The sequence below is a fragment of the Tamlana crocina genome (assembly GCA_040429635.1).
Taxonomy (GTDB): domain Bacteria; phylum Bacteroidota; class Bacteroidia; order Flavobacteriales; family Flavobacteriaceae; genus Flavisericum; species Flavisericum crocinum.
The window spans coordinates 2,439,462-2,497,132 of the sequence record CP158972.1 but is presented as its reverse complement, the minus strand read 5'-3'; the positions used below and the strand labels follow the sequence as shown (position 1 = coordinate 2,497,132).

General features: G+C 39.1%; 44 protein-coding genes and 1 other RNA gene (1 of these 45 only partly in view). 28 read left to right on the top strand and 17 right to left on the bottom strand.

Features of this window, described 5'->3' with window-relative positions:
* A protein-coding gene (locus ABI125_11080; protein ID XCF05266.1) for an ATP-dependent Clp protease ATP-binding subunit crosses the window boundary here: on the bottom strand, nt 1-2,061 show its 5' portion. Its footprint begins 486 nt before the window's first position; only the first 2,061 of its 2,547 coding nucleotides appear in the window; its start codon is at nt 2,059-2,061; its stop codon lies beyond the left edge, outside the window.
* 257 nt (nt 2,062-2,318) lie between these two features.
* Here ABI125_11080 and gyrA point away from each other — a divergent pair, with 257 nt between their 5' ends.
* The 4 genes from gyrA (at nt 2,319) to ABI125_11060 (ending at nt 7,295) form a co-directional block, all read left to right on the top strand.
* On the top strand, nt 2,319-4,883 hold the full coding sequence (gene gyrA, locus ABI125_11075; protein ID XCF05265.1) for a DNA gyrase subunit A: 2,565 nt from the start codon (nt 2,319-2,321) through the stop codon (nt 4,881-4,883).
* A 23-nt stretch (nt 4,884-4,906) separates the two neighbouring features.
* Nucleotides 4,907-6,157: a tetratricopeptide repeat protein gene (locus ABI125_11070; GenBank protein ID XCF05264.1), complete on the top strand. Its 1,251-nt coding sequence runs from the start codon at nt 4,907-4,909 to the stop codon at nt 6,155-6,157.
* Between the two features lie 105 nt (nt 6,158-6,262).
* Complete coding sequence (locus ABI125_11065) at nt 6,263-6,817, top strand: YfiT family bacillithiol transferase (protein ID XCF05263.1); 555 nt, start codon at nt 6,263-6,265, stop codon at nt 6,815-6,817.
* A complete protein-coding gene (locus ABI125_11060; GenBank protein XCF05262.1) occupies nt 6,810-7,295 on the top strand; it encodes an N-acetyltransferase family protein in 486 nt (161 codons plus the stop codon). The genes ABI125_11065 and ABI125_11060 overlap by 8 nt, the downstream gene beginning before the upstream one ends.
* Here ABI125_11060 and ABI125_11055 read toward each other — a convergent pair.
* The gene (locus ABI125_11055; GenBank protein ID XCF05261.1) at nt 7,292-7,849 is read right to left on the bottom strand and encodes a thioredoxin family protein; all 558 of its coding nucleotides are present in this window, start codon (nt 7,847-7,849) and stop codon (nt 7,292-7,294) included. The genes ABI125_11060 and ABI125_11055 overlap by 4 nt on opposite strands.
* A 47-nt stretch (nt 7,850-7,896) precedes the next feature.
* On the opposite strand from ABI125_11055, the gene ABI125_11050 reads away from it, so the two are divergent.
* Nucleotides 7,897-8,232, top strand: a complete 336-nt coding sequence (locus ABI125_11050; GenBank protein ID XCF05260.1) for a tRNA-binding protein — start codon at nt 7,897-7,899, stop codon at nt 8,230-8,232.
* 126 nt (nt 8,233-8,358) lie between these two features.
* On the opposite strand, the gene ABI125_11045 is transcribed toward ABI125_11050, so the two are convergent.
* Entirely contained in the window at nt 8,359-8,745 is a 387-nt protein-coding gene (locus ABI125_11045; GenBank protein ID XCF05259.1) for a PUR family DNA/RNA-binding protein, read from the bottom strand.
* Nucleotides 8,746-8,896: 151 nt separating this feature from the next.
* A complete protein-coding gene (locus tag ABI125_11040) occupies nt 8,897-10,654 on the bottom strand; it encodes an ABC transporter ATP-binding protein (GenBank protein ID XCF05258.1) in 1,758 nt (585 codons plus the stop codon).
* 446 nt (nt 10,655-11,100) lie between these two features.
* Between ABI125_11040 and nusB the strand changes: the two genes are divergently transcribed.
* The 6 genes from nusB (at nt 11,101) to ABI125_11010 (ending at nt 14,436) form a co-directional block, all read left to right on the top strand.
* Nucleotides 11,101-12,048: a transcription antitermination factor NusB gene (gene nusB, locus ABI125_11035; protein XCF05257.1), complete on the top strand. Its 948-nt coding sequence runs from the start codon at nt 11,101-11,103 to the stop codon at nt 12,046-12,048.
* A gap of 82 nt (nt 12,049-12,130) precedes the next feature.
* Nucleotides 12,131-12,601 carry a DUF1573 domain-containing protein gene (locus ABI125_11030; protein XCF05256.1) on the top strand — a complete coding sequence of 157 codons (471 nt, stop codon included), beginning with the start codon at nt 12,131-12,133 and terminating at the stop codon, nt 12,599-12,601.
* A 6-nt stretch (nt 12,602-12,607) separates the two neighbouring features.
* Nucleotides 12,608-12,904 carry a preprotein translocase subunit YajC gene (gene yajC / locus ABI125_11025; GenBank protein XCF05255.1) on the top strand — a complete coding sequence of 99 codons (297 nt, stop codon included), beginning with the start codon at nt 12,608-12,610 and terminating at the stop codon, nt 12,902-12,904.
* 130 nt (nt 12,905-13,034) lie between these two features.
* Nucleotides 13,035-13,415 (top strand): hypothetical protein, encoded by a 381-nt coding sequence (locus ABI125_11020; GenBank protein ID XCF05254.1) that lies wholly within the window; start codon nt 13,035-13,037, stop codon nt 13,413-13,415.
* 364 nt (nt 13,416-13,779) lie between these two features.
* Nucleotides 13,780-14,220, top strand: a complete 441-nt coding sequence (locus ABI125_11015) for a GNAT family N-acetyltransferase (GenBank protein XCF05253.1) — start codon at nt 13,780-13,782, stop codon at nt 14,218-14,220.
* Between the two features lie 24 nt (nt 14,221-14,244).
* Complete coding sequence (locus tag ABI125_11010) at nt 14,245-14,436, top strand: hypothetical protein (protein ID XCF05252.1); 192 nt, start codon at nt 14,245-14,247, stop codon at nt 14,434-14,436.
* 72 nt (nt 14,437-14,508) lie between these two features.
* Here ABI125_11010 and ABI125_11005 read toward each other — a convergent pair whose 3' ends face one another.
* The gene (locus tag ABI125_11005; GenBank protein XCF05251.1) at nt 14,509-14,988 is read right to left on the bottom strand and encodes a hypothetical protein; all 480 of its coding nucleotides are present in this window, start codon (nt 14,986-14,988) and stop codon (nt 14,509-14,511) included.
* Between the two features lie 146 nt (nt 14,989-15,134).
* Between ABI125_11005 and ABI125_11000 the strand changes: the two genes are divergently transcribed.
* Nucleotides 15,135-18,062, top strand: a complete 2,928-nt coding sequence (locus tag ABI125_11000; GenBank protein XCF05250.1) for an FAD-linked oxidase C-terminal domain-containing protein — start codon at nt 15,135-15,137, stop codon at nt 18,060-18,062.
* Between the two features lie 39 nt (nt 18,063-18,101).
* Here ABI125_11000 and ABI125_10995 read toward each other — a convergent pair whose 3' ends face one another.
* Nucleotides 18,102-18,944: a UDP-2,3-diacylglucosamine diphosphatase gene (locus ABI125_10995; GenBank protein XCF05249.1), complete on the bottom strand. Its 843-nt coding sequence runs from the start codon at nt 18,942-18,944 to the stop codon at nt 18,102-18,104.
* Between the two features lie 257 nt (nt 18,945-19,201).
* Between ABI125_10995 and aroC the strand changes: the two genes are divergently transcribed.
* The 8 genes from aroC (at nt 19,202) to ABI125_10955 (ending at nt 38,622) form a co-directional block, all read left to right on the top strand.
* Nucleotides 19,202-20,260, top strand: coding sequence for a chorismate synthase (gene aroC / locus ABI125_10990; protein XCF05248.1), 1,059 nt, complete (start codon nt 19,202-19,204; stop codon nt 20,258-20,260).
* Nucleotides 20,261-20,470: 210 nt separating this feature from the next.
* Nucleotides 20,471-20,917: a hypothetical protein gene (locus tag ABI125_10985; protein XCF05247.1), complete on the top strand. Its 447-nt coding sequence runs from the start codon at nt 20,471-20,473 to the stop codon at nt 20,915-20,917.
* A gap of 288 nt (nt 20,918-21,205) precedes the next feature.
* Nucleotides 21,206-22,534, top strand: coding sequence for a hypothetical protein (locus ABI125_10980; GenBank protein XCF05246.1), 1,329 nt, complete (start codon nt 21,206-21,208; stop codon nt 22,532-22,534).
* Nucleotides 22,535-22,685: 151 nt separating this feature from the next.
* Complete coding sequence (locus ABI125_10975; protein XCF05245.1) at nt 22,686-24,128, top strand: gliding motility-associated C-terminal domain-containing protein; 1,443 nt, start codon at nt 22,686-22,688, stop codon at nt 24,126-24,128.
* 1 nt (nt 24,129) lies between these two features.
* A complete protein-coding gene (locus tag ABI125_10970) occupies nt 24,130-26,772 on the top strand; it encodes a PorP/SprF family type IX secretion system membrane protein (GenBank protein XCF05244.1) in 2,643 nt (880 codons plus the stop codon).
* A 74-nt stretch (nt 26,773-26,846) separates the two neighbouring features.
* A complete protein-coding gene (locus ABI125_10965; GenBank protein ID XCF05243.1) occupies nt 26,847-35,090 on the top strand; it encodes a T9SS type B sorting domain-containing protein in 8,244 nt (2,747 codons plus the stop codon).
* A 32-nt stretch (nt 35,091-35,122) separates the two neighbouring features.
* Entirely contained in the window at nt 35,123-36,115 is a 993-nt protein-coding gene (locus ABI125_10960; GenBank protein ID XCF05242.1) for a type IX secretion system membrane protein PorP/SprF, read from the top strand.
* 242 nt (nt 36,116-36,357) lie between these two features.
* Nucleotides 36,358-38,622, top strand: coding sequence for a TonB-dependent receptor (locus tag ABI125_10955; protein XCF05241.1), 2,265 nt, complete (start codon nt 36,358-36,360; stop codon nt 38,620-38,622).
* A gap of 115 nt (nt 38,623-38,737) precedes the next feature.
* Here the strand turns inward: ABI125_10955 and ABI125_10950 are convergent, their stop codons facing one another.
* The 3 genes from ABI125_10950 to ABI125_10940 form a co-directional block, all read right to left on the bottom strand.
* Nucleotides 38,738-39,754: a cytochrome d ubiquinol oxidase subunit II gene (locus tag ABI125_10950; protein ID XCF05240.1), complete on the bottom strand. Its 1,017-nt coding sequence runs from the start codon at nt 39,752-39,754 to the stop codon at nt 38,738-38,740.
* Between the two features lies 1 nt (nt 39,755).
* Nucleotides 39,756-41,060, bottom strand: a complete 1,305-nt coding sequence (locus ABI125_10945) for a cytochrome ubiquinol oxidase subunit I (protein ID XCF05239.1) — start codon at nt 41,058-41,060, stop codon at nt 39,756-39,758.
* Between the two features lie 105 nt (nt 41,061-41,165).
* Nucleotides 41,166-42,203, bottom strand: a complete 1,038-nt coding sequence (locus ABI125_10940) for a glutaminyl-peptide cyclotransferase (protein ID XCF05238.1) — start codon at nt 42,201-42,203, stop codon at nt 41,166-41,168.
* Nucleotides 42,204-42,292: 89 nt separating this feature from the next.
* Between ABI125_10940 and ffs the strand changes: the two genes are divergently transcribed.
* An RNA gene (gene ffs / locus ABI125_10935) (signal recognition particle sRNA small type) lies at nt 42,293-42,391 on the top strand.
* Between the two features lie 85 nt (nt 42,392-42,476).
* Nucleotides 42,477-43,280: an SDR family oxidoreductase gene (locus ABI125_10930; protein ID XCF05237.1), complete on the top strand. Its 804-nt coding sequence runs from the start codon at nt 42,477-42,479 to the stop codon at nt 43,278-43,280.
* Nucleotides 43,281-43,288: 8 nt separating this feature from the next.
* Here the strand turns inward: ABI125_10930 and ABI125_10925 are convergent, their stop codons facing one another.
* Nucleotides 43,289-44,707, bottom strand: a complete 1,419-nt coding sequence (locus ABI125_10925) for a hypothetical protein (GenBank protein ID XCF05236.1) — start codon at nt 44,705-44,707, stop codon at nt 43,289-43,291.
* A 222-nt stretch (nt 44,708-44,929) separates the two neighbouring features.
* Between ABI125_10925 and ABI125_10920 the strand changes: the two genes are divergently transcribed.
* On the top strand, nt 44,930-46,555 hold the full coding sequence (locus ABI125_10920; protein ID XCF05235.1) for an ABC-F family ATP-binding cassette domain-containing protein: 1,626 nt from the start codon (nt 44,930-44,932) through the stop codon (nt 46,553-46,555).
* Nucleotides 46,556-46,628: 73 nt separating this feature from the next.
* On the opposite strand, the gene ABI125_10915 is transcribed toward ABI125_10920, so the two are convergent.
* From ABI125_10915 to ABI125_10895, 5 genes are all read right to left on the bottom strand, one after another.
* Nucleotides 46,629-46,859, bottom strand: coding sequence for a DUF2007 domain-containing protein (locus ABI125_10915; protein ID XCF05234.1), 231 nt, complete (start codon nt 46,857-46,859; stop codon nt 46,629-46,631).
* Between the two features lie 65 nt (nt 46,860-46,924).
* Nucleotides 46,925-47,155: a DUF2007 domain-containing protein gene (locus ABI125_10910; GenBank protein XCF05233.1), complete on the bottom strand. Its 231-nt coding sequence runs from the start codon at nt 47,153-47,155 to the stop codon at nt 46,925-46,927.
* Between the two features lie 78 nt (nt 47,156-47,233).
* Complete coding sequence (locus ABI125_10905) at nt 47,234-48,079, bottom strand: phosphatase PAP2 family protein (protein ID XCF05232.1); 846 nt, start codon at nt 48,077-48,079, stop codon at nt 47,234-47,236.
* A gap of 12 nt (nt 48,080-48,091) precedes the next feature.
* Entirely contained in the window at nt 48,092-50,518 is a 2,427-nt protein-coding gene (pheT, locus tag ABI125_10900; GenBank protein ID XCF05231.1) for a phenylalanine--tRNA ligase subunit beta, read from the bottom strand.
* A gap of 199 nt (nt 50,519-50,717) precedes the next feature.
* Nucleotides 50,718-51,242, bottom strand: coding sequence for a DUF5004 domain-containing protein (locus tag ABI125_10895; protein XCF05230.1), 525 nt, complete (start codon nt 51,240-51,242; stop codon nt 50,718-50,720).
* A 162-nt stretch (nt 51,243-51,404) separates the two neighbouring features.
* Between ABI125_10895 and pxpA the strand changes: the two genes are divergently transcribed.
* The 3 genes from pxpA to ABI125_10880 are packed head-to-tail and all read left to right on the top strand — an operon-like array spanning nt 51,405 to nt 53,721.
* Complete coding sequence (pxpA, locus tag ABI125_10890; GenBank protein ID XCF05229.1) at nt 51,405-52,145, top strand: 5-oxoprolinase subunit PxpA; 741 nt, start codon at nt 51,405-51,407, stop codon at nt 52,143-52,145.
* 3 nt (nt 52,146-52,148) lie between these two features.
* Nucleotides 52,149-52,880: a 5-oxoprolinase subunit PxpB gene (pxpB, locus tag ABI125_10885; GenBank protein ID XCF05228.1), complete on the top strand. Its 732-nt coding sequence runs from the start codon at nt 52,149-52,151 to the stop codon at nt 52,878-52,880.
* Entirely contained in the window at nt 52,873-53,721 is an 849-nt protein-coding gene (locus tag ABI125_10880; GenBank protein XCF05227.1) for a biotin-dependent carboxyltransferase family protein, read from the top strand. The genes pxpB and ABI125_10880 overlap by 8 nt, the downstream gene beginning before the upstream one ends.
* A 6-nt stretch (nt 53,722-53,727) precedes the next feature.
* Here ABI125_10880 and deoC read toward each other — a convergent pair whose 3' ends face one another.
* The gene (gene deoC / locus ABI125_10875; GenBank protein XCF05226.1) at nt 53,728-54,468 is read right to left on the bottom strand and encodes a deoxyribose-phosphate aldolase; all 741 of its coding nucleotides are present in this window, start codon (nt 54,466-54,468) and stop codon (nt 53,728-53,730) included.
* 598 nt (nt 54,469-55,066) lie between these two features.
* Between deoC and ABI125_10870 the strand changes: the two genes are divergently transcribed.
* Nucleotides 55,067-55,543 carry a CAP domain-containing protein gene (locus ABI125_10870; GenBank protein ID XCF05225.1) on the top strand — a complete coding sequence of 159 codons (477 nt, stop codon included), beginning with the start codon at nt 55,067-55,069 and terminating at the stop codon, nt 55,541-55,543.
* Between the two features lie 198 nt (nt 55,544-55,741).
* On the opposite strand, the gene ABI125_10865 is transcribed toward ABI125_10870, so the two are convergent.
* Complete coding sequence (locus tag ABI125_10865) at nt 55,742-55,993, bottom strand: hypothetical protein (GenBank protein ID XCF05224.1); 252 nt, start codon at nt 55,991-55,993, stop codon at nt 55,742-55,744.
* A gap of 225 nt (nt 55,994-56,218) precedes the next feature.
* On the opposite strand from ABI125_10865, the gene ABI125_10860 reads away from it, so the two are divergent.
* Nucleotides 56,219-57,562, top strand: a complete 1,344-nt coding sequence (locus ABI125_10860; GenBank protein ID XCF05223.1) for a microtubule-binding protein — start codon at nt 56,219-56,221, stop codon at nt 57,560-57,562.
* Nucleotides 57,563-57,671: the final 109 nt, after the last annotated feature.

The following is a 57,671-nucleotide window of genomic DNA, read 5'->3' as shown; positions in this document are numbered from 1 at the left end:
AGTCATAATGATTATGGTATTTCTAAAATCAATTTTTCTTCCCAAGCTATCGGTTAAATAACCATCGTCCAGCACTTGAAGCAACATGTTAAATACATCTGGATGTGCTTTTTCAATCTCATCAAGAAGTACAACGGCGTAAGGCTTGCGTCTTACTTTTTCGGTAAGCTGCCCGCCTTCTTCGTAGCCCACATACCCCGGAGGCGCACCAATTAATCTAGAAATGGCAAATTTCTCCATGTACTCACTCATGTCTATTCTCACCAAGGAATCTTCGCTGTCGAACAGTTCGCGGGAAAGGATTTTGGCCAATTGCGTTTTACCAACACCGGTTTGACCCAAGAAAATAAACGAACCAATGGGTTTGTTCGGGTCTTTAAGTCCGGCGCGGTTACGCTGAATGGCTTTTACTACTTTACCAACGGCTTCATCCTGACCAATTACTTTACCTTTTATAAGTTTTGGCAATTCAGCCAATTTGTTGATTTCGGTTTGTGCAATTCGGTTTACCGGTACGCCGGTCATCATGGAAACTACATCGGCAACGTTATCTTCAGTAACAATTTCACGGTGTTGTTTGGTGTCTTCTTCCCATTTCTCTTGGGCAATGGCGAGCTCTTTTTCAATACGTTTCTCGTCGTCCCTTAATTTGGCCGCCTCTTCATATTTTTGTTTTCTAACTACAGCGTTTTTGGTTTCCTTGATGGCTTCCAATTGCTTCTCTAGCTCAATAATCTGTTTCGGTACATCGATATTGGTAATGTGTACTCGCGAACCCGCTTCATCCAACGCATCGATAGCTTTATCTGGTAAAAAACGGTCGGTCATGTATCTGTTCGTTAATTTTACACAGGCTTCAATGGCTTCGGGAGTGTAATCCACATTGTGGTGGTCTTCGTATTTCGTTTTGATATTGTTGAGTATTTCTATGGTTTCTTCAACCGAAGTCGGTTCAACAATTACCTTTTGGAAACGACGCTCTAAAGCACCATCTTTTTCAATATACTGTCGGTATTCATCTAAGGTAGTCGCCCCAATGCATTGAATTTCGCCACGTGCTAAAGCGGGCTTGAACATGTTTGAGGCGTCCAAACTTCCTGTGGCACCACCCGCACCTACAATAGTGTGGATCTCGTCAATGAAAAGAATAACATCGTCGTTTTTTTCAAGCTCGTTCATAACGGCTTTCATGCGCTCTTCAAATTGTCCGCGGTACTTTGTTCCCGCCACTAAACTAGCTAAATCGAGCGTTACCACGCGCTTGTTGAAAAGAATACGCGACACTTTTCGTTTTACAATACGCAAAGCCAAGCCTTCTGCAATGGCCGATTTACCCACACCGGGTTCACCGATTAAAAGCGGATTGTTTTTCTTTCTTCGGCTTAATACTTGAGAAACGCGTTCAATTTCTTTTTCCCTTCCCACAACAGGGTCAAGTTTGCCTTCTTCGGCTAAAGCCGTTAAATCGCGCCCAAAATTGTCTAAAACAGGAGTTTTGGACTTTTTGTTGCTCTTGCCCGTTGGGGAGTTGAAAATATCTTTTGAAGAGTCGTCTCCAGAACTGGTATCGTCGTCTTGAAACGATTCAGCTTTAGGGTCTATGTAGTCGTTGTCGTTCGTGATCATAAATTTAAATTGTTCTTTAACATTATCGTAGTCAACTTTCAGCTTATTTAAAAGCTTGGTAGTGGGGTCGTTTTCGTTTCTTAAAATACAGAGTAAAAGATGCGCCGTATTGATTGAGGTGCTCTGAAACAGCTTAGCCTCCAAAAAGGTGGTTTTAAGTGCACGCTCTGCCTGCCTGGTAAGGTGCAGGTTTTTCTTTTGGTTCGAAGCCACAGCAATATTTGGGTTGGCGGGGCTTAATATCTCTACTTTGCGCCTTAAGTGGTTTAAATCGATCTCTAGGGCGTTCAATATATTTATTGCTTTGCCATTGCCATCGCGCAAAAGCCCAAGCATAAGGTGTTCGGTGCCAATAAAATCATGGCCCAAACGCAATGCTTCTTCTTTGCTGTAAGCAATAACATCTTTAACTCTTGGGGAAAAATTATCATCCATATCCTTGTCCTTTCTGCATTAAAAATAGTAAAACATTTTACTAAAGGCAAAAACTGTACCTTAAATTCTATGTAAAATGCTAATTGACAAAAAAAAGTTTATAAAATCAAAATAAATGCCTGCTATTTTATCAACGGAAAAGTAGTGTGAAATTGTTAATAAAAACATGAAAAATTACCGTTGAAATACCTATCCTAACTGATGAAATACTTATATTAGCATGTTTTGAAAACTTATAAAGTTAAATTGAATTATATATGGCAGAAGGAGAAAAATTGATTCCTATTAACATTGAGGATGAAATGAAATCGGCCTACATTGATTATTCAATGTCGGTCATTGTGTCACGTGCGTTACCAGATGTAAGAGATGGTTTAAAACCAGTACACAGGCGTGTGCTTTTCGGGATGCACGAATTAGGAGTTAGAGCCAATTCGGCACATAAAAAATCCGCAAGAATAGTGGGAGAGGTTTTAGGTAAGTACCATCCGCACGGCGATTCATCGGTTTACGACGCCATGGTGCGTATGGCCCAAGATTGGAGTTTACGATATATGTTGGTTGATGGGCAAGGTAACTTCGGGTCGATAGATGGCGATAGCCCTGCAGCGATGCGTTATACCGAGGCACGTATGCGAAAAATATCTGAAGACATGTTGGCAGATATTGAAAAGGAAACCGTAGACCACCAATTAAACTTCGATGATACCTTAAAAGAACCAACGGTTCTTCCTACCCGAATCCCTGGCCTTTTAGTCAATGGGGCTTCTGGTATTGCCGTTGGTATGGCTACCAATATGCCGCCACATAACTTAACCGAGGTAGTGAACGGAACCATTGCCTATATTGACAATAACGATATTGAGGTTGATGAACTGATTCAAATTATAAAAGCACCCGATTTCCCAACCGGAGGTACCATTTATGGTTACGATGGTGTTCGCGAAGCGTTCCATACAGGAAGAGGGCGTATCGTAATGCGGGCCAAAGCGAATGTAGAGGAAGTGAACGGAAGAGAGTGTATTGTGGTTACCGAAATTCCGTACCAAGTGAACAAGGCAGACATGATCAAGAAAACTGCCGATTTGGTTAACGAGAAAAAGCTTGAAGGGATTTCTTCCATAAGGGACGAATCCGATAGAAAAGGGATGCGTATTGTTTATGTTTTAAAACGTGATGCCATTCCTAATATCGTGTTGAATAAATTATTCAAGTACACGGCGTTGCAGTCGTCGTTTAGTGTGAATAATATTGCGTTAGTTGACGGCCGTCCGCAGTTACTGAACCTAAAAGACCTGATCCATTATTTTGTGGAGCACAGGCACGAAGTAGTGGTACGCCGCACGCAATATGAATTACGTAAGGCCGAAGAGCGTGCCCATATTTTGGAAGGCTTGATTATTGCTTCAGATAACATTGACGAAGTTATTGCATTAATCCGTGCTTCTGCCAATGCCGATGAGGCCCGCGAAAAATTAATCGAGCGTTTTGAATTGACCGAAATTCAGGCCAGAGCCATTGTAGAAATGCGCTTACGCCAGTTAACCGGTCTGGAGCAAGACAAACTGCGTGCAGAGTATGATGAATTAATGATTACCATTGAAGACTTGAAAGATATCCTCGACAAAAAAGAGCGAAGAATGGGTATCATTAAGGAAGAGTTGGAAGTGGTTAAAGATAAGTACGGTGACGAACGCCGTTCAACCATCGAGTATGCCGGAGGCGATTTAAGTATCGAAGATATGATTCCGGATGAAAGAGTGGTAATTACCATTTCGCACGCCGGATATATCAAGCGTACATCCCTTAACGAATACAAAACCCAAAACAGGGGCGGTGTGGGCCAAAAGGCTTCAACCACTAGAAATGAAGATTTCTTAGAACATTTGTTCGTGGGCACTAACCACCAATACATGTTGTTCTTCACCCAAAAAGGAAAATGTTTCTGGATGCGTGTTTACGAAATACCAGAAGGTAGCAAAACGTCAAAAGGGCGTGCTATCCAAAACTTGATTAATATTGAGCAGGACGACAAGGTTATGGCGTTTATCTGTACCCAAGATCTTAAGGACGAAGAGTACATCAACAGCCATTATGTAATTATGGCGACCAAGAACGGACAGGTTAAAAAGACCTCTTTAGAGCAGTATTCACGTCCGCGTACCAACGGCATCAATGCCATTACCATTAAAGATAATGATGAATTGCTTGAAGCTAAACTGACTACCGGTAATAGCCAAGTAATGTTGGCATTAAAATCCGGTAAGGCCATCCGTTTCGAAGAAGCCAAAACCAGACCGATGGGCCGTGGAGCCTCTGGTGTTCGTGGAATCACCCTTGGGCACGATAAAGATGAAGTTATTGGCATGGTAACCATTGAAAATCCGCAAGAGGAATCGGTGTTAGTGGTTTCAGAAAACGGTTATGGTAAACGAACTTATATCGATGATCCTGAAGATGGCGAACCGGTGTATAGAATCACTAACCGTGGTGGAAAAGGTGTAAAAACCATTTCCATTACCGAAAAAACTGGTAACTTAGTGGCTATAAAGAGTGTGACCGATAATGATGATTTGATGATTATCAACAAATCTGGAATTGCCATTAGAATGGTAGTTGCCGATTTGAGAGTTATGGGGCGTGCTACACAAGGTGTTAAGCTTATTAACTTAAAAGGGAAGGATTCTATCGCAGCTGTGGCTAAAGTGATGCATGATGAAGAAGATGTAGATGAGACTGAAGGTGTTGAAAACACTGGGGTTTCGAAAGATGGCACAACTCTTGATAATAATAACGAAGACAACAATAACACAGAAAGTTAAATTTAATATTACAATTAAAAACAATGAAAAAAGGAATTCTTTTAGCATTAGCGGTTTCAATGGGTGCATTTTCGTTTGCACAAAAAAAGGAATTGAAAACGGCTGAAAAAGCTATAAAATCAAACAATTTTGCTGAGGCAAAAGGCGCTTTAAGTGCGGCTAAATCTTTAATGTCTGAAATGGACGAAAAACTAAAAGCCAAATATTACTTCTTAAATGCTCAAGCGTTGTATGCTAACGGAAAAGGTTCGGATGCCGATGTTAATGCATCTTTAGAAAGCCTTGCCAAAGTTCAAGGCGATTACCAATCTGAAGTAGCGGAATTTAAGCAAAACATGGTAAACAATATGATTAAAGTAGGTAATGAAGCCTACGAAGCCCAAGATTTTTCAAAAGCTTCAAAGTATTTTGAAAAGTCTTATAGAGCATCAACAAAAGACACCATGTTCTTGTATTATGCCGCAGCAACAGCAGTCAATGTAAAAGAGTACGATCGCGCATTATCTTTGTACGAAGAGCTTAAAGATTTAGGATACACAGGTATAAATACAGAGTACTTCGCAACAAATGTTGAGACTGGCGAAGAGGAAGTTTTAGATAAGAGCACTCGTGATTTATATGTAAAGGCTAAAAGCCATGTTAAACCAGGTGAGCGCAAAACCGAGTCTAAAAAACCAGAAATCGTTAAAAACATCGCTTTAATTTATGTTAGCGAAGGGAAGGATGATGAAGCCCTTGCAGCTTTTGAAGCAGCGAGAAAAGAAAATCCTGAAGACATCAACTTAATTTTAAGCGAAGCTAACATTCACTTTAAGTTAGGAAACAATGATAAATTTACAGAGCTTTTAGAAAAGGCAACTCAAATGGATCCTCAAAACCCAGAGTTACAGTATAATTTAGGAGTAGTTTCAGCTGAATCTGGACAACCAGAAGCTGCAAGAGCTTACTACGAAAAAGCGATTGCCCTAGATCCTAATTACGTGAACGCTTATATTAACGTAGCAGCACTTATCTTGGGAGAAGAAAAGCCGATTATTGAAGAAATGAACGGTTTGGGGACTTCAAGCGCCGATAATAAGCGTTATGATGAGTTAAGAGAAAAGCGTCAAAGCCTTTACAAAGATGCGATTCCATTTTTATCGAAAGCATTGGAAATCGACTCAGATAACCTTAATGCTGCTAAAACCTTAATGAATATTTACAGTATTTTAGGGGAAACCGATAAAAGAAACGAATTAAAAGCAAAGGTTGAAGCTATTGAAGCTGGAAACTAATAGGCTTTTAGCACTTCTAAAATAGGAGTTATTTTAAAAGACATTTTGCGCCAAACAGGATCATTTCAAAATGATTTTGTTTGGCGCAATTTTTTATATTTGTTTATGACAGATAGAGAACTCGAAAACCTAAAATATCCCATCGGGAAATTCAACTGCCCGACCGATATTACCAATCAAGAAATTGAAAACTGGATTTCAGTTTTGGAACAATTCCCGAATCGATTGGAAGCCTTGGTCATTAATCTTTCCGAAGAACAATTAAACACGCCGTATCGTCCAGGCGGTTGGAACATCAGGCAAGTGGTACACCACTTGGCAGATAGCCACCACCATTGTTACTCCCGATTAAAATGGACTTTAACCGAAGATGCTCCATTAATAAAAGCCTATTTTGAAGACCGTTGGGCCGAGCTCATCGATTATAAGGTAGCGCCCATAGAATTGTCGCTAACATATTTAAAAGCGCTTCACGCAAAAATAGTGTATTTGTTAAAACACTTGAATGAAGAAGACTTGAACAGCTATTTTGTCCACCCAGAGACCAATTCCAATTTCACTTTAAAATACACCATTGGAAATTATGCGTGGCACAGCAACCACCATTATGCACATATTGAAAATTTACTGAAACGTAAAAGTTGGCCTAAAAATGATTAGAGCGTTTCAACATAATGATGCCAAGGCTTTATTGGATATTTACAACCATTATGTACTGCATTCGGTAGCTACTTTTGATGATACGCCTTTGGAAATCGGGGTTTTTTCAGAAAAACTAAAGCATATTGAGGAAGTGTATCCCATTTTGGTTTTTGAAGAAAACAACAACATTTTAGGCTATGCTTACGGAAGCCAATTCAGGCCAAAACCAGCTTACAAAAATACCGTTGAAACTACTGTTTATGTAAAGCATGGCGAACACGGAAAGCAAATTGGTACTAAACTTTACACCGAATTACTGAGCCTTTTAAAAGCAAAAAACTTCCACATGGCGCTAGGGGTTTTGACTTTGCCCAATGATGCCAGCGTAAAACTCCACAAAAAATTAAACTTTAAACAAGTCGCCCATTTTAATGAAGTGGGGTACAAGTTTGGCCAGTGGTTGGATGTTGGGGTATTCCAGTTAAAACTGGTTTAAGGCTTCCATTTTATATTGCAGCCAATACTTGGTTTTTGCAATTGGGTATTTTCGCGTCCTTCAGCGAGGCAATCTAAAGCATGTCTTAAATCCTCACCCGTGACGGGGATGCCATTTTCAGGTCTAGAGCTATCCAATTGACCGCGGTAAACCAATTTCAAATCAGCATCAAAAACATAAAAATCGGGGGTGCAGGCCGCATCGTAAGCTTTGGCTATTTCCTGGGTTTCATCGTACAAATAAGGAAACGGGTAATGGTTTTCTTTGGCATGGACTTTCATTTTTTCAGGAGAATCCTGCGGATAGTTTTCCACATCATTGCTTGAAATCGCGACAAAACCAATCCCTTTTTCTGCGTAAGTGTTGGCCACTTTTACCATTTCTTCATTCACATGGATAACAAAAGGGCAGTGGTTGCAAATAAACATAACCACAGTGCCTTTTTCGCCTTTAATTTGCTCAATACTAACAAGGTTCTCGCTAACGGTATCCTGAAGTTCGAAAAACGGTGCTTGTGTACCGAGCGGAAGCATATTGGAAGGGGTACGTGCCATATTTAAAAGTTTAGCCCAAAGTTCGTGATAATTTATATTTTTGAAAAATGAATGAAGCGATAACTTTTGAAGACTTTAGTAAAATCGATCTGCGTGTAGGAACCATTATTGAGGTTAACGATTTTCCCGAAGCTAGAAATCCGGCTTTCCAATTGGTTATAGATTTTGGAGAATTGGGAATTAAAAAATCATCGGCACAGATTACCACTTTGTATAAAAAAGAGGATTTATTGCAGAAACAAATTGTAGCGGTGGTGAATTTCCCCAGAAAACAAATCGCCAAATTTATGAGCGAATGTTTGGTGGTTGGGGCGGTTAGTGGAAAAGACGTATATCTTTTAAACCCTGAGATCAAAGTTAAAAATGGTACTTCGGTCAATTAATTTATAGTTAAATGGCAGTTGTCATTTTAAAATGATTTCGACTGCGCTCAATCTGACAGGGAACTTTTTAAGCATAAAAAAACCGCAACATTTCTGTTGCGGTTTTGTTTTTTATAAGAACGATTTTTAAATATCATCAAAATCAATATCAGTAAAACTTCCCGATGTTGTTTTTAACTCATCTTCGGTAACGCGTGGTTCGCTATCATATTCTTTTTTAAAGTCTTTTTGGTGGCGCTCGCTGATTACTTCGTCGCCTTTTTCTCTAATGATATATTCGGTAGTTTCGGCTAAAATATCCTTGAACTCGTTAAAATCTTCTTTGTAAATGTAGATTTTGTGCTTTTTATAATAAAACGACCCGTCGTCATTGGTAAACTTTTTGCTTTCGGTTATTGTAAGGTAGTAATCATCAGCTTTTGTGGCTCTCACATCAAAAAAATAAGTACGTCTTCCTGCTCTTAATACTTTCGAAAAAATTTCCTCTTTCTCCATCATTCCGTTATTGTTCATCGTTCAATTAAATTATGTTTATTAATCAATAGTGTTCCAAAAATCTAAAAAAAAGCTAAACTAACCAACATTTTTTGAAGTTTCTTTTCTCTTTTTGACTTTTTATTGAACAAAAAACAGAACTGGTTTTGTGGGGTGAATCTGTAAAATGTTATTTTTCAGTTGTTTCGCTTAACTGCTTTAAATATAGATTTTGGTAGTAGCCCTCAACGTTGATTAAAGATTCATGGTTGCCTTCCTGAACTATTTTGCCATCATCCAGAACAATAATTTTATCTGCATTTTTAGCTGAAGACACTCGGTGGCTAACAATAACAGAGGTCTTTCCTTTTGAAATTTTATTGAGCGTTTTCAGGATTTTTTCTTCGGTTTCGGTATCAACGGCCGAAAGACAATCGTCGAACAACAAAATTTTCGGAGACTTGATAATAGCCCGTGCAATGGAAACCCGCTGCTTTTGTCCGCCCGAAAGTGTAATACCGCGTTCGCCCAAAACGGTATCGTAACCTTTGTTGAACTTGATGATGTTTTTATGCACTTGCGCGTTTTTTGCAGCCTCAACAACATCATCATCGGTAGCGTCCTGTTTTCCAAATTTTATATTGTTTTTAATACTATCTGAAAACAAAAAAGCATCTTGCGGCACGTAACCAATACTTTCGCGCAAACTGGTTAAATGATGATGGTTTATGTGGGTTCCGCCAATAGTAATGCTACCTTGATCAATGTCATAAAGGCGTCCAATCAGATCTAAAATAGTCGATTTTCCGGAACCGGTTTTTCCCAAAATGGCTAAAGTTTCGCCTTCGTTGATATTAAAACTTACGCCTTTTAAAGCTTGAATATTCGTGTCGTCATAAGTGAAATAGACATTATTGAAGCTGATATTGCCATCAACATGGGTTTCAGTTGTGGGCGTATTTTTTATTTCGGGTTCAATTTTTAAAAACTCATTGATACGCTTTTGGGAGGCTTCGGCCTGTTGTACTATTGAAGTTACCCAGCCCACGGTTGCGACGGGCCAAGTTAGCATGTTTACATAAATGATAAACTCGGCTATGGTTCCCACACTTTCAATTTCGCCATTAATGTACTGCATGCCGCCAATATAAACCACCATGAGGTTGCTGGTACCAATGAGTAAAATCATCATCGGGAAAAACCAAGCCTGTACATTGGCCAAACTGATTTGTTTTTCCTTGCTTTCTTTCGCCAAGGTTTTAAAGTTGGCAGATGTTTGTGGTTCTATACCGTAGGCTTTTATCACCGAAATACCACTAAAAGATTCTTGCGTAAAGGTGGATAGCTGCGATAAATATTCCTGAACAATAGTACTGCGCTTGTGTATTTCCTTGCTCAATTTATAGATAATCACCGAAAGAATGGGTAAGGGTACAATGGTGTAAAGCGTTAGTTTTGGCGAAGCATTTACCATGTAAATGATTACGATGATAAACAGGGTGATGGTGTTGATGCTGTACATAAGCGCGGGACCAACATACATACGCACACGGCCTACGTCTTCGGTAATACGGTTCATTAAATCGCCCGTTCTGTTTTTTTTGTAAAAGTTCAGTGAAAGTTTTTGGTACTGTTCGTAAACTTCATTTTTTAAATCGAACTCAATATAACGCGATACATTAATAATGGTTTGGCGCATAAAAAATGTGAGCAAGGCTCCAACTACTGCGGCACCAATTATAAACAGGATCACTTCGGTCAATTCAGATTTTAGCGCCGTTTTGGTAACTTCACCATCCATGTAGTTTTCAATAACCACAAAAATCTGTTTTACATAGCGTGGGGTAAACAGCAAAAAAATCCGGGCTATAATGGTGATGATAACCCCTATAATTAAATGTGTTTTATATTTTAAAAAGTATTTATTTAAGTGCTGTAGTTCCTTCATTATAAACCTAAAGTAGAACGCAAATATAGGGTTTAAATACCAATAAAAGCAGGGGCTAAGGCTAGCTAATTGTTAAAAATACTTTAAAGCTTTGGTTTGGGGTGGTGTTAGGATTTCTTTCAAAACCGCTTTCAGAAGGCGAATCTTTTTAATCAAAAAGAATTCCCCGAATGTTTGCATCGGGGTTTCCGTTGAAATTGTCATTCCCGTGAAATCGAAGATTCATGAATTCAAAAATTAAGAGTAAGTGCCCATGAATAAAGCGGGAATCTAAATAAAGAATCTTTAGAGAAGAACAATCTCTGAGGCAAAGTTAAAAGGAGAATTCATTCGTTTCTAGAAATTCTTTATTAAAGTAAATAAAAGTATGCGGTTTTTAAATATAGTTTTATTTTTGCCGCGTAAAACCAAGATAAATTTCATCTTTTTTAAAACAGTTCTTTGTAATGATGTTGAGCAGGCGCCATATCCGTGTAAAAGTAATGCAAACACTTTATGCCTTTAGGGGGAGCGAAAGTGACGATTTTAGTAAAGACCAAAAATTTTTACTGTTTAGTATAGACAATATGTACAATTTGTATTTACTGCTGATGTCGTTATTGATTGAAGTTCAGAAAAAAGCCGAGACCGATTTGCACAAAAAGCAAAACAAACATTTGGCTACTAAAGAAGACAAGGATCCTAACAGAAAGTTCGTTAACAACCAATTGCTGAAATTGATTTCTGAAAACGAATCGCTTAAAGATGCATTTAAGGCCCATAATACCAATTATTGGGATTTGGACGACGAGTATGTTGAAGTGATCTTTAAAGCCATAACGGCGAGCGACCTTTACAAAGAATACATGAAAACCAGAGTGTCTGATTTTAAAGAAGACAAAGAGTTTTTAGTCGATATTTTTAAGGAAATCATTGCCCCCAACGAAAAACTTTACGATTATTTGGAGGATAAAAACCTCACTTGGCTTGACGATTTACCAACGGTAAACACCACTATTTTGAAATTGTTGCGCAAAGCAAAGCTAACCAGCAACGAACACTTTTTTACCCCAAAATTGTATAAAGATATTGACGATAAGCAGTTTGCCATCGAACTGTTTAGAAAAACGCTTTTAAACCGTTCGGCCATCAATAAGGAAATAGAAGCCAAAACAAAAAACTGGGATGCTGAGCGTATTGCTTCTATAGATTATACTTTGTTGCAAATGGCCATTAGCGAGCTTAAAAATTTTCCGTCTATTCCCGTGAAAGTGACTATTAATGAATATTTGGAAATTTCGAAAGAATACTCCACTCCAAAAAGCAGCATCTTTATTAATGGAATATTAGATAAGTTGGTTAAGGAATATGAAGCCTCAGATAAATTGAATAAAGTGGGACGAGGGCTAATGTGATTTTGTTAAGAAAACCCGAAAAATTTTTAATCGGTTTTAATAATTCCTATTTTTGTTCACCTTAAAAATTAATAAGTCTATTATGAAAAAAATAATTTTAAGCTTAAGTGCATTATGTTTGGTAGCATTTACCTCGTGTAAAGAAAATGCTGCTCAAAAAATTGAAGAAAGCAATGTAGCAGCCGCGGCCGAAAGAGATGCCGTAGCCTCAAAACTCCCGGTAATTGAGTTCGATAAAAAAGAGCACGATTTTGGTGAAATTGAAGCCAAAACAGCTGTTGAAACGGTTTTCAGTTATAAAAATACTGGCGATGCACCATTGGTAATTACCGATATTAAAAGTTCTTGCGGTTGTACCGTACCACAAGATTGGAGCAGAGAGCCATTGGCACCAGGCGATTCTGGAAAATTCACAGTAAAATTCAACGGTAGTGGTTCAAACAAAATAACCAAAACCATTACGGTTACGGCCAATACCGAAAAAGGAAGCGAAATAGTAAAAATAACGGCGTTTGTAAAACCAGACCCAAGTAAAGCACAGGCTAAAAGCTAATATATTATGGGAGAAGGATTAGGTGGTTTTTTACCAATAATTTTAATGTTTGTGGTAGTGTATTTTTTCATGATTGCACCACAAATCAAACGAGCCAAGAAAGAGAAGAAATTTGCGGCCGAATTAAAACGCGGCGATAAAGTCGTTACCAAAAGTGGTTTGCACGGTAAAGTGGCAGACCTTAATGAAAAGGACAACACTTGCGTTATTGAAACATTGGCAGGAAAGTTGAAGTTTGATAAGTCGGCCATTTCAATGGAAATGAGCTCCAAGCTCAACGCGCCAGCAAAACCAGCAAAATAAATATAGCTCGTTTTTAAACAGTTTAAAGCCTCCAATTTTGGGGGCTTTTTTTTGTGTTATAAACAGTTGGGTAGGGTAATGGGGCTATCAGTTGTCTAAAGAACAGATAAACAGTTTTAAAACTCATCCTATGGAATTGCTTGCGGTTGGTGTACTCTTTTTATTGGCTAATGGTTTGGTGCTTTATTTTGCTTTGTTTGGCGTTAGGGATTACGAATCGGTAAATACATTTAAAAGTTATTCATTTAGTAAACCAGTTTCTGGAGTTTGTTTCAAAGAAAAAAGATTGGCTTACCAGTTGCAAAGTCAAAAACGAAAATTGAGACGGCAGCTTGAAACGCTTGAATATGTGTCTAATTTAGAAAGCTATTTAAACGGAAATTTAACTCCCGCAAATAGATTGACACAGATAGCTGAGTTAAATACACTAAAATTAATAACACAAAAAAAAGTATTGGTTTCTGCTAGAGAAATTATTTCAATGAAAGACATTACAAAAAACAACAGATGAAATTAAATACTGTATAAAGCAGGTGATGTGTTTTTTAATACAAAAACAGAAGCTTTAACATTGTTTTATGATTATACAAATGCCTCTAATTTGCTATTGGCCATGTGTTTTAGTAAATTTGCAAAACATGGGGAAAGGAACAAGGAAAAAACAAAATTACAGAATCTTCAATTTTAACTATTTGGTTTTCAGAATTCAATCTGAAAAATTTATTCCTCCGGCAAATTTAAACGATTAAATAGCAACTTTGCTTTATCACGTAAATCCTCTCTATTGGATTTCGTACACCCATTTAGTTAATTTATCTTAATCCAATTTTAAGTTATCCTGTTCAATAAATGAGGATAACCATTAAATAGAATACATGACAATTAAAACCTATGATGCTTTTTCAAGGCTATCCATTTTTGACATAAATCGTGTTACTAATTTTTTATTTCAAAACTCTGATAAGTTTGGGGACTCAAAAAGTGCAATAAGAAAATCTTTAATGTACGCCGCCAAGGAAATACCCGGCTTAGGTGGTTATGTGTTTGTTTTGGAAGAAAAAGATGAAATTGTTGGCGCAGTAGTAGTTAATCGTACCGGAATGAACGAATACCTTTCTGAAAACATTTTGGTTTATGTAGCCGTAAAAAAGGAAAACAGAGGAAAAGGTTTAGGTAAGAAATTAATAGAGCACACGATAAAATATTGCAAAGGCGATATTGCTATTCACATTAACAAAGAAAACCCGGCCATTAACTTGTTTAAGGACAAAGGGTTTAAGGCCAGAAACATAGAAATGCGGTTGGAAAGGCCTTAAATCTCAATTAAAAAATTAAATTTTATGAAAATATTATATATCAAAAGAAATACAAAATACGAAAAACGATATACTTCTAAAATGGGAGAACTCACAACAAAAGTTACCTACATTAAGCGCTATGTTTTGGGGCTTCCGGTAAAAACACTTCATAAATATCGTGAGACTTATTTTGGTGAAGTAAAAAGCTGTGACGACTGTATGCTGTTCATATAGTTTATTGGTAAAATTAACCCATAAAAAAAGCACCTTTTTAGGTGCTTTTTTTAGTTATTTAAAAGAGTTTGATTAGAATTGGTAACGGATACCAAGCGCAACATCAAAAACAGTGTTGTCAGTAAAATCATTATTCCCAAATTCTGGTCTAAAATCTAATGAAAGTTGTAATGGAATGTCAAAGTTATATTCAACCCCGATATTACCAGCAATAAAAAAACCTGTACCATCAACACCATCTAAAGTGTTTTTTCCAGAAAATGAAGTTAAACCAGCACCAGCACCAGCATACCAATTAAAGTCGCCATCAAGAAGCCAAACCCATTGGTATAAACCGGTGAGTTTAAAAGCACTATAGTTGTTTCCGTTTCTTAAGCCTAAATCGGCTTCCAAACGGTTATTGTCACCCAAAGCATGTTGATAAGAGATTTCAGCACCAAAACCATCACTACCGCCTAAGCGCAAACCTATCGCATTTTCTGAGATTTCTTGGGCATTCGATGTTAATACAAAACCTAATACTGTTAGTGATAATAAAAATAATTTCTTCATAAAGTGTAAGTTTTAATGTTATTTGAATATACGATGCTTTCAACAAAATAGATCATTTTTGTTCACCGTACTATTTTACAAAAATAGCATCCTCAATGTTATTATATTTAACAATTTTATAGTTTTATAAACAATTTAACAGCCAAATGACCTTAACGCCACATTTACAGGAACTAAGCAAATCGCTTTCTGGAGAATTATTTTTTGACGACTTAATAAAATCGATTTATGCTACCGATGCATCGGTTTATAGAATGTTGCCATTGGCTGTGGCTTACCCAAAAAACAACGACGATTTAAAGCAGCTTATAGCCTTTGCTAAAAAACATAAAACCTCATTGATTCCACGTACGGCGGGTACTTCATTGGCTGGGCAATGTGTTGGCGAGGGCATTGTGGTCGATGTATCCAAATACTTTACAAAAATTATAAGTGTAGATGAAAAGGCTAGAACGGTAACCGTTCAGCCAGGTGTGGTGCGCGATGCTTTAAATAATTATTTAAAACCCATGGGCTTGTTTTTTGCGCCCAATACTTCAACCTCAAACCGTTGTATGATCGGTGGCATGGTGGGGAACAATTCTTCGGGTACAACTTCCATTCAATATGGCGTTACCCGCGATAAGGTTATCGAAATGCAGACCATATTGAGCGATGGTAGCGAAGTGGTTTTCGGGGAAATGGAGAAAGCAGAGTTTAAAAGGAAAACCAAAACAAATAGTTTAGAGGGCAGCATATACAAATCGATTTATTCCGAATTGGAATCGGAAGCTGTTCAAAAGCAAATTCGAGATAATTTTCCAAAACCGGAAATACACCGCAGAAATACCGGCTATGCCATAGACGAACTGATAAATACTGAAGTTTTTTCAGAAACCGACGAAAAATTCAACATGTGTAAATTGCTTTCGGGCAGTGAAGGTACGTTGGCATTTACCACACAAATTATCTTAAAATTGGATGTGCTGCCACCATCTGAAGCCATTGTGGTTGCCGCACATTTTAGCAGTATTGAAAATTGCTTGAAAACCGTGGCCTTGGCCATGGAGCATAATTTGTATGCCTGCGAAATGATGGATAAAACCATTTTAGATTGCACCAAACAGAACAAAACCCAGTTTGAAAACCGACAGTTTATTGTTGATGACCCCAAGGCTATTTTAATGTGCGAAGTTCGGGCCAATACCGTTGAGGAAGTGAAGGTTTTAGCCGAAAATTTAATAAAAGATATTGAAGCGTCCAACCTTAGTTATGCCAACCCAAAACTAGCTGGCGACGATGTGAATAAAGCCAATAATTTGCGAAGTGCTGGCTTGGGACTTTTGGGTAACATAATCGGCGATAAAAAATCGGCGGCTTGTATTGAAGATACAGCAGTGGCCTTACCCGATTTGGCCAATTATATTATGGAGTTCGCCGCTTTGATGAAAAGTTATGGGCAAGACGCCATTTATTACGCCCACGCCGGAGCGGGCGAATTGCATTTGCGTCCCATTTTGAATTTAAAAAAATCGGAAGACGTGGTGCTCTTCAGAAAAATAACTACTGGGGTAGCCGAATTGGTTAAAAAATATAAAGGCTCCATGAGTGGCGAACATGGCGATGGTATTGTACGCGCTGAGTTTATTCCGATGATGATTGGCGAAGAAAATTATGCCATTGTAAAGCGTATAAAAATCGCCTTTGATGTTGAAAATATTTTTAATCCGGGAAAGATTGTTGACGCTTACCCGATGGATAAATCCTTGCGTTATGAATCTGATAGAGAAGAGCCGGAGGTAGAAACCTTACTTGATTTTTCAAAATCGTTGGGTATTTTAAGGGAAGCCGAAAAATGTAACGGCTCGGGTGACTGCCGAAAACTATCCGAATTTGGCGGAACGATGTGCCCTAGCTACCGAGCCACGCGAAATGAAAAAGATACCACAAGGGCGCGGGCCAATGCGCTTCGTGAATTTTTGACGAATTCTGATAAGGAAAACAAATTCGACCACGAAGAATTGAAAATGGTTTTCGATCTTTGTTTAAGCTGTAAGGCTTGCGCCAGCGAATGCCCAAGTAGTGTGGATGTGGCTGCTCTAAAAGCCGAGTTTCAATACCAATACCAAAAAGCGAATGGCGTGCCCATGCGCACCAAATTGTTTGCTTACAACAATAATTTGAACCGATACGGAAGTGTGTTTCCGAAGTTGACCAATTTTATGTTTTCAAACGGAGCGACGTCCTCACTTTTAAAAAACAGCTTCGGTATTGCGCCACAGCGCCAACTACCATTAATTTCAAATAAAAGTTTAACTGCAGAATATAAAAATAGAGCAAAAACTTGGTCTAAAAAACAAACCATTAAAACAGTGTATTTGTTTAACGACGAGTTTACCAATTATTTGGATACGCCCATTGGTGTGGATGCAATCGAATTGTTGACCACTTTAAATTATGAAGTTAAGATGGTTGAGCATGCCGAATCGGGGCGTTCATTTTTATCGAAAGGGCTGTTGGAACAGGCCAAAACAGTAGCCGATAAAAACGTTGCTATTTTCAAAGATTTGGTTTCAAGTGAAAGTCCGCTTTTGGGCATCGAGCCTTCGGCCATTTTAACTTTTCGCGATGAATATTTAAAGTTAGCCGACGACAAAGCTTCCGCTGAAAGCATTTCAAAAAATGTCTTTTTAATTGAAGAATTCATCCAAAGTGAAATAGAATTGGGGCACATAAAACCCGAACAGTTTACTTCAGAAGAAAAAACGATAAAATTCCACGGGCATTGCCACCAAAAAGCATTGAGTAATCAACTATCAACATTTTCGGTGTTAAACCTTCCGAAGAATTACAAAGTAACCATTATTCCTAGTGGTTGCTGTGGTATGGCAGGTAGTTTTGGTTACGAAAAGGAACATTATGAAGTAAGCATGAATGTGGGCGAACAAACCCTATTCCCCGCAGTTAAAAAGGCATCAAAAGAAACGATTATTGCGGCCAACGGTACCAGTTGTAGGCATCAAATCAAGGATGGCACAAAGCGCGAAGCAAAACACCCTATTTCTATTTTGCGAGAAGCGTTGCTTGATGATTGAGCTAAAAAAGAATTTTAGCCGAACCTCATGCCACAAAATTTACTTTTTGGCATGTTGCTCAACAATAGTAATGGCGGCAATTAGGTCTTTAATTTCCATGTCAACAATTTCGTCTTCAACAACAAATGGAGCGAGTTTGTCTTTGCTGAAATTGTAAACTTTCCAACGTTTAAATTGGTATTCTAAAGCGGTGAAATTTTCAACCCAATCACCAGAATTCAAGTACATGGTTTTCCCTTGCTTATTTTCTTTGTAAACCATTTTGGGTTGGTGTATGTGGCCGCAAACAACGTAATCGTATCCGTTTTCAATAGCCAAATCGGAAATAACGGTTTCGTAATCGTTGATATATTTTACAGCTCCTTTTACACCGTTTTTTATTTTTTTGGAGAGTGAATAGCGTTCTTTGCCGCGTTTTTCCAAGCACCAATTTACAAAGCGGTTGATTAGAATTAAAAGGTCGTAACCGTATCCGCCCAATTTGGCCAGCCATTTGGCATTCTGAATGGAAATATCGAAAACATCACCGTGAAAAAACCATGCCCGTTTGCCATCAAGTTCTAAAACCGCTTTATCAACAATAGAAATATTCCCTATAGTGGTGTTGCTGAATTTCCTCAACATTTCGTCATGGTTGCCTGTAATATAGATTACTTCAACACCGTTGGCAGCCATGTTCATTATTTTTTTGATAACCTTTAAATGAGGCTTCGGGAAATACCGTTTGCTGAATTGCCAAATATCGATAATGTCACCATTGAGTATGAGTTTTTTAGGTTCGATACTGTTTAAATAGGTGAGCAAATGCTTGGCGTGGCAACCATAGGTTCCCAAGTGAACATCGGATATTACAGCAATTTCAAGTTTTCTTTTAATCTTCAAAATAGTCGGCGATTGGTTTCTTACAAATTACACCATTTAGTATTATGTAAACATTATCTGATAATTATTTGTATGTCAGTATATTGTTAAGGCAGTGTTATTTAAAAGGACTGTTCGGTAAAGTAGTTCAATTATTAAAAGCCGAAAATGGGAAACGAAAAACACAACGAAAAAATGAAATCTTTCAACAATAGAACGCTGATAACAATGAGCTATATGCCAAAAAAACTTTATTTTAGCCGAAAAATTGAGAACTTATGGCTGGAAATTCCTTTGGAAAATTATTTAACCTAACAACTTATGGCGAATCGCACGGCTCTGCATTGGGTGGTGTAATTGATGGTTGTCCTCCAGGAATTGAATTGGATCTTGATGCCATTCAAAACGATTTGGCAAGGCGTAAACCGGGTCAATCAGCTATTGTAACACAACGTAAGGAACCTGATGCCGTAAAGTTTCATTCGGGAATTTTTGAGGGTAAAACAACCGGTACTCCCATTGGATTTGTTATTGAGAACACCAACCAAAAGTCGCACGACTATTCACATATAAAAGATAGTTACAGACCCAGCCATGCCGATTACACTTACGATAAAAAATACGGCTTACGTGATTACCGTGGCGGTGGGCGCAGTTCGGCGCGCGAAACGGCATGTAGGGTAGTGGCAGGTGCCATTGCCAAGCAAATTTTAAAAGATGTTGATATCAAAGCCTATGTGTCGGCAGTGGGAACCATGAAATTGGATAAGCCTTACACAGAGTTGGATCTCAACCAAATCGAGTCGAATATTGTACGTTGTCCGGACCAAAACATGGCTGCTGAAATGGAATCGTATATTAAGGAAGTACGCAGTAAAGGCGATACTGTTGGCGGCATAGTAAGTTGTGTGATTAAGAATGTGCCTGTTGGTTTGGGTGAACCGGTTTTTGATAAACTGCACGCCGAATTGGGAAAAGCCATGCTATCTATAAACGCCGTTAAAGGATTTGAATATGGTAGTGGGTTTCATGGTAGCACCATGTATGGTAGCGACCACAATGATGCCTTTAATAACGATGGCTCCACAAAAACCAACTATTCTGGAGGTATTCAAGGAGGTATAAGTAATGGTATGGACATTTATTTTAATGTCGCTTTTAAGCCTGTAGCGACACTAATCCAAAAATATGAAACCATAGACAAAGAAGGTAACACTGTTGAAATGCAAGGAAAAGGACGTCACGACCCCTGTGTAGTGCCAAGAGCGGTACCCATTGTAGAAGCTATGGCGGCATTGGTTTTGGCTGATTTCTACCTTATCAATAAAATGTATTGAGTTGAATACATTAAATAGTTAAAACAAAAATAGAAACAAAGTATTTTAATGGTTAAACATTAAATTATTGATAATTATACTTAAGGCCTTATGCGACAAAGCAGTACATAAGGCCTTTATTTTTGAAAAAAAACACAAAAAATTCGATAAAACGCTTGTTTTTAACGATTAATTACATAGATTTGTACTTTAATCCCTTAAATCTTAACCATGAAATTAAAAGTTTTTATCCTCAGTTTTGGTCTGTGTTTAGTAACGGGCACAGGTTTCGCCCAAAAAAATAAGGAAGCGAAAAGCATAATCAGTGAAAAAATCAGCATCAATAAATACCATAACAAGCAAGAACTTGACCGTATGCAGAAAGGTGAATTGATTAAGCTTTATACCGAACGAAACCAAGTTTTGGTAAAAACATTACCATACATTGCATTTGCTACGAAACCGGGTGTAACTATGACCACTTTGGGGATACCGAATGATTCGGATAACAGAAAAGGTTTGGATGATCAATTTGAAAATACAGATGACTATTTAGAAAAATCTACAGAGTTTCATAATGTGTATTTACCCTATTCTGATACTAAAAACTTAATTGCTGCTATTCTATTTTATGAAGAAATCATGAAATCGTTGCATCAATACAGCGAGTTTAGGTAACAGATAACCTTTGTTTTATTGATGATTTTACCAAACCATTTGTTGACAAATATTCAAGAGTAAACAGTGTTTTATTGTTACATACTTTGATGCCTACTTACAGTATATTCCTCTTTCATATTTTTTAAATACGTACAAAACAGTCTTTTATCGATGCTTTTAAGTCGTAAATTTGTTAAAAAAGTGCATTTCAACGAAATAATTGGTATTTCATGGGTTTTTTTGTATTTTTGGTTTATAATTTTAAGGAAAAATCGTAATGAGTTTAAATAATAAAATAAGATAACTATGAAAAACTTTACCCAAATCATTTTCATATTTCTTTTTGTAACGGGAAACCTCTTCTCCCAACAGGAAAAGGGGATAGTAGGTTCAGAAAATTGGCTTAACAATTGGACGGACTTTAAATCGACCCAATCAGATTATGGAGAGCCTACAAAAATTTTGGCAGGAAATATTGCAGCAAATACCACTTTAGTAAAAGGTGAAGTGTACTTGCTGCTGGGTAACGTATTTGTTACCAATGGAGCGATATTAACCATTGAACCGGGAGCGGTGATAATGGGCGATTACAAATCAAACGGATCACTTACCGTAACCAAAGGGGCTAAAATTATGGCCTCTGGTCTTCAAACAGACCCTATTGTTTTTACTTCAAACCGCACAGTGAAAAGGGCTGGCGATTGGGGTGGGATTGTTTTGTTGGGTGAAGCGCCAACCAATAAATTCGGAAATGGTTCTGCAGTGAAATTTTACCCAGACCTTGTACCTTCAAGTTATGCCAGTGCCAATTATGGTGGAGAAAACACAGCCGACAATTCAGGGATATTAAAATATGTTAGAATTGAATTTGCCGGAAAGCGCCTTTCTAATGGAGAACATTTTAATGGTTTGCTTTTGGCTGGAGTTGGTGACGCTACCATCTTGGAAAATGTCATGGTTTCATATGCTGCAGGAAATGCAATCGAAGCTTGGGGCGGAGAGGTAAATATGCTAAATATAGTGTCTTACCGATGCAGCAACAACGATTTTAATTTTAATTTCGGTGCTCAGTGTAACTTGACCAACTCTTTAGCGGTGCGCTCGCCTTACGTTTCAAACAGCACTGGGTCAAGGTGTTTAAAAGTGGCTTCTTATGAAAGAAAGGAAGATATCGATTTTTCTAAAAAGGCAACATCGGTAGTGGCTAAAAACATAACTTTCCTTAATGATAGCGATGATTTAGAAACCGATATAAAAATGGGGCTTGTAAAAGCTGCGGTGTATGTGGGCGACTATGCTTCTTTGGATATGAACAAAAGCGTTATTTCCGGATTCAATCCTGCTGTAATTTTAGAAGATAAAATTAGCATCAACCAAGAAAACTTGGAGAAAATAAAGTTTACTTCAATGTATTTCAACAATTGTAACGGAAATATTTTTGTTGAAAATAATGCCAATAACGAAGATTTGGAAAACTGGTACGGTAACAGCGCGTTTTTTAATGTGTATTCTAAAAGCTCAAACGCTGAAACCTTTATTGATATACGCAACGAAAGAAGACCGGATTTTAGACTGCGAATCAACAAAATTATTGCTTCAAACGAGGTTGATGCAGATTTGAGAACAATTGATTAATGTTTATATAATTAGTGACGAATGCCCCAAATTTACTCACTTTCCTTTTTTATTTTATTCATGAATCTGGAAATTCTGTATGGCCCGAACCAAGGGTTATTGAGATGATGTTTTAGGGTGTTTTTATTGAATAAAATAAAATTGTGCGGAAATGAAGAATGTTACTAAAATTAGTTTTGTTGTTCTGGTTTTGTTCCTGTCATTATCTCAGAGAGGCAACGCACAAATTGTTATAGGAAAACCAAGTTTAGGCTTTACCCAAGCCTGCGCCAGTCCTTCGTTTAACACGTACAACGTTACTTTTAGTTTTTCGCCAGATACATCATTGAGTGGCTCTAATCAATTTATCATCGAACTTTCTGACGATAATGGCGATTTTACCAACGCCACAACTATTTATACCTCAAATGCCGGAGCGGTATCAACATCGCCGGCTACGTTAAGTTTTGCAATGCCAAACACCATGTCTGGTGAAGGCTATAAAATTAAAATAAAGAGTACGGCTCCCGCAGCATCAAGTACGCCTTCAAATGCTTTTGCGGCATATTATAAAATTCAAGATACCCCGTTTACCATAAACAATTTAATTGCAACAGGTACATTTTGTGCTGGAGGAAGTTATTTGCTGACGATTGATAGCAGAGTGGATGAGAACAACGATTCGCCACTTCAATACCCTTCACTCACTTACAATTGGTATAAAGAAACCAGCCCGACTACTTCTGTTTTTGTTGCTGAAGGCGCTACACTTTCGGTTAGCGAACCAGGCACTTATTTTGTGGAAACCAATTATGGCACCTGTACTTCCAATTCATTTTCAAACCGTGTAACCATCAGTCAGGCCACTTCGCAAAGTTCATTCGAAATTAATTCCAGTAAAGGCAATCCATTTTGTTCCAGTGAAGGCCCAACGGCTTTAAGTGCTGTTAATGGAAATAGTTACCAATGGTATAAAGATGGAGAAACTATTGAAGGGGCTACTAATCAAATGTACGAAACTGAAGAATCTGGAACTTATTCTGTAACCGTTGATTTGGGAGAATGTTCTACTTCGGCATCGATTGACTTAGATAGTACCGGGTTTTCAAGCAGTATTGATGCCAATGATGTTGAAATGATTGATGAAAACGAAACTTTGGAAGTTACCGTAACAACCGATGCAAATAACCCTGAATTTGAATGGTATTTGAATGAATCACTAATTACCTCGGTAACCACTAGCAGTTATGTTATCAGCCAAACAGGAAATTATAAAGTGGTGGTAAATCAAACAGCAGATTGTTTGTCTTCAACCGAACATAGTTTTATGGTACAAAATCCGTTCCCAGATGTGGCCGAAATCCCTAATTTAATTAGTCCGAATGCAGATGGATCTAATGATACTTGGGTTATCCCGCAACAATATGTAAATGGTTCGGGTGCCGAAATCACCATTTTAAGTGCCCAAGGAAAAGTAGTGCTGCAAACCAATAATTACCAAAATAACTGGCCTGAAAATCAAATCGATTTTAAAGATATAACCCCAGTATATTATTACATTATAAAACCTCAAAACGGGAGCGAAAAAAAAGGTTCAATAACAGTGATTAAATAACATGATAAAACGCCTTTTACATATCATTTTATTCTTCTGTTTTATACAGCAACTCTATCCTCAAAACGGCGATGGAGTTGTTGCGTTTGATGTACCCGTTCGAAATTCGTTGAAATTCAATCGCCACATTATAAACCCAACTTTTAGTTTCGTAAGGGAGCAAAACAAATATTTAAGCTTCAACAACAAAAGGGAATGGGTACAGTTTGATGATGCACCACAAACGTATTTGTTTGGTTACGCTGGCCGGTTTGATGAAAATATAGGTGCTGGTCTGTCACTTTTTCAGCAAAATTATGGGGTAATGACCACCTTTGGCGGAGTAGCAAACTTTGCTTACAATGCAGTGTTCGATAGGGAAAGCAACCTAACCTTTGGTCTTAACCTCGGGTTTTATAAAAGTGGTATTAATGAAGGAAATGTGGTTACCAATTTTCCTGACTCGTCATTGGATGATGTGCCTTCCCATTCTGTAATAGCCGTTAATCCGGGGATAAATTACGGTACAGGATTTTTCGATTTTGGTATATCAATCAACAATTTGGTTTCTTACAATTTATCTGAATCTAAAATGATAGAGGATAATCCAAAGCAAGGGATTCAGGGGCATATTATGTACACCGGTTATTTGGACAGCCGTGGATTTTTTGATGAAAGTAGGTTTACAGGATTGTTGCGTTCAGAATTCAGAAAGGAAGAAACTATTATTGCGGGCACAGTGATGCTAACGGTTCCAAAAGGTATTTGGGCACAAGCAGGTTACAATACGCTTTATGGTATGTCGGCCGGATTGGGTTTGAATATCACAAGTCAAATAGCCATTGAATACAACTATGAAAAAGCCATGGGCGATTTGTCCTCGTTTGGTAATTCGCACGACATTACAGTGGCCTACAAATTTAAAAACAGATACCGTTACAGTTATAATGGAGATGATGACGAGCAGGCTTTGTTGATTCCTAAACGAAAAACTTCAAGAAGAACAGTAGCAAGAAAAAGAGTGTCAAGACCTCAAACCAGAACAAGACAACAGGTTGCCAAAACAAATACGAATAGTACTAAACAGTCTGACAATGTTTCTGAAGTTAAAAAAGAAGAAGTTGAGGAGAAACAAACGCAAATGGCAGAAGAAGCTAGGGTAAAAGTAGAACAGGAAGAACAAGTCCGATTGGCAGAAGAAGCCAGGGTTAAAGCAGAACAGGAAGAGCAGGCCCGATTAGCCGAAGAAGCCAGGGTTAAAGCAGAACAGGAAGAGCAGGCCCGATTAGCCGAAGAAGCCAGGGTTAAAGCAGAGCAGGAAGAGCAGGCCCGATTAGCCGAAGAAGCCAGGGTTAAAGCAGAACAGGAAGAGCAGGCCCGATTAGCCGAAGAAGCTAAAGTAAAAGCAGAGCAGGAAGAGCAGGCCCGATTAGCCGAAGAAGCTAGGGTTAAAGCAGAACAGGAAGAGCAGGCCCGATTAGCCGAAGAAGCTAGGGTTAAAGCAGAACAGGAAGAGCAGGCTCGATTAGTAGAAGAAGTTAGAGTAAAAGCTGAGCAGGAAGAGCAGGCTCGATTAGCCGAAGAAGCTAGGGTTAAAGCAGAGCAGGAAGAGCAGGCCCGATTAGCAGAAGAAGCTAGAGAAAAAGCAGAACAGGAAGAGCAGGCTCGATTAGCCGAAGAAGCTAAAGTAAAAGCAGAACAAGAAGAGCAAGTTCAAATAGCCGAAGAAGCTAAAGCAAAAGCCAAAAATGAAGAAGATCCAAAAATTGAGACTGAGCAATTGGAGCCTATTGTAGTGGATGCTGCAACACAGGAAATGAGCGATTTGGCTAAATCTTCAACATCTATTGAAACAGAGCAGCAAGCTTTACTGGAGCAGTTAAGCGAAAAAGTGGCCAGCAAACAAAAAGATCTTGATGATTTGAAAACCGAAAACGATTTAAGCGAGCAAGGTATTTATCAAGAGCCAAAAGCATTTAAGAGCGTTTCAGCTGAAAATGCTGCTTTAGACGCTTTAAAATCTGAAATCGATGATGCTATCAATGTTCAAAATGAAAAAATAACCGAACTGGAAGAATTGTATCAAGATCGATTTAAAAAGGTTAAGGATAAAAATGATTTGGTGAGCCAATCCTACTTAAAAACCATCGAGTCGTTAAAAGAGGAGCAGACCAAAATAGTTGAATCTAGAGAAAACCTGTATGCTACTTTAGCCGAAATTAAGGTTGCTACAGAATTTGAAAGAAAACGTAGAATTAAAAGAGCCCTCTACGATAATCAAGAAGATCGATATAATAAGGATAGAGCGGCCTTACAACGTATTAAAAAGTTTACCGAACCTAGCGATGTGGCTTTAACTTCGGAAGATTTCGACAGTGGAGAAGAACTTAGTAACATTCAAATTGTTAAAGATGTGGCTCATGCCGATGAAGGTTATTATTTAGTTGTGGCTGTTCACAGTGATGTGAATAAACGTGATGATTTTTTAACCAAGGCAGTTGCTGCAGGACGCACCGATATTAACTTTTTCTTCGATGTAAATACTAGTAAATATTACATTTATTACGAAAAATTTGATGATGTAAACCAAGCCAGATTAGCCATTGAAAATAAAGGTACAGAACCATATAACAGTAAAATGTCTATGGTTAAAATTGAAAACTAAATGAAGTAAAATTACAGATGATAATTTCTTTTTGAAAAGCCCCAATGAGAAAAGAAATGTTAAATATAACCACCATGAAAAAACCTACTTTACTCATCAAGGGTATGCAAATCCTACTGTTGTTATTCAGCATGCAAACCATTGGTCAAAATTTAGAGCCTTTTGTGCCCCGTTATGATGATGCTATCAAAGGCGATATGCTTTTAATTGGTAACAGTAACATTGGTGTGCACCAAACCAATCCTTACAACGGAACCCGAAACAATGAAAGTAGTACTTACCGAGGCAGTATGGTATACGTTGATATTGATGGAGATGCCTCAACGTTTAACTCGAGTATGGCCGAGTTGGATATTCCAAGCGACAGTAACTGTTACCAAATCGCATATGCCGGTTTGTATTGGAGTGCCGTGGTAGAGGGAGATACCCCAAGAGAAAATATAAAATTTAAAATACCGGGCAGCAGCTCATATATTGATATTACCGGAACACAGGTGTATTACCAAAATTCGAGTAATGATCGGAACTCGAATGCCTATGTTTATTATCATGACGTCACTAATTTGCTAGCAGGATTGGCTGATCCAGAAGGTGAATATATGGTGGCAGATATTTCATCAATGACTTCACAAATGATGCGAGATGGCGACGGATATAATCAAGAAGGTTTGTCGGCCGGCTGGTCACTTTTTGTTATTTATGAAGATCCAACAATGCCAAGTCAGTACATTACATCATTCGATGGATTTACTAAAATTAACAACCGTGCTCCCAATAACGAAGCCAGTTTTTTAATTAATGGCTTTAAAACCATACCTGTTGGTCCTGTTAGGGCCAAATATGCCTTTTCGGCCATTGAAGGCGATAGAGGATGGACCAACGATTATTTAGAAATTAACGGCACCAGAATTAGTGCCACAGATGCATCGGGGAACACCATTCGCCCAAGCAACAACTTTTTCAATAGTTCGGTGTCAATTATCGACCCAGCTACAAATGCCCCGGTTCTATTTACCGATAGAAACCCTACGAGTTCAAATACTCTAGGGTTCGATGCCGGAATAGTTAGTATACCGAACCCTGGAAACAACGTGATTGATAACGGCGATACGTCTGCCACTATAAAGTTAGGTACTAATACCGATATTTATTACTTCTATTTTAGTGCGTTTGCGATTGAAATTATTGCACCAAATATCGTTTTAACCAAAATCGTTGAGGATGAAATGGGCAACGATATTGGTAATCAACTTGTAAATTTGGGAGATGAGCTTTATTATACTATCGGTTTTCAAAATACAGGAAATGACGACGCTACTAACTTAATTATTAGGGATATTCTCCCAGAAAATATTGTATTCAATTACCCAACCGATTTAGATGTGCTACCTACAGGGGTTAGCGTACAAAGTTATGATGAGACAACACGTGAAATTGTATTTAGTGTAGACCGCTCTGTCGTTGAGGAAAACGATCCTGTTTCCGAAATACGTTTTAAAGTAACTGTGGTGTCTTCGTGTAGTTTGTTGAATGATGCCTGTTCGAATATCATCAGTAATCAAGCTTTTGCTACTTACCAAGGTACAATAAACCCTAATTTTACAATATCAAACGATCCTAGTTACGCAACTAATGTTGGTTGTTTGCTTTCTCCCGGAGCAACTAATTTTTTAGCGGATTTAAATTGTGACTTTGAAGAGGAAGTTATCCTTTGTGGTGATAATGTTCAGTTAACTGCAGGAAGCGGTTACGACTCTTATACTTGGTCTACAAGCCCATCGGGGACACCTGTTATAGGCGATACGCAATCTATTACGGTTACCGAAGTGGGCACGTATTACGTTCATAACGCTGCAACGGCACCTTGCCAATCCATCGATCAGGTTTTTGAAGTGGTTACTTATGGAGCAGGTGTTGAAAACCCGGTTATTCCTTATGCAGATGAAGTGGTGACTTGCCCTAACGATGGAAAACAACTACCCAACATATTTTTATGTGGAGCCAACGATTCCAGAAATATAGAAACCGGAATTACCGATGCTACATCAATGATTTGGGAAATTCTTGATGAAACCAGTTGTTCTGCCGTTGCCAATGAAGATTGCGCCAACGAAGACCCCGGTTGTACTTGGAACCAAGTTGAAACTGGTCCAGATTTTTTGGTTGATACAGCAGGTCAATACCGATTGACTTTAAATTATACAGGTGGATGTTTCAATCAGTTTTATTTTAACGTTTATAGTAATTTATTGGAGCCAACAGTAACTTCACGAGATATTTATTGTAATACTCCCGGTGAAATTGTTGTTGGGGGAGTGCCTAGCGGGTATGAGTATAGTATTGACGGTGTGAATTACCAATCTAGCAATACATTTTCAGTGACTACGGCAAACTTGTATTCCGTTTATATTAGGCAAATAGGTGTTAGTCCAAATCCTTGTATTTTCTCTGTGCCAGATGTACAGATCCGCAACAGGGATTTTACCATTTCGTCCATCGTTACGCAACCTTTTTGTCATGGTGAAAAGGGAAGTATATCGGTGGCTGCAAATGATGTAAGACCTCAGTATTTCTTTGCGTTATATGATGGGGTAACCATTGTAAATAGTGTGGGGCCAATTTCCCAAAGCGATTATAGATTCGAAAATTTGAATCCAGGCAATTATACTGTAAACGTTTCAACCGAAGATGGCTGTGCAGGTTCTGTTGATGTGGAAATTATTGAACCACCTTTATTGGAAGTTACAGCGGCATTAACCAATCCACTTACATGTACCGATGGAGAAATAACAGTGTATCCCACTGGAGGAACGGCACCTTACTATTACTATGTAAATGGCAGCACCGATTTCCAAAGTACGCCAATAATTCCAGTGACAACCGCTGGTGATTACGATATTTTGGTAATTGATTCCAATAACTGTTCGGCTGAAACTACTATTTCAGTGGAAGCAACTCCAGCACCGGATTTCACGGTATCGCAGACCGACATCTCTTGTGCGGAAAATGCCAATTCTGGGGCTATCGAAATCAATGTTACCAACCCCAACGGCAACATTTTGGAATATAGCATTGACAACGGTACAAGCTATTCAAATTCATCAGTCTTCAACGGACTTACAGCGGGGAATTACGATGTGGTCGTGCGCTACACTATGGGGTCCGATGTTTGTGAGACTGCCCCACAAACGGTTACCATAACTTCTGCAACAGCTATTTCAGGTACTGCCAACGTAACTACGCCATATAATTGTGTCACCACAGGCGAAATTACAGTTTCAAGTGTGACAGGTGGAACCGCACCTTATGAATTTAGTTTAGACGGTGTGAACTTTCAATCGGGGAACACATTTTCGGGCTTGACTGAAGGGAATTATGCCATTACCATCCGCGATGCTAGCAACTGTACTTTTATCACTACTCCTGCAACGATTGACGCTTTGGATCCGCCAACAAATTTAGATTTTAATGCCACACCATTAAGCTGTCCGGCATTGACTTCTGATGTTACATTAACTGTAACTGGAGGAACTCCAACTTTGGAGTATCGAATAGTTTCTCCAACGGCAACAACTTTCCAAAGCTCCAGTACATTTACAGGATTAGCTCCAGATACCTATACTTTTGAGGTTCGCGACGCTAATGATTGTAGTTATTCCGAATCATTTACTATAGCACCGTTGCCAGCTTTGACAGCAAATACGGTTATCACAAAAAGTTTAGATTGTACTACTTCACCAGACGGGATTATTAGTACAAATATTTCTGGTGGAACCGCGCCATTTTCGTACCAAGTATCATTTAACGGAGGCGCCTACGGAAGTACAACTTTAGTAACAGGAAACAGTTTTGTGCACACTGCGTCAACCGATGGAACATATCAATTCCTTATAACGGATGCGAACAACTGTACGGTCGAGACCGGCGTGCAGACTATCAATGCGATTTCGTTGCCAGAAATCAATTCCGTAGTACAAACGCAGCCCATTTTATGTAGCGGCGACAGCAATGCTGCCATTCAGGTGAATATCAATAACAGCGTGGGCACTCCTGCGTTTACCATCAATGTCTTCAACAATACAACGGGAACGGATTATGGTACGCAAACCTCTGGATTGACAGCGGGCGACTATACCATTACACTCACCGATGCCAATTCCTGTACCGATACCGAAACGATAACCATCAATGAACCGACCCCGATTGCGTTGGATTTTGATGTAGACCCTGTTTCATGTCAGGCAGGGGGCGTTTCCTTAGGAAGAATAATCATTAATTCGGTGAGCGGCGGAACGCCCAATTATTCCTATCACGTTACGGGTGTAAATGGTTATGACCAGGAAATTTCCAACCAAACGGGAGGCATTCAGGTTTTTGAGGTTGTGGATTTCGGGCTTTATGAAATCATCATTACGGATGCCAATGGCTGTTCGGTGATTGAACAGGATATTTTGGTGGCATCGCCGCCAGACGATTTGAACATTGCAACTTTTTCACCACCAGCGGATTGTTCAACCGGAGGTTCGGCGACAGTAACCATTGGTACACCGTTATCTGGTTCAGGACCATACCATTTTGCCATCTACACTGGGCCGGGCATGAGTTACCCTGGAGTGGGCACCTGGCAGGACGAAATCCCTGCCGGAAGCGAAAGCACCACGTTTACGAATTTAATTCCTGGAGCTACTTATACCTTTATCGTGTACGATGAGGCAACCCAATGTTATTATTACGAAACGGCCGATACGTCCATCCCAACCAACTCCCAATTAGGCATTAGTGCTTTGGTACCGAACAACATCACTTGTGTGGGAAGTGCCGATGGCAATGTCAGTTTCGATATCAACAGTATTTACGGTGCTGCTACCGATGTATCCTATGAAATATTCCATTCGCAATCCTTGGTTACAACGGGCGTATCGGGCACCGGTACTGTACCGGCCAACGGAACCTTGCAAATAAACGATTTAGGCAATCTAGATTTCGGTAATTACGTGGTTGTCATTACCGAACAGGCTGGGGCGACCAATGCAGGTTGTAGCATTGTTTCTGGGCCGTTCAATATTACCCAATCAGCTATCGAGTTAAGTATTACAGGTTCTGTTGATAAAAATGCGAATTGTAACCCGAATTCGGGTGTTATTAGTGCGGTAGCCAAAGATGGAACACCGCCGTACCTTTACCAAATGACCACTTCGGCAACCCCACCGTTGGATACCGACCCGTCATGGGCATCCAATAGTGTGTTTAACGCCGATGCTGGCAATTATTATGTACATGTTATGGATGCTTATGGTTGTATCCGTTCCACAGCTGTTATCAATCTAGGTTCAGATCCAATACCGGTTGTAGCGGCTTCTACAAATAATTTGTGTACGGCTACCGAAGGAAATTTCGAAATCGACGTTACTTTACCAACTTCGGGAGTGGCACCTTACAGTTATAGTATTGATGGAGGGGCTTTCCAAACACGTAGCGCACCATTTACCATTTCAAATTTGGCATCTGGTAACCATACTGTTGAAGTGCGTGATGCGAATGGCTGCGGAAATCTAGTTTCTGTAGACATTGTTGCACCGATTGATTTAGTGCCTGAAGTAACAGCCATAGCGACTTGTAATGATGACGATGGCGAAATTACCGTTACGGGCTCTGGAGGTTCAGGAAGCTATAATTATAGCATTAGTCCTAGCCCGGCTTCTATTAGTCTAGCTGGCAATGTGTTTTCTGGAGTGCCATCAGGAACCTACACGGTTACCATAACCGACGTCAATACATCGTGTACAGCAGATGCCTCAATCGTAGTTCAGCAGGCAGCACCACCTACATTCACAACTACACCAACAGCGGTAACTTGTTTTAGTGATAATAATGGTTCGTTTGAAATTAATGTGGACAGCTATAGCGGAACATACAATTATGAGGTTTTCGATAGTTTAGGAAACTCGGTAACTGGACCTGTAGCAGCCAATACGAGTACAAACCCGATGGTTGTTAATGGAATGATTGCTGGAACATTTACGGTGGTAATCACCGAAACAGCAACACCATTCTGTTCGGCCACCTCTAATGTAACAATCAATTCACCTTCGGAAGCATTAACTTTGGCTGTCGATGAGACTTCGAACGTGACCTGTGATGATGGGATGGGCACCATTTCGGCCGTGGCCAACGGCGGATGGGGCACCTATGAATACGAACTTACGGGAGCGGCAACGGTAGCCTATTCTTCCAACGGAACATTCAGCAATTTATCGGCAGGTAATTATACCGTTAACGTACGCGATGCCGGTGGTTGTGTTGTTTCAGAAAGTATTACTTTAAGTTTACCTACTCCAATCAGTGCCACGGTTTCAGCTAGCGCTGCCATGTTGGATTGTTTCGGAGATGATAACGCGTCCATTACGGTTTCAGCCAGTGGAGGTCAGGGCAGCAATTATTCCTATACACTGAATAGGGTAGCGCCAACGGTAAATTCATCAGGCCCGCAAACCAACCCAGTATTCAATAATTTGGGGGCAGGGACCTATAACGTAACGGTTACCGATGGTTATAACTGTGAATTTGTTTCTACGGATATTGTTATCGATCAGCCTACGCCCATTGAAGTGGATCTGGTAAAAGAAACTTCTGCGACCTGTTTAACCGACGCCTCGTTGACCTTGAGCACCACGGGCGGTATGGGCAGTTATGAATATAGCACCACGGCAAACTTTGTTACGGTTATCGGCACATTCACCACATCGGTGACTTTCCCAGTTTCCGATGGCACTTACCAATATTATGTGCGTGATGCCAATGGTTGTTCGGGAGCCGTTTCCAACGAAATAACCATCGACCCGCTTCCAGATTTAGTAGTTAATTTAGATACTTCAAATGCTAAAATTAATTGCGCTGGGGATGTTACGGGAGTTATCGTGGCAGAAGCACAGGGCGGCTTGGGCAATTATGTTTATACGCTACAGGATGCGGCTGGAAATGACATCACTCCGGTAACCCAAGACAGTCCAGGGGTATTTACCGAATTACCTGCTGGCGATTACCAAGTTGAGGTAGAAAGTGGGGATTGTTTGGTGACTAGCGCTCAGGTTACAATCAGTGAACCGGCTACGCCATTAACAGCAAATTTTGTTGCCAGTAATGTAACCTGTCCAGGTACTAACAACGGTCGACTGGAAATTACTGCAGCAGGAGGAACGGGCATTATAAAATATGCCATTTCCCCACAGTTGAACCAATTTTTCGACGATCCTGTTTTTGAAAACTTAGCTCCTGGCGATTACCAAGCCATGGCGCAAGATGAAATGGGCTGTTTCGTACTTTACGATTTCACTATTGAAGATGCCGTCCCCGTAGTGCTTAGCATCGTGCCAAATTCTATTATTCCCGAAGTATGTTCGGGCGATATGAACGGTGAGTTCAGTATTGAAATTTCAGGAGGAAATATGCCTTATAGCGTGAGTTTGGATGATTACAATGGGACATACACTACGGGCGCACCCGCACAGACCCAGTTCGATTTTACCGGATTGGCTGGTGGAGACCATATCGTTTATGTTCGAGATGCTTTGGGCTGCGAGACCGAATGGAACATTACTTTCCCGGAATCGGTGGCAATAAATCCCGTTGCCGAAGTGGTGTTCGATTGTGTCAACAATATTTCCACCAATACCGTTACTGTATCGGTAGATGAAAGTGTTGATCCTGCTGAATTGGATTATTCTTTAAATGGTGGAACGTACCAAGCGAGCAATATGTTTATTGATGTGCCTGCGGGTGTGGGCCATTATATCGACGTGAGGCACACCAACGGCTGTATTCAACGTACGCCTTTGTTCGATGTGGAACAGTTTGAACAACTGCAATTGGCCATTGATGATGGTGAAATCAACCAAATTGTTGCCGTTGCAACGGGTGGCGCAGAACCTTACGAGTTTACGCTGAACGGCGAGTCGTACGGAAGCCAAAGTACCTTCACCATTTACGAATCTGGCGACTATACGGTTTCCGTGACCGATAGCAACGGATGTACGGCGAGTGCTACACGGTATTTTGAATATATCGATGTGTGCATCCCCAACTATTTCGTACCGCAGAATGGCGGATGGGGCCCCGGTTGTACCAGCCAGTACCGAAATATGACCTTTGATATTTTTGACCGTTACGGAAGAAAAATTGCCACACTGAACGTAGATGATAAATGGGACGGTAAGTACAACGGCAAGGAACTGCCCACGGGCGATTATTGGTACGTCGTGAAACTGAACGACCCGAAAGACGACCGCGATTTTGTTGGTCACTTTACACTGTATAGATAATGAAGTTGGCAAATCCCTCAAAAAAGAGCAACATGAAAAAATTAACCTTAACCATATACGTTCTGCTTTTGGCCTTGACCACCAGTTTTGGCCAGGAGCTAAACCTGCCGGTGTTTACCCAATATCTGGCCGACAATAATTTTGTGGTATCGCCCACTTATGCCGGTATCGGCGATAACGTTAAGCTACGGGCCAACGGACTCACACAGTGGGTAGGCATAAAGGGCGCACCAGACAACCAATCGTTTTATGGCGACGTTAGGATTGCAGAACGTACCGGTGTGGGGCTTTCCCTTTACAACGACCGCAATGGGAACACCATCCAGACGGGTGCTAAATTTTCGTTCGCGCACCACCTCATTTTGGATTATTATTCGAAGATGTACCTTTCCTTGGGGATTTCTTACAATCTTAACAATTTTAGGATAGACACAAGTAATTTTATTTCATATAATGATCAAGGTGTACCTATTGATTTTGATGCATCTGTAACCGATGAAAGAAGAACAACCAACCACAATTTCGATGTAGGTGCACTGTTCAGGCTGAAGGGCTACTTTTTGAGCTTTAATGTTAACAATCTACTAGACAAAGACTTTGATCAAGACTTAAGAAAACTAGAGCCCAGCCTGCTGTTGAACTACCAGTTTTATACGGGCTATACCTTTAGGGGGCCAAAGAAGAGCGGATTGGAGTTTGAGCCCAGCATGTTCATGCAAATGTTCAGCAGCGACAAGCGCTCCAGTACCGATGTCAATTTTAAGTTCAGGAAGTACAACCGCTACGAAGATTATTATTGGGCGGGCATATCGTACCGTTTCTTGAACGACCAGTTTTTCAAACCGTTGAATGTTGGCCCCATGGTGGGTTTCAAAAAGTCGATTTTCTATTTTGGCTACGCCTACCAGATTACCACCAACGACCTTTCGGGCTACAACTCCGGTACCCACGTGGTGACCATCGGGCTGGACTTCCTGCAGGGCATCAGCAACTGCCCCTGTACCCAGGACCCCGTGCACCATTGATGACTCATCAGTTAAACAAAAAAATAATTTGCCCGTGCCCGTTTTCGGTACGGGCTTTTTTAAGCATTTTTTAGGGGTTTTTGGGCTGCTCAATTCTACGTAAAGAATATATTTGCAGGAATTTTATAAAATTAAAAAACCCACGTAATGCTTTTTTCGTAGGTAGTTTAAAGCAAAGCATGAGGCATAATTAATGACTCCACTTTTCTTAAAACATATTTTAATTCATAATAAATCAAACCATGCAACTATTCAAAAAGAGATTTCAAAGGTCAAAGAGTACTGTCCTTTTTACCTTGTTTTTATTTTCTATTTCAATTTTAAGTGCCCACGAAATTAGCGGCACAGTCGTTTCAAAAGAAAAAGGATTACCCATTCAGGGCGTTGGTGTTTATAACAAAACCAATGGCGCCTATACCTATACCAATATTTCTGGCTATTTTGAGTTGGATGATGTGGCATTAAATGACGAAATCTTTTTTTACAGTTTGGGTTACGAAAACACTTCGATTGTAATCACCGAAGTTCAGCTTTCAACAAAAATTATAGTAGCATTGAAAGAATCGCCCGCATCATTAGATCAGGTTTTAATCGTGTCGAAGCCCAATGTACTGAGTACCTTTTTGGATGTTGATCTAAAAACCAACCCGGTTAAATCTTCACAGGAAATACTTCGAAAAGTTCCTGGTTTAATGATTGGCCAGCATGCCGGCGGCGGAAAGGCCGAGCAGATATTTTTGCGTGGTTTTGATATTGACCATGGTACCGACATTGCCATAAATGTGGATGGCATGCCCGTAAACATGGTATCGCATGCACACGGACAAGGCTATTCCGATATGCATTTTATCATCCCCGAAACGATTGATAATATCGATTTTGCCAAAGGAAGCTATTACGCCAATAAGGGCAATTTCAACACGGCTGGCTATGTGGATATTGGCACAAAAAAAGCAATTAAAGATAATTTGGTATCGGTGGAAGCTGGGCAGTTTAGTACCTTGAGGGCATTGGTTATGACAAAAATTTTAGAGGAAGAACATAGCAGTGCCTATGTAGCTTCAGAATTGATGCTGTCTGATGGCGTGTTTGAGTCGCCACAAAATTTCAACCGATTGAATGTTATGGGGCGTTATCATTTCAACAACCACCAAGACCAAGAGTTGAATTTGTCGGTGTCACATTTTCAAAGTAAATGGGATGCTTCGGGGCAAATTCCCGTTAGGGCTGTTGAGCAGGGTTTGATTGGCCGTTTTGGAGCGATTGACGATACCGAGGGCGGCAATACCAGCCGAAGCAATATTTGGGTAAACCACTCGAAGCAGTTGGATGCACATTCTAAAATTAAGACCAACGCTTATGTGTCTAAATACGATTTTGAACTGTTTTCAAACTTCACATTTTTCTTGGAAGACCCTGTAAATGGCGATCAAATCCATCAAAAGGAAAATAGAACTATTATTGGGGCTACGTCGGTTTACGACCATGCTATTCATTTAAAAAATAGCAATTCGCATTTAAGATATGAATTGGGAACAGGATTTAGGTACGACGATGTTAACGATGTACAATTATCGAAAACATTGAACCGACAAACCGTTTTAGAGCGATTGGCTTTAGGGAATGTGGATGAGTTGAACGCTTTTGCATTTGCTAGTTTAAATTATAAAACAGGAAATTGGACGCTGAATCCGGGCGTAAGGCTTGATTATTTTAAGTTCGATTACGAAAACTTACTCACCGAAGCCTACGACAACAAAAGTGAAAATAAAACGAAGGTGAGCCCGAAATTAAATGTTATTTATGCCGCTTCGCCAAAGTTGCAATTATTCGCTAAAACAGGATTGGGTTACCATTCCAACGATACTAGGGTGGTAGTGGCCAATGGTGGCGAGAAGATTTTACCAACCTCTTTTGGAAGTGATTTAGGGGTGATTTATAAACCGCAAAACCGATTGGTGTTTAATGCAGCGCTTTGGAACTTATTCTTGCAACAGGAATTCGTTTACGTTGGCGATGCCGGAATTGTGGAGCCCAGCGGAAAAACCGAACGTTATGGTGTTGATTTTGGAGTGCGTTATCAACTTAATGATTGGCTGTTTTTCAACACCGATTTGAATTATACCTATGCCCGAAGCAGTGAAGATCCAGATGGTGAAAATTATATTCCTTTGGCACCAGATTTTACGTCAACTGGTGGATTGAGTATCAAAGACTGGAAAAACTTTTCCGGAGGGATCAATTACAGATATATTAAAGACCGTCCGGCCAATGAAGATAATTCCATTGTAGCCGAAGGTTATTTCGTTACCGATTTGAATTTGAATTATACACTTAATAATTGGACGTTCGGATTGATTGTTGAAAACCTTTTTGATACCGAATGGAACGAAGCACAATTTGCTACGGAAAGTAGATTGTTTAACGAGCCCGATTCTGTTGAGGAAATCCACTTTACACCAGGTTCGCCGTTCTTTTTAAGAGGGAAAGTTTCGGTTAGGTTTTAATTAGGTTTAGATTCATTAGTGCATAAGGCATTAAATTTGTATCATAAAAAAATGGTATCGAGAAATAAAATCGATACCATTTTTTGTTAAATGAGATTTTGAAGTTTTAGATTTGTTACTCTAAAATTTTAATCATTTTAAACGATTTGAAAAGGTGGAATACACCGGGGAGAATGATGAGTCCGCCAATGATTAATGAAATGCCCAAAACATTTATTGTGCTATCGGTAGCAGCAGTTTCAATAATGCTCATTTCGGTGTTCGAAGCAATAATTAAATTAGGGTAATGGGTATTCAGTGCAGCCAAAATAATGAGAATAACTTGAATTCCAGCCAAGGCTCTACTTACTATTTGCCTAGCGTTTCTTATACTTTTCATCAGTGGGAAAATTAAAACTCCCGATAGCGCCACAAGACCGATAGTGTATGGGTTTTTCAAAAAATCGGTGACGAATTTAATTTCAAAAATCATTCCGTAGCTAAGCACGATAAAGCCTAAAACAATAACTGTAATATTGGCTATTCTTGATTTTTTAACATAGATAGGTCGATTGGTTTCGTTGGTTTCACCAATAAGTAAAATTGACGTGAGGAAAGCGCATAGGGCAGCAAAAAAGAGTCCCACCAAAATGGAAAACCCGTTTAACCACGGATTTACAAAAAGTTCAGCAAACGAGTAATCGGTGTAGTTTTCAGTGATAATCAATTCGCCGGAAATCATAGCACCAGCGGTCATTCCCAAAAAAATAGGGGTCACAAAACTGGAAATCCGGAACATCCAGTCATATACAATCTGAGATTTATCTTTGTAAGCATCATAATGCCTGAATACAAACGCCACGCCACGCATAGTTATTCCCAGTAAAACCAGAGTGAGCGGTATGTGCAAATACACGACCAAAACATTGTAAAACTCCGGAAACCCCACCCAAAGCACAACCACTAAAATGATGATCCAAATGTGGTTTGCTTCCCAAACGGGGCCCATAACGCTGTAGACTGTTTTTTTGGTGATTTTTTGGTTTTGTTCTGAAGAAAACAATTCAACAATGCCTGCTCCAAAATCTGCTCCAGCCAATATCACGTAAAGTAGCAGAGACACCAATAAGAAAAAGAGAACGACGTATAGCATATTAAGCAGTTTTTGAAGTGTTTAACGATTTGATTTGGCGCGCCATCAACCAAGTTACGGCAATAGTAAGTATACCGTAAAGGAAAAGGTAAAAGTAAAAACTGTAAATCATTCCTGGCATTGGGGTAACGGCATCTTTGGTGCGCATCACATTGTGGATTATCCATGGTTGGCGGCCCACTTCAGTAACAATCCATCCGGCTTCCAAAGCAATGAATCCAAATGGAGCGAGTATGGCAAATAATAGCCAGTACCAATTTTTATTCCACCACGATTTTCTTTTTAAACTAATGAAAAATAAACCACCAACAACCATAAGCAAAGTACCGATGCTCACCATAATTTGAAAGGCATAATGTACCATGGGTACATTGGGCTTTACATCATCGGGAAAATCGTTGAGGCCTTTTACTTCGGCATCAAAATCGCCAAAGGCTAAAAAAGATAGCGCTTTTGGAATTTCAATTTTATGCGAAACGGTTTTGTTTTCTGCATCCACAATACCGCCAATGTACAAAGGTGCTCCTTTTTGCGTTTCGTAATGAGCTTCCATAGCCGCGAGTTTTACGGGTTGCCTCTTGGCAATGTCTTTAGCTGAAAGGTCACCGCTTATAGGTTGTAAAATAGCGGCAACAGCACCAAAGGTAATGGCTATTTTAAAGGCTTTTTTATGTAATTCAACTTGTCGTTGCTTGTAAATTTGATAGGCGTGAATTCCGGCCACGGCAAAACCAGTAGCCGTAAAAGCGGCCAAAGTCATGTGCAAGGCTTGTGTGAACCAAGCAGGGTTGAAAAAGGCCTCGACAGGGTCTATGTTTAGAAATTGCCCATCGATATAATCGAAACCTGATGGCGCGTTCATCCAACCATTGGCCGAAACTACCAAAATACCGGAAGCCACTCCCGAGAGGCCCACAATAACACCTGTAAACCAATGGAATTTTTCTGGGATTTTATCCCATCCGTAGAGATAAAACCCGAGGGCAATAGCTTCCACAAAAAAGGCCGCGCCTTCCAACGAAAAGGGCATGCCAATAATGGGGCCGGCATATTTCATAAATTCGGGCCAGAGTAAACCCAGTTCAAAAGAGAGTGCCGTTCCGGAAACAGCTCCTGTAACAAAGAAAATCGCAACCCCTTTTTGCCACGATTTTGTGAGTTTTAGGTAGATGGGATTTCTGGTGTTGAGCCATTTTTTATGTGCAATAACCATAAAAAACGGCATAACCATACCAATACAAGCAAATACAATGTGAAAAATGAGGGTAAATGCCATTTGCAATCTTGCGGCATCTAAATTATCCATGGAGAAGGCTTTAAAGTAACACTACAAAGATACTTTATAAAGCTTAATTTTTGGGTGGAATTGGAGGTGAAAACCAGTCAAAAAATATAAAAAAATGAAAAAGATTTATTGTTCGACAATTTCAACTTCAAATAATTTATCCCATCGCTTTCCGGTAACAAAAATGGTTTTGGTCTTTGGGTTGTAAGCAATACCATTAAGTACATCCAAACCTTGGTGTTGGGTTACTTTGTTTTTTAGAGGTGTAAAATCAATGACACCTTCAACTGCCCCATTTTTAGGGTTGATGATGGCCACCCCGTTTTTTTGGTAGCGGTTGGCATAAATTTTTCCGTTGACCCATTCCAGTTCGTTAATGCCCACAATTTTTCCTTTGTTGGTACATACTTGAATGTAATCTTCCTCCACCAAAGTTTCAGGGTTTAGCGACCAGATTTTTTCCGAGCCATCACTTTTGTAAATAATGTCGTTATCGTTACAAAGTCCCCAGCCTTCCTTGCTGTTTCCGTATTTAAAATTTTCCAATTTTTCAAAGGTGTTAACGTCGTAAACAAAGCCGGCACCTTCTCGCCATGTAAGCTGAAAAACCTTGTTGTTTAAAATAGTGAGCCCTTCACCAAAATACTCATCGGCCAAGTTGATGTTTTTAAGCACTTCACCCGTTTTGTAATCTACTTTCCGAAGTTTAGATTCTTTGTATTGGCCAGTACTTTCATAAAGCGTATCGTTATAAAATTCGATGCCCTGAGTGTAAGAGGTAATATCGTGAGGGTACTCGTTTATAATTTTGAACTTGTAAATTTTAGGTGTTTGGCTACTCAAAATGGTAATTTGTGATGATACCGTTGATTGTTTATCACCGTTATAGTATACGTTGGCAGTGATGGTATGTTCACCCAGTTTGAAGTCATTTAAAGCTAGGTTAGGGGCTATCTTTTTATTATCAACGGAATAGATAACCGAATCGATTTGGTGTTCTTTTTTGTTTTCTAAAGTGAATTTTAGGGTTTCAGAATCTGAAATATTACCCTTTTTAGCGTTGGTGGTGATACTAAAATCACTTTTTTTATTTCCGGTGTTAGAGCCGCAACCAAAAGTTAGCACGCTTAAAAATATGATTGTGAGATATTTGAATCTTATCATGGTTTAAAATGTAATTTTAGGCAAGATATTTATTAAAAATCAGTTTAAAAAATCATTGCGAAAGTTTTAAAAGGTTGTATCTTTGCACTCGGCAAGTCCTACACAACCAGCTCCTGTTGAATCCTCCAGGTCGGGAACGAAGCAAAGGTAAATGGTCGTAGCGGTGTGATGTAGGTAGCTTGCCTTTTTTTGTGCAATAAATTTAAATCTTGAAAGCTTATGCGAATCAAGATTTTTTAGTTTATTGCACCTTTAACTTCAAAATTTTCATCAATGTCTAAAGTTGTTTTAATTACCGGAGGTTCTTCTGGAATAGGAAAATCTATGGGGGAGTTTTTAACCGAAAAAGGGTTTAAAGTTTATGGTACTAGCCGAAATCCTGAGAAATATAAAAACAGCCAGTTCCCTATTTTGACTTTGGACGTGAAGGATAAAGATACTATTAAACAAACAGTTGCAGAAATCATTTCGAAAGAAAACCGATTGGATGTGGTGATTAACAATGCTGGTTCGGGTATTACTGGCCCTATTGAAGAAATTCCCGAAGCAGAGATAAAAAACAATTTCGACACCAATTTTTTTGGCCCCATAAATGTGATTAAAGCTGTGTTGCCGCAAATGCGGAAACAACATTCTGGACTTATAATTAATATCACTTCAATAGCGGGTTATATGGGTTTGCCATATCGAGGTGTTTACAGTGCCAGCAAAGGAGCGCTAGAGCTATTAACCGAAGCGTTTAGAATGGAATTGAAAGATTTTAATATTGAAATGACTAATGTGGCTCCCGGCGATTTTGCAACCAACATTGCCGCAGGACGCTATCATGCCCCACTTTTAGATGATTCACCGTATAAAAAGCCTTATGGGAATACACTAAAATTAATGAATGAACATGTTGATAGCGGCAGCAACCCGAATCTGATGGCAGAAGCGGTTTATAACATCATCAACACGCCAAAACCAAAGGGGCACTACAAAGTAGGGGAGTTTATGCAGAAATTTTCAATTGTGCTGAAACGGATTTTACCCGATAAGGTTTATGAAAAAATTTTGATGAATCACTACAATCTGTAACCGTCAGTCTATTGGTTTATTAATCCCAATAATTGCTCTTCAAAGTGCGAAGAAAAAATGTTGGTATGGCTATTTATAATTTTAGAGTGTTTGTCTAAAATAATAGTTTTGGTCATAGGGTATATAGCCAATACTTCTTTACCTTTCTTGGCGTCTTTAAGCTTGTATTCGTTAGTTTGATCAAATTGGTAGCCTTCAAGCATTTTTTGAGCTTTTTCAACACCGCACTTATCAATATTTATAGCGATAAAATTAACCTCTGGATATTTGGTTTTTAGCTCATTGATTTTATAATGCGATTCCTTAAAATGATCGTAATACACCTGAGACCAAAATGTAATCGCTGTAGGTTTGTTTACCAATTTGTTGATGCTTGTCGTTTTGTTGTTGTAGCTCACTACATCGACAATAGGAAGTTTAGATCCTTCTTTTAAAGCGTTTAAGGATTTGGTGTAGTGCACCATCATATCCTTTTGCTTTTGGTTATTACTTTTTTCTAGATAAGAATTTAAAATTTCATTGTTGTCGTGTTCATTTTTACTTTTAGATAAAAATCGCATGGTAAAATGGTACAACAAATCTTCTTTGGTATCTGGGTTTTCAACCAAACTGTCAATTAAATTGAGTCTGTTTAAGTTGTAACATAACGATTTTCTACTGAAATTTTCCGTAGTGCAATTTTCGTCAAACATTTTTAAGGACATGTTGCTAAAATGATGTCTTAAAAAAGTGATATAATTGTAATAAGAACTTAAAAACTCGTCGTTGTAATTGATATCTTTCCGGTAAGCATAAAAATCATTAGGCAAAGATTTTAAAATAGCCACTTTATCCTGCCCGTAGTGCACAAACGGATAGACCTCTTTATTGGAGTAATAGCTATAATTAATGTTCGATTCGGCGATTTTCAAAAATAAATCAGAAGGTTTGTGCTTGCTTTTAAAGTGCTCCAAAGCCTTTACCCTTATAGATTTTAAGGAATCGACATGGTTTTTGTAGGCCTCTGGACTTAATTGACAGAGTCTAACAATTTGTTTTTCCTCTTTTTCGTTTTCTAAAAATTCATTAATGAGGTAGTTGTTTTTTTTATCGCCTTCACCGGTAAACACCAACGATTCATCAAACTCCAGAGTATTAAGCCTAAACAGGATACTGTCTTGTGGCTCAAGTAAAATCATTTGGAATTCACCACCGTGCCTAAACGTATAAAGGCCTTGTTGTAAATCATCAATTTTATATAAAAATCGGTTTCTGCCATCCAGCTTAACGGTGTCTATAACTGTTTCATTTCTAGATAGTACAACGTAGTTGGTGTTGGGGTTTATAATTTCACCACCAAAATAGGCGTAATTGGCAAGGTTGTCATTTTCCTTTTTACAGCCTAAAACAGTAATCAGTATAAAAATAAAGGCAGTGTAAAGCTTCATAAATCCGTCGTGAGAGTCTATTCTTTAAAGCAAAAGTATATCTTGTATTTATAAAGTCTTGTTAATGCGTTGTTAAATGTTTCCTAATCAAAGCAGTATATAATTGGTACAAATAACCTAAAAAAAGTGCTAATTATGAAATGATGAATAAAATAATTGAGTAGCGAAGTTTCGTCTTACCAATGTAATTCTCTACTTTTGCAAAAAAATAAAAAATCCTATATGTTATCAGTATCAAATCTTTCGGTTCAGTTTGGAAAACGTGTTCTTTTCGACGAGGTGAATACCACGTTTAACAATGGCAATTGCTACGGAATTATTGGTGCCAATGGCTCCGGAAAATCTACATTTTTAAGAATTCTTTCTGGAAAGCAGGAGCCCACTTCTGGCCATGTGTCGCTTGAAACCGGAAAACGCATGTCGGTGTTAGAGCAGGAGCACAATTTGTACGATGAGCATACGGTACTGGAAACGGTATTGATGGGAAATAAGCCGTTATTTAAAATTAAAACGGAAATTGACGCACTTTATGCTGACTATAGTGATGAAAATGCTGAAAAAATAGGAGAGCTTCAAGTTGAATTTGAAGAAATGAACGGTTGGAATGCCGATAGCGATGCGGCCGCTATGCTTTCAAACTTGGGCATCAAAGAAGATTTGCACTACACCATGATGAGTGATCTGGATGGTAAACAAAAAGTACGTGTTTTATTGGCACAAGCGCTTTTTGGAAACCCCGATGTGCTGATTATGGATGAGCCTACCAACGATTTGGATTACGAAACCATTTCGTGGTTGGAGAATTTTTTGGCCAATTACGATAACTGTGTGATTGTCGTATCGCACGACCGTCACTTTTTGGATGCCGTTTGTACGCATATTTCAGATATCGACTTCGGAAAAATAAATCACTATTCCGGTAACTATACGTTTTGGTACGAGTCGTCGCAATTAGCGGCAAAACAGCGCGCACAACAAAACAAAAAAGCAGAGGAAAAGAAAAAGGAATTGGAAGAGTTTATCCGTCGTTTTTCTGCTAACGTCGCCAAAAGTAAACAGGCTACCAGTAGAAAGAAAATGATTGATAAGCTTAATGTTGCCGATATACGCCCAACTAGCCGACGCTATCCTGCCATTATTTTTGAACGTGAGCGTGAAGCTGGCGACCAAATTTTGAATGTTGAAGGATTGTCAGCATCGTTGGATGGCGATGTGTTATTTAAGGACATCGATTTGAATTTAGCCAAGGGCGATAAGGTAGTAGTCTTTTCAAGAGATTCGAGGGCTACCACCGCGTTTTACCAAATTTTGAACGACAAAGAAAAAGCCGATGCCGGTAAGTTTGCTTGGGGAGTTACCACTACACAATCTTATTTGCCTTTAGATAATAGTGAATATTTTAACAATGACCTAAATCTTATCGACTGGTTGCGCCAATGGGCAAAAACCGAAGAAGAACGAGAAGAAGTTAACATTCGCGGATTTTTAGGGAAAATGATTTTTAGTGGGGAAGAGGCTTTTAAAAAATCATCAGTATTATCGGGAGGTGAAAAAGTAAGATGTATGTTATCACGAATGATGATGCAAAGAGCTAATGTTTTGATGCTGGATGAACCAACCAACCACCTAGATTTAGAAAGTATTACGGCGTTTAACAACTCGCTTAAAAACTTTAAAGGTACTGTGTTGTTTACCACACACGACCATGAGTTTGCACAAACCGTAGCCAATCGAGTGGTGGAGCTTACACCGAATGGAGTGATAGACCGTTACACCACATTTGATGATTATATGCAAGACAAAAAAATTAAGGAATTGCGTGAAAAAATGTACGCGGTTACAGCTTAATTTGTAAATCTATTATAAACAAAAAACCTCGAAGTTCAACTTCGAGGTTTTTTGTTTTAAATGGAATTTATTATCACTCCTGCAATTCGACAGTTAACTTCTTAACAGTTTTTATTGCCCGGACCAGTTCATCTTTATGAACATGGATTTCTTGAAAACCTTGACCAAAAGTTCCAAAGCCAGCCAGTCTAGCAGATTCCGATTCATCCTTAATAATGGCGCAAATATTGATTTTTTCCAACTCAGTAAAAATGCGTTGCACTTCAATAAAACTTCCCGAAAATATTTTAATGTAGTTTGACATGGCTATAGGGTTTTAAGGTTTTACGTTTTTAAAAAGAGGGATATATTAGCAATTTAATATTTGTATTAAGCTTCAAGTTCCGAAGTTAAATGCTCCACAATGGGCAGGGCTTTTTCTATTTCGTCTTTATGTACCGATATTTGATGGAGTGAAGCATTTGTCGACCCAAATATGGGGGCCAATCCATAGTCTGACTCATCTTTCACCACGGGAATAATGTCCTCTCTTTCCAGAGCAGCAACAATACGTTGCACCATGGCGTAATCTCCAGTGAAAATCTTAATGTAGTTCGACATGGCATTCCGTTTTCTTCGTTCACTCTCTAATTTACTAAAAATTATTGAAAAGAGCTACAATTTCGGAAACATTGTCGGTTAAAAATTTCCCACTAAACCAATTTGATTGGGCTTAATAGCCAATCGCCAAGATATTTTTTTCGAATCTCTATTCGCGGCACTATAAACTTTAGTGTTGTTAAGAAATCGGTCTATGCAATCGACCACAATAATGCTAATGGCGGCACTAAAAGCGGTGTCGGTTACCCAATGGGCATTTGCAGTAAGCCTGGAAAGCGGTATGATTGAACCTATGGAATAAGTGGCGACTTTTGCCCAGGTACTATTGAATTGTTTGGCAATAGAGTGTGCCATGGTCATCGATAAAATGGTATGTCCTGATGGAAAGGAGTGAAAAGCACCTTCGGGAGAAAACGGCTTGAAATCAAAAGCACCGTAACCCGAATTGGGCCTCGCGCGGCCAATGGCATTTTTTGCGAAACTTTGTATAAGGCCTGTGGTTACCGATGATGAAATGATAAGTACGCTGGTTTTTCGGATGGTTTCGCTTTTGGTGATCAAACCCACACCGTACAGGCCAGCATTGACCATAAAATAGTTCTGCGGGCTTCCAAAATACCAACCAAAATCCTTAACCAGCTGTGGGGCTTTAGCGTCTTGCCTTTTAAAAAATTGGTTTGCAGGTTCGTCGATGGATGACAGGGCAAGGGTTCCCGCCACTAAAAAACCGAGCGTTTTAAAATCTTTACCTTTCCAATGTGCCGGACGAGAAACAGAATGCTTTACACTTTGCCAAGTGTATTTAGCATCGTGTTTTAACAGTTTCCACCGCGAGAGGCTGTCTACCGGTTTTTTGAGAGTATCGTTTTGAGCAGAAACAGACACCGAAAAACACAGCAGTACAGTAATAAAAAAGCCTCTCATACTTCTATAATTCTAGCGTAATTCTGCACCAAGTTGTTTTTCAAAATTGCTTTGCAACTTGTTCATTATTTTATCGATTTGCTTATCGGTAAGTGTTTTTTTGTCGTCTTGAAGCGTAAAGCTCACCGCGTAACTTTTTTTGCCTTTTGGTAAGTTTTTACCTTGATAAACATCGAATAAGTTAACAGCTTTTAATAGCTGCTTTTCACTTTGTTTGGCAATATTGTATATCGATTCAAAAGTAACGTTATCGTCCAGAAGCAATGCAAAATCTCGTCGTACTTCGGGGTATTTAGGTATTTCGGTGAATTTAATCTTATTGTGCTTCACTAAATCTAAAATAGCATCCCAGTTGAAATCAGCATAAATGACTTCCTGTGAAATATCGAAATGTTTTAAAACGGATTTTTTTACCAATCCGAAATCGACCAATTTGTTTTTACCTAAACCTAAAGTCAAGCCTTCAGAAAACAAATCGTTGGTGATTGGTGCTTCCTTGAATCTTGAAATGCCCAAACGCTCTAAAATTGAAACGATCAGCCCTTTCATTAAAAAGAAATCACTTTTTTTAGCGCTATTGGTCCAATTTTCAGCATTTTGGTTGCCCGTTATAAAAAGCGATAGATGTTTGAATTCTTCACGTTTATCGTTGTAACCATGATAGGTTTTTCCAAATTCGAATAGTTTTAAATCGGAACGTTTACGATTGATGTTAAACGATACGGCTTCTAACCCAGAAAACAACAATGATTGGCGCATTACCGATAAATCGTTACTCAACGGGTTGAGCATGCTTATGCTGTGCTCTTCTTTTAACTGTTCGCTTAAAGCCACGTAATTTGGTGTAGTAAGCGAATTGGCCATAATTTCGAAGAAGCCTTGCGACACCAATTGGTTGCCTACCACGTTCTGTACTTTATAATCCTCAAAACGGGAGGTGGTCGAAATTGAGGCATTCAGCTTTTCGGTAATTTTGATATTGTTGTAGCCATAAACTCTTAAGATTTCCTCAATAATGTCGGCTTCGCGCTCTACATCGTTACGATAGGCTGGAACGGTTAAACCCAATCCGGTTTCGGTAACATTGTTCACTTTTATGTCCAAAGAAGTTAAAATACGTTTGATGGTTTCCTTAGGAATTTCTTCACCAATCAGTTTTTTTGCGTTTTCAAAACTCAAACGCACTTCGAAATCCTTTATTTTGTTGGGATAAAAATCAACAATGTCGCTGGTGATTTCGCCGCCCGCCAATTCTTGAATGAGCAACGTAGCACGTTTTAAAGCGTATTCCGTAATATTGGGGTCGATGCCACGTTCAAAACGAAAAGAGGCATCAGTATTCAATCCGTGGCGTTTGGCCGTTTTACGGATACTCACCGGGTTAAAATAGGCACTTTCCAAGAAAATGCTAGTGGTGTTTTCGGTAACCCCCGAGTCAATCCCTCCAAAAACCCCGGCGATGCACATAGGTTTTTCAGCATTGCAAATCATTAAATCGTCTTCGTGAAGTTCGCGTTCTAAACCATCTAAAGTGGTAAATTTAGTGCCTGACTTTAAGGTTTTTACTTCTATTTTGTTGCCAATAATTTTAGTAGCATCAAAAGCGTGTAGTGGTTGTCCTAAATCATGAAGTACGTAATTTGTAGCATCAACCACATTGTTTTTTGGTTCAATGCCAATGGCTTTTAAGCGGTGCTTTAACCAAGCAGGTGATTCTTTAACCCGCAGCCCAGAAATGGTAACGCCGCAATAACGTGGTGCAAGGTCTTTATTTTTAACATCCACATCCATTTTTAGGGTACGATTGTCTACACGAAACGCACTTACTGATGGCGTGATGAGCTCTAAATTGATTTCTTTTTGTACCAATCCGGCTCTTAAATCACGAGCGGTACCCATGTGGCTCATAGCATCGGCACGGTTGGGGGTTAACCCGATTTCAAAAACATGGTCGTTTTCAATATCAAAAATATCGGCAGCAGGTGTTCCGGGTTCCAAATCGGTATCCAAAACCATAATACCGTCATGCGATTTACCCAAGCCCAATTCGTCTTCGGCACAGATCATGCCGTGGCTGGCCTCGCCTCTTATTTTTCCTTTTTTAATGGTCCAAGCTTCACCATCTGCCGTGTAAAGTGTGCTGCCGATTGTGGCAACGGGAACTTTTTGTCCGGCTGCTACATTGGGTGCTCCGCAAACAATTTGTAAAGGCTCGTCATTACCGATGTTCACCGTAGTGACTTTTAGTTTATCGGCATTGGGGTGTTTTTCGCAAGTCAATACTTCGCCAACAACAACGCCTTCCAGTCCGCCTTTTACAGATTGATAATTTTCTACGCCTTCTACTTCAAGTCCTAAATCGGTAAGGAGTTCGCTGGTTTGTTCTGGTGTCCAATCGGTTTTAATGAATTGCTTTAACCAGTTATAAGAAATCTTCATAAAGTTTTATGCTAATTGAAGCTGCAAAGATAAAATATTGGGGTAAGCATTCAAATATTGTTTGATTAAAAAGGTGATTGAATTTTTAGACTGAAATAGAAAAGTTGTTGAATTTATGTTAAATGTTAAGTTTTTCGAAAACAAAAAAACGAAGCCGTTTCTAGCTTCGTTTTCCAGTATTAAAATTTATGCCAATAACTTATTCCGATTTGGCATAAGTAAATGAGGTTTTAGTGCTAATAGTCGTACCGTTTACATCTGTAAAATTGTAAGTACCCTCAAATGTAAAAGCAGTATTTTCGTCATTAACATCAATGGCAAGAGCTTGGCTGGTGCAGTTGCCCACAAATCTGAGAGTGCCGGTTTCGCTGAGTTCCCACGTGCCCGATACTTCGTTTTCGTTGTTGCATCCGGTTGCCGTTTTTCCTAAAGAATAGGTGTAGCTTCGGTCGTTACCAAACTCGTAAACTAAGTCTTTTTCACAATCGGTAAATTGTCCGTAAATATCGGTGCTGGGATTGTCCGTATCGTCGTCGGTAAGGTCAATCTCATCTTCGGCAACAATACTTTGTAATGTCCAGGTGCCGGTAAAGGTGGTTTCGGTAGCGCTCAATTCACCTGAAATGGCTTCTGGGCATTGGATGTCATCCGAACTGTTATCACAACTCACAAATAGTACGCCTGCGGCAATTAAACTTTTTACTAATAAAATAGGTTTTCTCATAATTCAATATTTTTTTTAAATCATTAACTAGATGAATAAATTAAAAATAGTTGCGTGAAAGAATGATAAAATTTTCTTAAAATGGAAATGCTGAAAGCCGATAACCCTAAGTTTTTACGGTTTAGCAATTGAAATATCACCAAGAATAATTAACTTGGTTCTGTGGAAAATCAGATTATTGATATTAATGTAGATATGGGCGAGGGCATAGGCAATGAAGCCAAGTTGATGCCCTATATTTCGTCGTGTAACATTGCTTGCGGTGGGCATGCTGGCGATCACCTCACCATGAAAACCGTGGTAAAATTGGCCAAACAGCATCGCGTAAAAATTGGTGCGCATCCGTCGTTTCCTGATAAAGAAAATTTCGGACGGAAAACTATGGAAATGCCCTGTGTGGTGTTGTACTCCTCGTTAAAAAATCAAATAAACGATTTGGTTACCGTTTTAAATGAAGAGCATGTGCCGTTGCACCACGTTAAACCGCACGGTGCTCTTTACAACCAAGCCGCTACCGATGAAAAAACAGCAAATGTTGTTGTTGAGGTGATGAAAACCCTGGCATTGCCAGCCGAACTTTATGTGCCTTACAATTCGGTATTGGCGAGAATTGCGGTTGAAAATAATATTCCGGTGCTTTATGAGGCATTTGCCGATAGAAATTATAATAGCGATTTATCTTTGGTGTCTCGAACCGAAAAGAATGCACTTATTGAAGATTTTGATGCCATGTTTCAGCAAGTGTTCGGTATTTACAGTGGCCAAAAAGTAAAGACCATTTCGGGCGAATGGGCGATGATAAAAGCGCACACGTTTTGTATTCATGGCGACCACCCCAATGCGGTAAAAATGGTGAAAGCCTTGGTGGAAAAACTTCAGGAAAAAGGCTGTAAGATTAGATAATGCATGAAGTTTAAACTGATTTATAAACCTTACGGGCAGCATGGGATTTTAGTGGAGTGGCCGGCCTCAATTGATGAAGCAACATTGAATGATGTGTTGTGGTTTAAATCGAAATTAAACTCAAATGCCACTGAAAATATTGTTGAAGCGCGCTCATCGTATCACTCCTTGTTGATTATTTATAGCCGATTTGAAAATGGTTTTGATAATGAGGTTTTAAGGTTGAAATCCATTTATTCTTCTGAAGAAAAAAGTAAAAAACTTAAATCGACTTTATGGCATATTCCGGTGTGTTATGATGCTCAATTTGGTGTGGATTTAGAAAGTATTTCGAAAGCTAAAAACCTATCGGAAGATGAAATTGTAAACTTGCATTCCCAAACCATTTACACCGTTTATTTTATTGGGTTTTTACCCGGATTTTTATATTTAGGTGGATTGGACGAGCGTTTGGCCACACCGCGGAAAGCCACCCCCCGATTACAAATTGAAAAAGGCTCGGTGGCCATTGGGGGAAACCAAACAGGGGTTTATCCAAGTGCCAGTCCTGGCGGGTGGAACATTATTGGTAATAGTCCCGTAAATTTTTTCAATGTAAAAAACGAAACTCCTTGTTTTGCCAAGGCGGGCGACCACATTAAATTCTATTTCATTGATTTAAAGGAGCATCAAAATATCAAAGCGTTGGTGAATGCCGGTGTATTTCAAATAGAAAGTGAGGTGCTTGATGGTTAAGGTGCTAAAGCCAGGGTTGTATTCTACGGTGCAGGATTTTGGGCGTACAGGCTATCAAGAATTTGGGGTGCCTTATTCGGGTACTATGGATCATTACGCAGCCAAAATAGTGAATATGCTGCTCGGCAACGATGAGAATGCTGCCGTTATTGAAATGACCATGACAGGAGCGTCGCTTCAATTTGAATGCGATACTTTAATTAGCATTTCGGGAGCAAATATGAGTCCTGAATTGAACAAAAAAAAAATTCCGATCAATAAGGCTGTGGCCGTGAAACAAGGGGATGTGTTGTCCTTCGGGAAATTACAATCGGGTTTCAGGAGTTATTTGGGGATTTTAAGCGGCTTTAAAACCGAAAAGATTTTGAACAGTCGAAGCATGTACGTGCCCATCACCCATGCTCAGGTTCTTAAAAAAGGAGAAATACTGCCTGTTGAGAATTTACCATTTGGTCATTCGCGTAAACACGCCCAGATTAAGATCGATAAAAGCTATTTGTCGTCCGAAACCCTTGAGGTTTTTAAAGGGCCTGAGTTTGACAGACTGACAATAACTCAGCAAAAAACTTTGTTGAAAACCAAATTCAGCATTTCAAAAGACAACAACCGTATGGCTTACCAATTGGAAGGACGCTTTGAAAATAAATTGGATCCCATTATCACTTCAGCCGTTATGCCAGGAACAGTGCAGTTAACGCCTTCTGGTAAGCTTATCATTTTAATGCGCGATTGTCAAACAACTGGGGGCTATCCTCGGGTGCTCCAATTGGCAGATAATGCATTGAATGTTATGGCTCAAAAGTTTACTGGTCAAACCGTAAGCTTTATGATGCTGTTGTAGAACTGGCTATCGAGTAACTGATTTTTCTTTGGCTACGGCCTCTCTTTTTGCTTGGTTGGCCTGCTCGATGTAGTACTTAAAAATTTTGGTGTTTCTAAGGATAGTACCGTCATCTTCCGATTTAATAGCGGTTGATGTTCCAATTCTATCAGCTCCAGCATCAATATATTTAATGGCCGTTTCGAAGTCGCGAATACCACCAGCTGCTTTAATCTTAGCTCGGTTTTTTATTGTTTTTTTAATGATTTTCACGGCGGTTAAGGTCGCACCGCTTTTTGAAAATCCGGATGAGGTTTTGATGAAATCAACATTAGCATCCAAACAGATTTCGCAGGCTTTTATGATTTCGTTTTTACTTAATTCTGAAACTTCAATAATGGCCTTCAATGGGGCTCTGCCAATAGCTAATTTTACATCAGTAATATCTTTTAAAACAGCCATGTAGTTGCCGCTTTTCAAATAGCCAATATTGATGACCATGTCGATTTCACTGGCACCGTCTTCTATTGCCTTTTCGGCTTCGAACACTTTTGCGGCTGTAGACATCGATCCCAAAGGAAAGCCTACCGTTGAACAAATTTTTACATCAGATTGACCCAAAAGCTGATTGGCCAATGAAACATAACAACTGTTAACGCAAATACTGTAATAATTATTTTCGGTTGCTATTTCACAAAGTTGCATGATGTTGCGACTTGTGGCATCTGGTTTCAATAAAGTATAATCAATGTAATTTGAAATATTCATAAGTAGGGTTTTAGGACGAAAACAACTAAAAGGGAACGTTGTTTTCAAAATTAAGTCAGTTGAAAATTAACCTCAATACTAAATTATAGAAATTAAATGTTGTGTTATTGTTAATTATTGGTTTTTAGATTAACGGTAGCTTAACTGTGTATTTAACAGATTTTATTGTGAAATATTTTATGGATTGAATACTTTTTTTTAAATAAAGAGGAAACACAATTTTGTTTATAGCTATTAAGTTTTGTTTTAATTCATATTCATTTAAAGTTTATCTTCCGTCAATTTCAGCATACTACTTTAACTCTCTGTTTTTTTAGCATAAGTCAAACTTTATTTTAAAATCATATTATAATTTCATTTTAGACTGAAAATTGACGTCTCGAAAGATATTATCATTTCGATGAAAGACTATTTATTACTGGTTTTTAGTTTAAAGGCGAGATAGCCATGACACAAAGCGGTTTTTATTAACAGAAATTTTAGTGCTCTAATATGCGTTGAAGGGTAATTTTGCATTCTGAAAAAAACCTTGCGCTACAAAAACATGCAGTTGTGGTGCAGTCTCTCAATCATGAATGTTATTAATAGCAAATTATTAATGCTCTTAGCGTTAAGCTTGGGGTTTATTTCGTGCTCACCCGAAACCGAGTATTTTAAGCCCAGCCCAAATCAAAAGGTGTTACCCGATGAGGCCAAGGCGCTCAGCCGATTTGAAATTACTATTTTAGATGAAATTCTATCCCATAGACGCTCCAAGGGTTTGAGCGTGCTGAAGCGGTCAGACGCCATAAGAACACAAGTATATATCCATACTGGTTTTATGATCAACGCAAGTCGGTTGTCGCACGATAACTATTTAGAGCGTGAATATAATTTAATGCAGTATGCTGGAGCTAAAAGTGTTTACGAAATTGTAGCCAGTGGGTATCATTCGGCGGAAGATGTGGTGAATGCTTGGCTAAACAGCGCGGTGCACAGAAAGGGTATTGAGGGGAATTTTACCCATTTTAATGTTTCCGCTGAAAAAAATGATGGCGGTGTTTACTACTTTGCATGTATGTTTATGAAAAAGTGATTTACTGTACTAGCTGTTTTCGTTTTTTATTGTTTTAAGGCTGCTATAGAAGCCATTTTAGGCCCATAGGGGCACCTGGAATTGAGACCATAAGTTACATTCAAAAACAACAAATGCCCTTAAAATAGGCGTTTTTGTATCATGTTTTTACAAAATTATGGGCTTGTGCAACGGTTACCGGTGTTGTGGCTAGTTTTTTTAACTATCCCCTCCACCGCCATACATATGGCCCTCGGTAAAGTCGCGATAGGGTTTGTCTTTTTCTTCGGCAATCTTTCGGTTCATAGCTTCTAAGCGGTCATTTTCCTTTTTCAGTTTGTACGATTTCCGTAAACCTAAAAGCAATAAAATGATAAAAAAAGCACCCACCGATAATAATAATGTGGTGGTGGCAGCTCCAAAAAACAGAAGGGATTTTGAAGAAAAATTAAAGATTTGGATTGATACCATGTTTCTAAGTAATGGATTAACAGCAAATCAAATATAGTACAATTTATCGATTGGTAGTTGAAAATTAATACAAGTTATTCACTAAGTTTTCACAAGTTGGTATAATATTGTAACAATTTAACGTGAACGGATACTTACTATTTGAGCATTAAAATTTTGATTTCAAAAAAAAATGTCGAAATTGCTTGTGCGTAAAATTGTTCAACTTTAAACACTAAACATACCATGTCAGACGATTTTGATTTATTAGAAACCTCTTCAAACGAAAAAACCGAAAAAGTTGATGTCAATTGGGGTAAGGCCATTGACACGATGAAATCTAAATTGTCGCAAGAGGACGATCCCGAAGTGCGTCAAAAAATACTCAATGCCACTTTGGATGATGTGGTACACATGGCCGAAAAAGACCGAACTACACTTTTGGATGCCATTAAGGATTTAACCGATTACCAAGATGAAGTCGGTATTATTTTCGAAAAATTCTCGTCGCTGAACGCTACAGAGCAAAAGGTGATTGACGATGCCCAAAAAGCATTAGAGCGAGCCAAAATTGAATTGGAGGATGCCGAGGCGAAGCCAGATACTTGGTGGAACAATCTTTGGGGACGGAAAAGTAAAATCAAGAAAGCCGAAGAAACGCTTAAAGCAGCCGAAAAAACACGTGCTGCCGCCGATAACAAGGCAAAGGCTATGTTTCAGGAGCGTATTGAAAGTGCCGATGTGCAAACACTTTTGGGCGAGCTGTCGTACAAATCGCAAGCTGCCGTTAGCCGTTTAAAAAACCGCGAGGTTGAAATAAAAGAGGTGGAAGATAAATTGCAGGATGCCATTGTTGAAGCCACTAAAAACCACACTAAGGCGTTGGAAAAGAAAAAGGAAGTGGAGGCCAAATTGGAAGAACAATATGCACTGTTGAAACAAGCCCGCCAAGAATTGGAGGATATTGCAGATAAACAATCGGCCGATTATGCTCAAGCCGTTGGTAAGGTTACCGAATTGGAACAAAAAGTAGAGGAATTGGAAGGCCTTAAAAATGCGTACACTACACTTGCTGCGAGTAAAGATAGTTTTGTGCACAAACACAATTTGACCATTAAGGTTTTAACTTCACTGCGCAGCAATTTACAAACACACCGTGCTAAATTAAAGAGTGATACCGAAGAGCGATTGAAATATTACGATGGTTACGTAGTGGCTTTAAAAGCCAGAACCGACCAAGAATTTGCGGCCATTTTAGAGCATTTGGGTGTTAAGACCGACGAGCACATTGGAGAAACTTTGGCCTCGATGCATACGGCCAGTGCCAAAGCGCGTCAGGATATGATGGACAACATTCCGGTGCACGAAAAGGTGATGCAAGGCGTTTACAGCAGTTATGCCGAAGCTTTGCAGGAAATTCGTGCCAAGGATGGCGAAATACAAAAGAACTTTGCGGAGCGCTATGGCATTGATATGAAAGAGATTTTTGAAGATTACTATAAAGCTGATGCCAACAAGCCTGCGGGCGATGCTGGTAAACCTGCCGGAAAACCAAAACCGGATGCTGGAGCTGACGATTTGTTATCTTAAACTAATTTGTCATTGCCGCAACGTTTCCTCTCTTTCGGAGGCCTGCGGGTGGCATTTGCGTTAGGGATTGCAGTGAAAATCCTTTTTATGAGGAACGAATAAAAAGATT

Excerpts from the sequence above, each read along its gene's own strand:
- ABI125_10940 (XCF05238.1), bottom strand. The coding sequence starts at position 42,203 with ATGATAAGATTCAAATATCTCACAATCATATTTTTAAGCGTGCTAACT.
- deoC (XCF05226.1), bottom strand. The coding sequence starts at position 54,468 with ATGAATATTTCAAATTACATTGATTATACTTTATTGAAACCAGATGCC.
- ABI125_11055 (XCF05261.1), bottom strand. The coding sequence starts at position 7,849 with ATGGCACGTACCCCTTCCAATATGCTTCCGCTCGGTACACAAGCACCG.
- ABI125_10960 (XCF05242.1), top strand. The coding sequence starts at position 35,123 with ATGAAAAAATTAACCTTAACCATATACGTTCTGCTTTTGGCCTTGACC.
- ABI125_11060 (XCF05262.1), top strand. The coding sequence starts at position 6,810 with ATGATTAGAGCGTTTCAACATAATGATGCCAAGGCTTTATTGGATATT.
- ABI125_10915 (XCF05234.1), bottom strand. The coding sequence starts at position 46,859 with ATGTCAAACTACATTAAAATATTTTCGGGAAGTTTTATTGAAGTGCAA.
- ABI125_11010 (XCF05252.1), top strand. The coding sequence starts at position 14,245 with ATGAAAATATTATATATCAAAAGAAATACAAAATACGAAAAACGATAT.
- pxpB (XCF05228.1), top strand. The coding sequence starts at position 52,149 with ATGAAGTTTAAACTGATTTATAAACCTTACGGGCAGCATGGGATTTTA.
- ABI125_11050 (XCF05260.1), top strand. The coding sequence starts at position 7,897 with ATGAATGAAGCGATAACTTTTGAAGACTTTAGTAAAATCGATCTGCGT.
- yajC (XCF05255.1), top strand. The coding sequence starts at position 12,608 with ATGGGAGAAGGATTAGGTGGTTTTTTACCAATAATTTTAATGTTTGTG.
- ABI125_10920 (XCF05235.1), top strand. The coding sequence starts at position 44,930 with ATGTTATCAGTATCAAATCTTTCGGTTCAGTTTGGAAAACGTGTTCTT.
- ABI125_10930 (XCF05237.1), top strand. The coding sequence starts at position 42,477 with ATGTCTAAAGTTGTTTTAATTACCGGAGGTTCTTCTGGAATAGGAAAA.
- ABI125_10985 (XCF05247.1), top strand. The coding sequence starts at position 20,471 with ATGAAATTAAAAGTTTTTATCCTCAGTTTTGGTCTGTGTTTAGTAACG.
- ABI125_10945 (XCF05239.1), bottom strand. The coding sequence starts at position 41,060 with ATGGATAATTTAGATGCCGCAAGATTGCAAATGGCATTTACCCTCATT.
- ABI125_10905 (XCF05232.1), bottom strand. The coding sequence starts at position 48,079 with ATGAGAGGCTTTTTTATTACTGTACTGCTGTGTTTTTCGGTGTCTGTT.
- ABI125_11040 (XCF05258.1), bottom strand. The coding sequence starts at position 10,654 with ATGAAGGAACTACAGCACTTAAATAAATACTTTTTAAAATATAAAACA.
- aroC (XCF05248.1), top strand. The coding sequence starts at position 19,202 with ATGGCTGGAAATTCCTTTGGAAAATTATTTAACCTAACAACTTATGGC.
- ABI125_11070 (XCF05264.1), top strand. The coding sequence starts at position 4,907 with ATGAAAAAAGGAATTCTTTTAGCATTAGCGGTTTCAATGGGTGCATTT.
- ABI125_10870 (XCF05225.1), top strand. The coding sequence starts at position 55,067 with ATGCTCTTAGCGTTAAGCTTGGGGTTTATTTCGTGCTCACCCGAAACC.
- ABI125_11020 (XCF05254.1), top strand. The coding sequence starts at position 13,035 with ATGGAATTGCTTGCGGTTGGTGTACTCTTTTTATTGGCTAATGGTTTG.
- nusB (XCF05257.1), top strand. The coding sequence starts at position 11,101 with ATGATGTTGAGCAGGCGCCATATCCGTGTAAAAGTAATGCAAACACTT.
- ABI125_11045 (XCF05259.1), bottom strand. The coding sequence starts at position 8,745 with ATGAACAATAACGGAATGATGGAGAAAGAGGAAATTTTTTCGAAAGTA.
- ABI125_10970 (XCF05244.1), top strand. The coding sequence starts at position 24,130 with ATGATAAAACGCCTTTTACATATCATTTTATTCTTCTGTTTTATACAG.
- ABI125_10950 (XCF05240.1), bottom strand. The coding sequence starts at position 39,754 with ATGCTATACGTCGTTCTCTTTTTCTTATTGGTGTCTCTGCTACTTTAC.
- pheT (XCF05231.1), bottom strand. The coding sequence starts at position 50,518 with ATGAAGATTTCTTATAACTGGTTAAAGCAATTCATTAAAACCGATTGG.
- ABI125_11000 (XCF05250.1), top strand. The coding sequence starts at position 15,135 with ATGACCTTAACGCCACATTTACAGGAACTAAGCAAATCGCTTTCTGGA.
- ABI125_11030 (XCF05256.1), top strand. The coding sequence starts at position 12,131 with ATGAAAAAAATAATTTTAAGCTTAAGTGCATTATGTTTGGTAGCATTT.
- ABI125_10895 (XCF05230.1), bottom strand. The coding sequence starts at position 51,242 with ATGAGAAAACCTATTTTATTAGTAAAAAGTTTAATTGCCGCAGGCGTA.
- gyrA (XCF05265.1), top strand. The coding sequence starts at position 2,319 with ATGGCAGAAGGAGAAAAATTGATTCCTATTAACATTGAGGATGAAATG.
- ABI125_10910 (XCF05233.1), bottom strand. The coding sequence starts at position 47,155 with ATGTCGAACTACATTAAGATTTTCACTGGAGATTACGCCATGGTGCAA.
- ABI125_11005 (XCF05251.1), bottom strand. The coding sequence starts at position 14,988 with ATGAAGAAATTATTTTTATTATCACTAACAGTATTAGGTTTTGTATTA.
- ABI125_10880 (XCF05227.1), top strand. The coding sequence starts at position 52,873 with ATGGTTAAGGTGCTAAAGCCAGGGTTGTATTCTACGGTGCAGGATTTT.
- ABI125_11065 (XCF05263.1), top strand. The coding sequence starts at position 6,263 with ATGACAGATAGAGAACTCGAAAACCTAAAATATCCCATCGGGAAATTC.
- ABI125_10975 (XCF05245.1), top strand. The coding sequence starts at position 22,686 with ATGAAGAATGTTACTAAAATTAGTTTTGTTGTTCTGGTTTTGTTCCTG.
- ABI125_10860 (XCF05223.1), top strand. The coding sequence starts at position 56,219 with ATGTCAGACGATTTTGATTTATTAGAAACCTCTTCAAACGAAAAAACC.
- ABI125_10865 (XCF05224.1), bottom strand. The coding sequence starts at position 55,993 with ATGGTATCAATCCAAATCTTTAATTTTTCTTCAAAATCCCTTCTGTTT.
- ABI125_10965 (XCF05243.1), top strand. The coding sequence starts at position 26,847 with ATGAAAAAACCTACTTTACTCATCAAGGGTATGCAAATCCTACTGTTG.
- ABI125_10955 (XCF05241.1), top strand. The coding sequence starts at position 36,358 with ATGCAACTATTCAAAAAGAGATTTCAAAGGTCAAAGAGTACTGTCCTT.
- ABI125_10925 (XCF05236.1), bottom strand. The coding sequence starts at position 44,707 with ATGAAGCTTTACACTGCCTTTATTTTTATACTGATTACTGTTTTAGGC.
- ABI125_10980 (XCF05246.1), top strand. The coding sequence starts at position 21,206 with ATGAAAAACTTTACCCAAATCATTTTCATATTTCTTTTTGTAACGGGA.
- ABI125_11015 (XCF05253.1), top strand. The coding sequence starts at position 13,780 with ATGACAATTAAAACCTATGATGCTTTTTCAAGGCTATCCATTTTTGAC.